The organism is Microlunatus sp. M237, from assembly GCF_056896895.1.
In genome coordinates, this window is sequence record NZ_JBXHBL010000001.1 from 960,389 (window position 1) to 1,016,560 (window position 56,172).

54 protein-coding genes, 2 tRNA genes and 2 pseudogenes are annotated in these 56,172 nt (G+C 69.4%); 23 read left to right on the forward strand and 35 right to left on the reverse strand.

The features are described 5' to 3' along the window. The first annotated feature begins 245 nt into the window (after positions 1–245). Entirely contained in the window at positions 246–848 is a 603-nt protein-coding gene (locus tag AC1XX3_RS04595) for a GNAT family N-acetyltransferase (protein WP_483319890.1), read from the forward strand. A 30-nt stretch (positions 849–878) separates the two neighbouring features. Here the strand turns inward: AC1XX3_RS04595 and AC1XX3_RS04600 are convergent, their stop codons facing one another. Beyond that, complete coding sequence (locus tag AC1XX3_RS04600; protein ID WP_483319891.1) at positions 879–1,760, reverse strand: alpha/beta fold hydrolase; 882 nt, start codon at positions 1,758–1,760, stop codon at positions 879–881. 244 nt (positions 1,761–2,004) lie between these two features. On the opposite strand from AC1XX3_RS04600, the gene AC1XX3_RS04605 reads away from it, so the two are divergent. The 9 genes from AC1XX3_RS04605 to AC1XX3_RS04645 all read left to right on the forward strand — a co-directional run bounded on the left by AC1XX3_RS04605 (position 2,005) and on the right by AC1XX3_RS04645 (position 6,982). Next, the gene (locus tag AC1XX3_RS04605; protein ID WP_483319892.1) at positions 2,005–2,553 is read left to right on the forward strand and encodes a class I SAM-dependent methyltransferase; all 549 of its coding nucleotides are present in this window, start codon (positions 2,005–2,007) and stop codon (positions 2,551–2,553) included. Beyond that, positions 2,513–2,857, forward strand: coding sequence for a CGNR zinc finger domain-containing protein (locus tag AC1XX3_RS04610; RefSeq protein ID WP_483319893.1), 345 nt, complete (start codon positions 2,513–2,515; stop codon positions 2,855–2,857). The genes AC1XX3_RS04605 and AC1XX3_RS04610 overlap by 41 nt, the downstream gene beginning before the upstream one ends. 174 nt (positions 2,858–3,031) lie before the next feature. After that, positions 3,032–3,105: transfer RNA gene (locus AC1XX3_RS04615), tRNA-Asp, on the forward strand. Between the two features lie 67 nt (positions 3,106–3,172). Continuing rightward, positions 3,173–3,246, forward strand: a tRNA-Phe gene (locus AC1XX3_RS04620). 121 nt (positions 3,247–3,367) lie between these two features. Then, positions 3,368–4,174: a DUF4397 domain-containing protein gene (locus AC1XX3_RS04625; protein WP_483319894.1), complete on the forward strand. Its 807-nt coding sequence runs from the start codon at positions 3,368–3,370 to the stop codon at positions 4,172–4,174. A gap of 4 nt (positions 4,175–4,178) precedes the next feature. Then, the gene (locus AC1XX3_RS04630) at positions 4,179–4,880 is read left to right on the forward strand and encodes a class F sortase (protein WP_483319895.1); all 702 of its coding nucleotides are present in this window, start codon (positions 4,179–4,181) and stop codon (positions 4,878–4,880) included. A 62-nt stretch (positions 4,881–4,942) separates the two neighbouring features. Next, on the forward strand, positions 4,943–5,506 hold the full coding sequence (locus tag AC1XX3_RS04635) for an RNA polymerase sigma factor (protein WP_483319896.1): 564 nt from the start codon (positions 4,943–4,945) through the stop codon (positions 5,504–5,506). A gap of 1 nt (position 5,507) precedes the next feature. Beyond that, positions 5,508–6,218: an anti-sigma factor gene (locus AC1XX3_RS04640; protein ID WP_483319897.1), complete on the forward strand. Its 711-nt coding sequence runs from the start codon at positions 5,508–5,510 to the stop codon at positions 6,216–6,218. 5 nt (positions 6,219–6,223) lie between these two features. Beyond that, a complete protein-coding gene (locus AC1XX3_RS04645; protein WP_483319898.1) occupies positions 6,224–6,982 on the forward strand; it encodes a fructosamine kinase family protein in 759 nt (252 codons plus the stop codon). Here the strand turns inward: AC1XX3_RS04645 and AC1XX3_RS04650 are convergent. The 6 genes from AC1XX3_RS04650 to purF all read right to left on the reverse strand — a co-directional run bounded on the left by AC1XX3_RS04650 (position 6,973) and on the right by purF (position 12,885). Then, a complete protein-coding gene (locus tag AC1XX3_RS04650; protein WP_483319899.1) occupies positions 6,973–8,262 on the reverse strand; it encodes an NAD(P)/FAD-dependent oxidoreductase in 1,290 nt (429 codons plus the stop codon). The two genes, AC1XX3_RS04645 and AC1XX3_RS04650, sit on opposite strands and share 10 nt — an antisense overlap. Positions 8,263–8,344: 82 nt before the next feature. Beyond that, positions 8,345–9,337 carry an alpha/beta hydrolase gene (locus AC1XX3_RS04655; RefSeq protein WP_483319900.1) on the reverse strand — a complete coding sequence of 331 codons (993 nt, stop codon included), beginning with the start codon at positions 9,335–9,337 and terminating at the stop codon, positions 8,345–8,347. 50 nt (positions 9,338–9,387) lie between these two features. Next, complete coding sequence (locus AC1XX3_RS04660; protein WP_483319901.1) at positions 9,388–9,840, reverse strand: DUF4870 domain-containing protein; 453 nt, start codon at positions 9,838–9,840, stop codon at positions 9,388–9,390. A 34-nt stretch (positions 9,841–9,874) separates the two neighbouring features. Continuing rightward, positions 9,875–10,117, reverse strand: coding sequence for a DUF3073 domain-containing protein (locus tag AC1XX3_RS04665; RefSeq protein ID WP_483319902.1), 243 nt, complete (start codon positions 10,115–10,117; stop codon positions 9,875–9,877). Between the two features lie 94 nt (positions 10,118–10,211). Beyond that, entirely contained in the window at positions 10,212–11,294 is a 1,083-nt protein-coding gene (gene purM, locus AC1XX3_RS04670) for a phosphoribosylformylglycinamidine cyclo-ligase (protein WP_483319903.1), read from the reverse strand. Positions 11,295–11,340: 46 nt separating this feature from the next. Further along, a complete protein-coding gene (gene purF, locus AC1XX3_RS04675) occupies positions 11,341–12,885 on the reverse strand; it encodes an amidophosphoribosyltransferase (protein WP_483319904.1) in 1,545 nt (514 codons plus the stop codon). A 70-nt stretch (positions 12,886–12,955) separates the two neighbouring features. Here purF and AC1XX3_RS04680 point away from each other — a divergent pair, with 70 nt between their 5' ends. The 4 genes from AC1XX3_RS04680 to AC1XX3_RS04695 all read left to right on the forward strand — a co-directional run bounded on the left by AC1XX3_RS04680 (position 12,956) and on the right by AC1XX3_RS04695 (position 18,346). After that, positions 12,956–14,755 carry a CDP-glycerol glycerophosphotransferase family protein gene (locus tag AC1XX3_RS04680; RefSeq protein WP_483319905.1) on the forward strand — a complete coding sequence of 600 codons (1,800 nt, stop codon included), beginning with the start codon at positions 12,956–12,958 and terminating at the stop codon, positions 14,753–14,755. 6 nt (positions 14,756–14,761) lie between these two features. Beyond that, positions 14,762–15,538 (forward strand): alpha/beta hydrolase family protein, encoded by a 777-nt coding sequence (locus AC1XX3_RS04685; RefSeq protein ID WP_483319906.1) that lies wholly within the window; start codon positions 14,762–14,764, stop codon positions 15,536–15,538. Positions 15,539–15,641: 103 nt separating this feature from the next. After that, entirely contained in the window at positions 15,642–16,538 is an 897-nt protein-coding gene (locus AC1XX3_RS04690) for an SDR family oxidoreductase (RefSeq protein ID WP_483319907.1), read from the forward strand. Then, complete coding sequence (locus AC1XX3_RS04695) at positions 16,538–18,346, forward strand: glycoside hydrolase family 15 protein (RefSeq protein WP_483319908.1); 1,809 nt, start codon at positions 16,538–16,540, stop codon at positions 18,344–18,346. Before AC1XX3_RS04690 ends, AC1XX3_RS04695 begins: the two co-directional genes overlap by 1 nt. A gap of 20 nt (positions 18,347–18,366) precedes the next feature. Here the strand turns inward: AC1XX3_RS04695 and AC1XX3_RS04700 are convergent, their stop codons facing one another. After that, positions 18,367–19,695 carry a M20/M25/M40 family metallo-hydrolase gene (locus AC1XX3_RS04700; protein ID WP_483319909.1) on the reverse strand — a complete coding sequence of 443 codons (1,329 nt, stop codon included), beginning with the start codon at positions 19,693–19,695 and terminating at the stop codon, positions 18,367–18,369. A gap of 94 nt (positions 19,696–19,789) precedes the next feature. Between AC1XX3_RS04700 and AC1XX3_RS04705 the strand changes: the two genes are divergently transcribed. Then, the gene (locus tag AC1XX3_RS04705) at positions 19,790–20,572 is read left to right on the forward strand and encodes a sugar isomerase domain-containing protein (RefSeq protein ID WP_483319910.1); all 783 of its coding nucleotides are present in this window, start codon (positions 19,790–19,792) and stop codon (positions 20,570–20,572) included. Between the two features lie 17 nt (positions 20,573–20,589). Here AC1XX3_RS04705 and AC1XX3_RS04710 read toward each other — a convergent pair whose 3' ends face one another. From AC1XX3_RS04710 to purS, 5 genes and pseudogenes are all read right to left on the reverse strand, one after another. After that, positions 20,590–22,137, reverse strand: coding sequence for an HNH endonuclease signature motif containing protein (locus tag AC1XX3_RS04710; RefSeq protein ID WP_483319911.1), 1,548 nt, complete (start codon positions 22,135–22,137; stop codon positions 20,590–20,592). A gap of 521 nt (positions 22,138–22,658) precedes the next feature. Further along, on the reverse strand, positions 22,659–24,950 hold the full coding sequence (purL, locus tag AC1XX3_RS04715; RefSeq protein ID WP_483319912.1) for a phosphoribosylformylglycinamidine synthase subunit PurL: 2,292 nt from the start codon (positions 24,948–24,950) through the stop codon (positions 22,659–22,661). Positions 24,951–24,960: 10 nt separating this feature from the next. Further along, positions 24,961–26,961, reverse strand: a complete 2,001-nt coding sequence (locus AC1XX3_RS04720) for a hypothetical protein (RefSeq protein WP_483319913.1) — start codon at positions 26,959–26,961, stop codon at positions 24,961–24,963. A 9-nt stretch (positions 26,962–26,970) separates the two neighbouring features. Next, positions 26,971–27,651 (reverse strand): phosphoribosylformylglycinamidine synthase subunit PurQ, encoded by a 681-nt coding sequence (purQ, locus tag AC1XX3_RS04725; RefSeq protein WP_483319914.1) that lies wholly within the window; start codon positions 27,649–27,651, stop codon positions 26,971–26,973. After that, positions 27,651–27,914 (reverse strand): annotated as a pseudogene (purS, locus tag AC1XX3_RS04730) (phosphoribosylformylglycinamidine synthase subunit PurS); the annotation flags it as partial. The pseudogene purS and the gene purQ, both read right to left, overlap by 1 nt. Between purS and AC1XX3_RS04735 the strand changes: the two are divergent. Together AC1XX3_RS04735 and AC1XX3_RS04740 are read left to right on the forward strand one after the other, a co-directional pair. Next, on the forward strand, positions 27,913–28,107 hold the full coding sequence (locus AC1XX3_RS04735) for a hypothetical protein (protein WP_483319915.1): 195 nt from the start codon (positions 27,913–27,915) through the stop codon (positions 28,105–28,107). The pseudogene purS and the gene AC1XX3_RS04735 overlap by 2 nt on opposite strands. Before the next feature lie 4 nt (positions 28,108–28,111). Further along, the gene (locus tag AC1XX3_RS04740) at positions 28,112–29,830 is read left to right on the forward strand and encodes a hypothetical protein (protein ID WP_483319916.1); all 1,719 of its coding nucleotides are present in this window, start codon (positions 28,112–28,114) and stop codon (positions 29,828–29,830) included. On the opposite strand, the pseudogene AC1XX3_RS04745 reads toward AC1XX3_RS04740, so the two are convergent. After that, a pseudogene (locus tag AC1XX3_RS04745) lies at positions 29,826–30,686 on the reverse strand (phosphoribosylaminoimidazolesuccinocarboxamide synthase); the annotation flags it as partial. The gene AC1XX3_RS04740 and the pseudogene AC1XX3_RS04745 sit on opposite strands and share 5 nt — an antisense overlap. A gap of 180 nt (positions 30,687–30,866) precedes the next feature. Between AC1XX3_RS04745 and AC1XX3_RS04750 the strand changes: the two are divergent. Further along, entirely contained in the window at positions 30,867–31,049 is a 183-nt protein-coding gene (locus AC1XX3_RS04750) for a PspC domain-containing protein (protein WP_483319917.1), read from the forward strand. Between the two features lie 137 nt (positions 31,050–31,186). On the opposite strand, the gene AC1XX3_RS04755 is transcribed toward AC1XX3_RS04750, so the two are convergent. The 10 genes from AC1XX3_RS04755 to AC1XX3_RS04800 all read right to left on the reverse strand — a co-directional run bounded on the left by AC1XX3_RS04755 (position 31,187) and on the right by AC1XX3_RS04800 (position 41,655). Next, on the reverse strand, positions 31,187–32,158 hold the full coding sequence (locus AC1XX3_RS04755; protein WP_483319918.1) for an ABC transporter ATP-binding protein: 972 nt from the start codon (positions 32,156–32,158) through the stop codon (positions 31,187–31,189). 6 nt (positions 32,159–32,164) lie between these two features. Continuing rightward, positions 32,165–32,986 (reverse strand): ABC transporter permease, encoded by an 822-nt coding sequence (locus AC1XX3_RS04760; protein ID WP_483319919.1) that lies wholly within the window; start codon positions 32,984–32,986, stop codon positions 32,165–32,167. After that, positions 32,979–33,773, reverse strand: a complete 795-nt coding sequence (locus AC1XX3_RS04765) for an ABC transporter permease (RefSeq protein ID WP_483319920.1) — start codon at positions 33,771–33,773, stop codon at positions 32,979–32,981. Before AC1XX3_RS04765 ends, AC1XX3_RS04760 begins: the two co-directional genes overlap by 8 nt. 97 nt (positions 33,774–33,870) lie before the next feature. After that, entirely contained in the window at positions 33,871–35,304 is a 1,434-nt protein-coding gene (purB, locus tag AC1XX3_RS04770) for an adenylosuccinate lyase (protein ID WP_483319921.1), read from the reverse strand. A 2-nt stretch (positions 35,305–35,306) separates the two neighbouring features. Next, entirely contained in the window at positions 35,307–36,572 is a 1,266-nt protein-coding gene (purD, locus tag AC1XX3_RS04775; protein ID WP_483319922.1) for a phosphoribosylamine--glycine ligase, read from the reverse strand. Next, positions 36,572–37,855, reverse strand: a complete 1,284-nt coding sequence (locus AC1XX3_RS04780; protein ID WP_483319923.1) for an adenylosuccinate synthase — start codon at positions 37,853–37,855, stop codon at positions 36,572–36,574. Before AC1XX3_RS04780 ends, purD begins: the two co-directional genes overlap by 1 nt. Positions 37,856–37,957: 102 nt before the next feature. Continuing rightward, positions 37,958–38,437, reverse strand: a complete 480-nt coding sequence (locus tag AC1XX3_RS04785; RefSeq protein ID WP_483319924.1) for a DUF3151 domain-containing protein — start codon at positions 38,435–38,437, stop codon at positions 37,958–37,960. A 56-nt stretch (positions 38,438–38,493) separates the two neighbouring features. Continuing rightward, the gene (locus AC1XX3_RS04790; RefSeq protein WP_483319925.1) at positions 38,494–39,498 is read right to left on the reverse strand and encodes a magnesium transporter CorA family protein; all 1,005 of its coding nucleotides are present in this window, start codon (positions 39,496–39,498) and stop codon (positions 38,494–38,496) included. A gap of 30 nt (positions 39,499–39,528) precedes the next feature. Next, positions 39,529–40,554 carry a class II fructose-bisphosphate aldolase gene (fbaA, locus tag AC1XX3_RS04795; RefSeq protein ID WP_483319926.1) on the reverse strand — a complete coding sequence of 342 codons (1,026 nt, stop codon included), beginning with the start codon at positions 40,552–40,554 and terminating at the stop codon, positions 39,529–39,531. Between the two features lie 153 nt (positions 40,555–40,707). After that, on the reverse strand, positions 40,708–41,655 hold the full coding sequence (locus AC1XX3_RS04800) for a DMT family transporter (RefSeq protein WP_483319927.1): 948 nt from the start codon (positions 41,653–41,655) through the stop codon (positions 40,708–40,710). Here AC1XX3_RS04800 and AC1XX3_RS04805 point away from each other — a divergent pair. Next, the gene (locus tag AC1XX3_RS04805) at positions 41,654–43,063 is read left to right on the forward strand and encodes an aminotransferase-like domain-containing protein (protein ID WP_483319928.1); all 1,410 of its coding nucleotides are present in this window, start codon (positions 41,654–41,656) and stop codon (positions 43,061–43,063) included. The two genes, AC1XX3_RS04800 and AC1XX3_RS04805, sit on opposite strands and share 2 nt — an antisense overlap. Positions 43,064–43,092: 29 nt before the next feature. Here AC1XX3_RS04805 and AC1XX3_RS04810 read toward each other — a convergent pair whose 3' ends face one another. From AC1XX3_RS04810 to AC1XX3_RS04820, 3 genes are read right to left on the reverse strand one after another with little or no spacing between them, the layout of a single operon-like run. After that, entirely contained in the window at positions 43,093–43,626 is a 534-nt protein-coding gene (locus AC1XX3_RS04810; RefSeq protein ID WP_483319929.1) for a hypothetical protein, read from the reverse strand. Next, positions 43,623–44,177 (reverse strand): hypothetical protein, encoded by a 555-nt coding sequence (locus AC1XX3_RS04815; protein ID WP_483319930.1) that lies wholly within the window; start codon positions 44,175–44,177, stop codon positions 43,623–43,625. The genes AC1XX3_RS04810 and AC1XX3_RS04815 overlap by 4 nt, the downstream gene beginning before the upstream one ends. A 6-nt stretch (positions 44,178–44,183) precedes the next feature. Then, positions 44,184–44,957 (reverse strand): GntR family transcriptional regulator, encoded by a 774-nt coding sequence (locus AC1XX3_RS04820; RefSeq protein ID WP_483319931.1) that lies wholly within the window; start codon positions 44,955–44,957, stop codon positions 44,184–44,186. 214 nt (positions 44,958–45,171) lie between these two features. Here AC1XX3_RS04820 and AC1XX3_RS04825 point away from each other — a divergent pair, with 214 nt between their 5' ends. Continuing rightward, entirely contained in the window at positions 45,172–45,969 is a 798-nt protein-coding gene (locus tag AC1XX3_RS04825; RefSeq protein WP_483319932.1) for a DUF6498-containing protein, read from the forward strand. 21 nt (positions 45,970–45,990) lie between these two features. Here AC1XX3_RS04825 and AC1XX3_RS04830 read toward each other — a convergent pair whose 3' ends face one another. The 6 genes from AC1XX3_RS04830 to AC1XX3_RS04855 form a co-directional block, all read right to left on the reverse strand. Continuing rightward, positions 45,991–46,620: a TrmH family RNA methyltransferase gene (locus AC1XX3_RS04830; protein WP_483319933.1), complete on the reverse strand. Its 630-nt coding sequence runs from the start codon at positions 46,618–46,620 to the stop codon at positions 45,991–45,993. 57 nt (positions 46,621–46,677) lie between these two features. After that, the gene (locus AC1XX3_RS04835; protein ID WP_483320212.1) at positions 46,678–47,613 is read right to left on the reverse strand and encodes an aldo/keto reductase; all 936 of its coding nucleotides are present in this window, start codon (positions 47,611–47,613) and stop codon (positions 46,678–46,680) included. Between the two features lie 52 nt (positions 47,614–47,665). Continuing rightward, positions 47,666–48,457, reverse strand: coding sequence for a LemA family protein (locus AC1XX3_RS04840; protein WP_483319934.1), 792 nt, complete (start codon positions 48,455–48,457; stop codon positions 47,666–47,668). A 105-nt stretch (positions 48,458–48,562) separates the two neighbouring features. Continuing rightward, positions 48,563–49,108 (reverse strand): orotate phosphoribosyltransferase, encoded by a 546-nt coding sequence (gene pyrE / locus AC1XX3_RS04845; RefSeq protein WP_483319935.1) that lies wholly within the window; start codon positions 49,106–49,108, stop codon positions 48,563–48,565. Positions 49,109–49,163: 55 nt separating this feature from the next. Beyond that, positions 49,164–50,294 carry a fatty acid desaturase family protein gene (locus AC1XX3_RS04850; protein WP_483319936.1) on the reverse strand — a complete coding sequence of 377 codons (1,131 nt, stop codon included), beginning with the start codon at positions 50,292–50,294 and terminating at the stop codon, positions 49,164–49,166. 105 nt (positions 50,295–50,399) lie between these two features. After that, positions 50,400–51,131, reverse strand: coding sequence for a class E sortase (locus tag AC1XX3_RS04855; RefSeq protein ID WP_483319937.1), 732 nt, complete (start codon positions 51,129–51,131; stop codon positions 50,400–50,402). A gap of 210 nt (positions 51,132–51,341) precedes the next feature. Here AC1XX3_RS04855 and AC1XX3_RS04860 point away from each other — a divergent pair, with 210 nt between their 5' ends. After that, the gene (locus AC1XX3_RS04860) at positions 51,342–52,346 is read left to right on the forward strand and encodes a S66 family peptidase (RefSeq protein WP_483319938.1); all 1,005 of its coding nucleotides are present in this window, start codon (positions 51,342–51,344) and stop codon (positions 52,344–52,346) included. Positions 52,347–52,382: 36 nt separating this feature from the next. Here the strand turns inward: AC1XX3_RS04860 and trpS are convergent, their stop codons facing one another. Continuing rightward, positions 52,383–53,417 (reverse strand): tryptophan--tRNA ligase, encoded by a 1,035-nt coding sequence (gene trpS / locus AC1XX3_RS04865; RefSeq protein WP_483320213.1) that lies wholly within the window; start codon positions 53,415–53,417, stop codon positions 52,383–52,385. Positions 53,418–53,628: 211 nt separating this feature from the next. Here trpS and AC1XX3_RS04870 point away from each other — a divergent pair, with 211 nt between their 5' ends. After that, positions 53,629–54,516: a DUF2510 domain-containing protein gene (locus tag AC1XX3_RS04870; RefSeq protein WP_483319939.1), complete on the forward strand. Its 888-nt coding sequence runs from the start codon at positions 53,629–53,631 to the stop codon at positions 54,514–54,516. 48 nt (positions 54,517–54,564) lie between these two features. Beyond that, positions 54,565–55,740, forward strand: a complete 1,176-nt coding sequence (locus AC1XX3_RS04875) for a pyridoxal phosphate-dependent aminotransferase (protein ID WP_483319940.1) — start codon at positions 54,565–54,567, stop codon at positions 55,738–55,740. A 2-nt stretch (positions 55,741–55,742) separates the two neighbouring features. On the opposite strand, the gene AC1XX3_RS04880 is transcribed toward AC1XX3_RS04875, so the two are convergent. Then, the gene (locus AC1XX3_RS04880) at positions 55,743–56,153 is read right to left on the reverse strand and encodes a hypothetical protein (protein WP_483319941.1); all 411 of its coding nucleotides are present in this window, start codon (positions 56,151–56,153) and stop codon (positions 55,743–55,745) included. Between the last annotated feature and the right edge of the window lie 19 nt (positions 56,154–56,172).

Sequence of the window (56,172 nt, forward strand, 5' to 3'; positions counted from 1 at the left end):
CCGAGGACGACCCGATCCTGGGATAAAACGTGACCGTCCCGTCCTCCCACCCGCTGTCCTCCTGCTTGAGGTTATCGTCGACGTCCCAACGACCCTCCGGCCATCACCTCGACCACCCCTGCTGGTGGCCGTGACGATGTCACCAGGGTTGAAGTCAGGAATCAACCTTCCCAAACAACGGGTCACCCAGCATCACTGACGCCGGGAAGCGCCAGGCCGGAGGGTTTTGAGACCAGAATGGTCGAGTGACCCGTCCGATCCTGAGCACCGCGCGCATCCGGCTGGAGCCGATGACCACCGAGCACTTGCCCTTGCTGGTGGAGTTGGACGCTGACCCTGAGGTGCTGCGGTACATCTTGGGCAGGGCGCGATCAGCACAGGAGGCGCAGGACTATTGGGCGCCGATCTGTGCCGACCGCGAGGCGGATGCGGTCGGTTTGGGTTGGTGGGTGGGATGGTCCGCCAGCGATGATGCCTTCTTGGGTTGGTGGGAACTCTCCCCCATCCGGCCAGTTCCGGCGGCGCCGGCGGACGCTGAGGCGGGCTGGCGACTGGCTCGTCGGCACTGGGGGCAGGGGTATGCGACCGAGGGAGCTCGAGCGGTCCTGGAGCACGGCTTCGCCACCGTGGGCCTGACCGAGGTCTGGGCGGAGACGATGGCGGTCAACGCACCGAGCCGCCGGGTCATGACCAGGCTCGGCATGCTTCACCTGCGCACTGATCACCGCGAGTGGGACGAACCGCTACCCGGAGCTGACCAGGGCGAAGTGGTCTACGGCACCACGCGTGACAGCTGGTTCTCCAGGCCAGGTCTTCTGCCATCTGGGCCCGTCACCCGGGGTGTCTAGTCCCGCTTACTGTCGCCTACTGCGTGCGGCTCATGGGGCTCCGCCGTCCAGCACCCCGCGCAGCACGTCGGCGAAGGCCACCGGGTCGCCCATGAACCCGCCGTGGTCACCGGGGAAGGTGGTGGGCGTCGCGTCGAGCCGCTCGGCCAGCGCCCGGGCTGCGCGGACCGCGATCGCGTCCCCCGAGCTCGTTCCGACGGCGATGACCACGCGGGTGGCACCCGAACGGAGCGCCTCGACGTCAGGCTGGTATCGGGTGAAGGGTTTCAGCATCCGCAGGAAGAACAGGGCGTCGTCGGCCGCGTCCTTGTCGGACGCCGCCTCCTGCGGCTCGTCGCCAGCGGTGCCCGGGTCGGCGTCTCCCGGTGGGAGCCAGGACGCTGGTGGTACCGAAGGTCCGGTCAGCAGTCCGTCGTGCACGACGAGCGCGATGAACCCGGCCCAACCGGCGCCCGACCCGCCGTCGCGGTAGGCCTCCTCGACGCCGTCGACGACGGCGCGGATATACGCGGCGTCGGGCAACAGCTCGGTCACCGGTGGCTCGTGCGCGACAAGGGTCCGCACCACCCCAGGGTGACGGGCGGCCAGAGCCAGCCCGGCGACGGCACCGCCGCTGCTGGCGATGACGTCGGCAGGCCCACCACCGAGCGCCTCGACGAGCTGGGCCAGGTCGTCGGCCTCCACCTCCGGCGTGACGTCGGCCGATGTATCCTCGACCGAGCTCTGACCCAGACCGCGCGGGTCGTAGGTCACCACAGTGCGGTTGTCCGCGAGCAGGTCGGCCAGCGGTCCGAACGGTTCGTGGGTCATGGGTTGGCCGACGACCAGCGCGAGGGGTCCGCTCCCCCGGACCTCGTAGTAGAGGGAGGCACCCGGCACGTCCAGGCGTGCGGTGGTCAGCTGTGCGGCCATGCGACCTCCTCAGGTCCTCCGGGTGCTTCCATCACGCCGTCGAGCGTGACGAACGCGGTGATCGAGATCTGCACGTTCTCCTCCGTTCTGCCGCTGGGGGTGAGCCCTTCCGACGGCGTTCTCGGCCCACAGCGAGAGCTGCTGACGCCAGAAGTCTTGCGCGCGGGGCCCGCCGTGCCAATCGCCTGTCGGCGATGGTTCGATCGCTCGCCGACGACCTCGGCGTGCCCGGTCGAGCGACCCGGTGTCGCTCGTCGATGCCATCATCGAGCGGCTGCCTGGTCGTGCGATCCTCGACGTCGGGATCGGGACCGGCATCTCGGCCCAGCCCTTCCGAGACCGCGGACTCACGGTGCTCGGTGTCGAGCCCGACCCGAAGATGGCGGCGGTCGCGGGCGCCAAAGGCTTCGTGGTCGAGGCCGGTCGATTCGAGGACTGGGACCTGGCCGGCCGGACCTTCGACGGCGTGATCGCCGGGCAGGCCTGGCACTGGATCGACCCCGACGCTGGTGCGGCGAAGGCCGCGACCGTGCTGCACCCCGGCGGACGACTGGCGCTGTTCTGGAACCTGGGGCTCCCGTCCCCGGATCTGACGGCCGAATTCGCCAAGGTCTTCGCGTCCCTCGAGACGGGCCTCCCCTTCAATCCCTGGACCGCCGAGCACCCAGCCGACCCCTACGGCCCGATCATTGAGCAAGCGGAGGCCGGTCTCCGCGGGACCGGCGACTTCGGCGCGGCGGAGCGCCTGAAGTTTGGGTGGCACACGAGCCGCGCTCCGCGACGCCCTCGCTGACCTGCCAGTCCGGCTCGACTTCGACAACGGCGACTACCGGCTGATCAGCACCCGGAGCGACCCCGTCGGGCAGGCACTCGGCCAGCTCCTCGACGCCGTCCGCCAGACCGGCCAGGAAGGCACCTGGCCCCGGCTCAAGGTGTGCGCCCGCGACACCTGCCGTTGGGCGTTCTATGACGCCTCCCGTAACCAGGTCCGCCGCTGGTGCTCCATGGCCGGCTGCGGCAACTACGTCAAGATGCGACGCGCATCAGCCACCCGCAAGGCACGCACCACCTCCACCGGGCACCAGCCGCCGTCCTGATCGCGTGGCCCCACGTGCCGAACCGAGGGCCCATGCACCATGCCGGCTTGCTCTCTCACGTCGGCGGTCGCGGGTTCGAATGTCGTTGGGGATCCGCGTTTTTTCCTGCGGGCAAACGTAGGCTATAGTTTCGCGGGCACAAGGAAAGCACAAAGCACGACGAAGGTCAGAGATGGCCCCGTAGCGCAGTTGGTTAGCGCGCCGCCCTGTCACGGCGGAGGTCGCGGGTTCGAGTCCCGTCGGGGTCGCTGGTGATGCTGAGGAAGTCTGACGCAGCATCACCTTTTGTGTTCATCCGGTCATTCGGATGATCATGGCCAGGTAGCTCAGCTGGTAGCAGCGTTCGCCTGAAAAGTGAAAGGTCGCCGGTTCGATCCCGGCCCTGGCCACCGTCTCCAGATCCTCGCCTCGCCGCCTCGGGCCGGGGCTGCATCCAAAGCAGCGACTCCTTCGGAAGTAACGGGTAACCATTCATCCTGCTTCCGGGCAGGCCTTCGAGGAGGTTCCCCCATGCGTAACCGATTGCTCGCACTGGCAGCTGCCGGCGTGCTCCTGTCCGCCGGCATGGCACTGCCCGCCCATGCGGCCGACGGTGCCAAGCTGTTCGTGCTGCACGCTGTCCCCGGCCTCACCGTTGACGTCTACGTCGACGGCGATCTGACCCTGGACGACTTCACGCCGGGCACCCTCGCCGGCCCTCTGGACCTGGACGCGGGCACCTACTCCGTGGCCATCACCGCCAGTGACGCCGAGGGCGACTCCGATCCGCTCCTCGGGCCTATCGACCTCAAGCTGGCCAACGGCGGCAACTACACGGCCGTCGCGCACCTGAACGAGGAGGGCGACCCCACGGCCACCCTGTACGAGAACGACACCTCCAAGACCAAGGACGGTCAGGGTCGTCTGACGGTCCGGCACACAGCGGCCGCTCCCGCGGTTGACATCCTCGCCGGAGAGGAGGCCGTCATCTCCGGCCTCAGCAACCCCGACGACGAGACGCTCGAACTGGACGCCAGCACCATCGAGGCCTCGGTCGCTGCCGCCGGGACCACCGACCCGGTCATCGGTCCGGTCGACGTGAAGATCATGGAGAGCACCTCCACCATCGTGTATGCGTGGGGAAGCCTGGAGGAGGAGACCCTCAAGGTCGCTGTCCAGACCATCGCGTTGCACTCTGACCCCAGTGGCGTCGACGCCGGTGAGGTCGGATTGGCGGCCGACCGGGGCACCGGCTCGCTGTGGGCCATCGGCGTAGGCATGGCGGCCGTCGCCGCTCTGGGCCTGCGTCGTCTGTCCGTGGTCCGCGCAGGTCGCTGACCACATGAGTGAGGCCGTCGTGCACCATCACGCCCGTCGCGGTGCGCTGATGGTCGCGACGGCCCTGCTCCTCGTCACGAGTTGCTCCGGGCCGACCGCCACCCCCCCAGCCGCCGGCCCGGCCAGCCCGTCTGCCCAGTCGGTGCCTTCGAGCACCTCCCCTGCTCGCCCCGCCGGCAAGGCCACGGCGGAGCAGCGGGCTCCCCGGACCATCCCGCTCCGCAACGCTGACCACACCGCGCAGCCGGACCCACGAGCTCCCGCTCCGGTCCGGCTCGAGATCGACAGTCGCGACATCGAGATGCCCGTCGTCCCGGTGGGCGTCCAGGACGACGGGCAGATGGAGCTGCCGGCCAGCGTCTACGACGTCGGCTGGTACCAGTACGGTGCGGGACCGACGACCGGGGTCGGCACCACCGTGCTGGCCGCCCACGTGGACTCACGCGAGGAAGGTCTGGGCCCGTTCGCCCGGCTGAAGCGGGTTCGTGAGGGCTCGGCCGTTGTCCTCACCACCGCCGACGGCCGACAGCTCTCCTACGTCGTCAGCTCTGTGCAGTCCGTCCAGAAGGCCGCCGTCCCGCTGGCCGAGGTGTTCGACACGGAAGGATCGGCCAGGTTGGTGCTCATCACCTGCGGCGGCGCGTACGATCAGGGCGTCGGCTACAGCGACAACGTGATCGTGACCGCCCTACCCGACACCAACTAGCTGTGTTCCACCACGCGCTCGAGTTCCAGCCGACGGACCAGGACAAGGGGGGACCACCGGCCGTGACCGTCTTCGCAGCCGACGATCCCGATGACCTCATCGAACGGTTCGTCGCGGGCCAAGAGGCCGCCCTGGCGGAGATCTATCAGCGCTGGTCACCTCTGGTCTACAGCGTCGCGCTGCGCTCCCTCGGTGATGTCGCCGAGGCCGAAGACGTCACCCAGAAGGTCTTCGTGGCCGCGTGGCAGGGACGCCAGACCTATCGTCCCGAGCGGGCCAAACTGCCGGCCTGGCTGATCGGGATCACCCGCAACAAGGTCGTCGACGCTCACAAGGCTCGCAGCCGGCAGAGCAGGATCCGCTCCGAGCTGGCAGTCAACGCCGGTCCGAGCGAGCCGCCGGAACCGGTCGACGTGGCGCTGAAGCTGATGATGGCCGAGGAGATTTCGCGGTTGGACGACGTTCCCCAGCGCGTGCTCCGGATGGCTTTCTACGACGATCTCACCCATGCCCAGATCGCTGAGCGGTTGCAGCTGCCGGCAGGGACCGTCAAAAGCCACATCCGACGTAGCCTGCTGAGGCTCAAGAGCCGATTGGAGGTCCGAGCAGATGCATACGAATCCTGAAGTGCTAGCCCTGTTGGCGCTCGGCGAAGAGGTCGGCACGCCCACCGAGCACGACCACATCAAGTCATGTCCGACCTGCACGGCTGAGGTGAACGAGCTCGCCGAACTGACCGGGATCGGCCGCCGCACCACGAGCGAAGACACCGTGACCCGGCCCAGTGACGAGGTGTGGCAGCGGGTCAGGGCCGAACTCGGCTTCAGCGAATCGGACGCGACCACCGGCGCTGCGGTCGCCGAGTTGAACTCCCGGCGGGCCGACGGTCCCACGTCGCGCCGCTGGATCCTGGTCACCGCCGTGGCGGCCGCTCTCACGCTCGTGGTGGGGCTCGGCGCCGGGTTCGCTCTGGAGCGGCTCACCCGGGACCGGCTGACCGTGGTGGCCGAGGCGCCGCTGGCTCCGGTGACGCCGCGGTGGTCGGGTGCCTCGGGTTCAGCGACGGTCGAGGAGGACGCCGACGGCAACCGCATCCTGGTGGTGCAGATGACGACGAGTACGCCCGTCGACGGCGATCGGCAGGTCTGGCTGGCCGACCCGACGCTGACGAAGATGACGAACCTGGGCTATCTCCGAGGCGACGGCGGCAGGTTCAACCTGGCCCCGAGTCTGAACCTGGAGCTGTTCTCGGTGGTGGACATCTCCGACGAGCCGCTGAACGACGGCGACCCGTTGCATTCCGGCGTCTCCATCCTCCGCGGCGAGCTGCCCAGCTGAGCGCGGTGGACCCGTTCACCAAGCGCTGGGACAGCGCCCCGCCCGGCTTCTTCGCCGTCGAGGCCGCCGGTTTGGCATGGTTGGCCGCTGCCGGACCCGATGCAGCGCCGGTTGTGGCTGTGCAGGAGATCGGCCGTCACCACCTCAGCCTCGAGCGCCTGGTCACCGTACGGCCGACGGCCGCCGCAGCGGCCGATTTCGGCCGCGCACTCGCCGTCACCCACCGCTCCGGGGCGGACGCTTTCGGCCAGCCACCGCCGGGGTGGGACGGCGACGGCTTCATCGGCCGGCAGGAGCTGCCGCTGCGCCCGACCATCACCTGGGGGATCTTCTACGCGGAGCAACGGCTGCTGCCGTACGCCGAGCCGGCGGCCGCGCAGGGCACGCTCAGCCCTGCCGGCCTGGCTGCCGTGCATCGGGTATGTGACCGGCTGCGCGACGGAGTCTTCGACGACGACGCGGCGCCGGCCCGCATCCATGGCGACCTATGGGCCGGGAACGTGGTGTTCACCGACCGCGGCGTGGTGCTGATCGACCCGGCCGCGCACGGCGGCCATGGTCTGACCGACCTCGCCATGTTGGACCTCTTCGGCGCACCCGCGCTGGAGCAGATCCTCAGCGCGTACGCCGCCGAGGCCGAGCTCGAGGCCGGCTGGCGTGACCTGATCGGCCTGCACGCCCTGCACCCGTTGCTGGTGCATGCGGTCAGCCACGGGGCCGCCTACGGTGAGCAGGCGGCCCGGCTGGCCCGCCGCTACGGCTGACTGATCGTTCCGGCTCCGCGGACCGCGCGCTGGGCCGGCAGTTCCTGCACGTCACCGACGATGACGCCGGAACGCTTCGGGCCGACGTAGCGCGAGGTGAGGTTGATCATCGTCTGCACCCGGTTGCGGTTGCCGAGCAGGCTGACGATGTGCACCGCGATCCAGAGCACCCAGGAGACGAAGCCCTTCACCTTGATGCCGCTCGGCAGCTGGACGACCGCGTCCCCGCGGCCGATCGTGGCCATGGTGCCCTTGTCGTGATACTCGAACGGCTGGGTCTCCTCACCGCGGTGCAGCCGGACGATCTGGTCAGCGGTGTGGTTGCCCATCTGAATGGCCGGCTGCGCCAGCTGCGGCAGTGGGTTCTCGGTGATCAGGCTGGTGTCGCCGACGGCGAACACCCGCTCCTTGCCGGCGACCCGGAGGTCGGTACCGACCTCGATCCGGCCACCGCGGCCGATCGGCAGGCCCCAGTCGCGCAGCTTCGCGTCACCGGAGACGCCGGCGGCCCAGATGACCAGGTCGACCGGCATGGAGGTGCCGTCCTTGAAGTCCACCCGGTCAGGGTGCACCTCGGACAGAGCCGTACGCAGTCGTACGTCGACGCCGCGCTTCACCAGCTCATGCAGGGTGTAACGGCGCAGCGAGTCCTCGAACGGGGCCAGCAGGTGCTCACCCATCTCGACCAGCACCACGTGCACGCGGGCGGGGTCGAGCTCGGGGTAGACGGTCGGGATGGCGTTCATCTTCAGCTCGGCCAGCTGGCCGGCCATCTCGACGCCGGTGGGCCCGCCGCCCACGATGACGACGGTGAAGCCACCGGTGCCGGGGTCGGAGGTTCCGGCGATGGTCTCGAGGCCACCGAAGATGGTGTCGCGGACCTTCAGCGCGCCCTCACGGGTGTACATGGACATCGTGTACTCAGCCGCGCCGGGGATTCCGAAGTGGTTGGTGGTGATGCCGGTGCCCAACACCAGGTAGTCATAGGCGATCTTGACCCCGTCATCGCACAACACGAGCTGCTGGTCGTGGTCGATGCCGGTCACGGTGGCACGACGGAAGCGAACGGATTTGTGCTTAGCTGCGAAGAAGCGCAGCGAATAGGTCACGTCGCCGGGATTCAGGCCGCCGGTAGCCACCTGGTACAGCAGCGGCTGGAAGGTGTTGTACGGGTGCCGGTCAATCAGGGTCACTCGGAACCCGGCTTTGGACAGCTGGGCGGCAGTGGACACGCCGCCGAAGCCGGCTCCCACGACGACGACATGCGGGGTTTCGATCATGTCTTCATTCAATCAGCCGTAGCCGCAGCGCCACAATCGAGAGCGCCCGGAACCGCCCGTGGGCAGTCCATCGTGAGGCAACTCACGAAGATGCCGCGACCTCGCTCGGCTCAGCGAGCAGATAGCCGTGGGTCCAGCGGCCCAGCTCGGACAGCACCTGGGTACGCACCGGTTCCGCCGACAGCACCAGGTCATGGATGCCGCCGACGAATCTGACCACGGTGACGTGGCGGCCGAGCCGGACGGCACGGGTGGCGATCTGCTCCACGTCCAGCACGATGTCGACGCCGCGCAGATCCTCGTGCCACCGCCGACGGAAGTCGGTCGCCGATGAGGCCATCACCAGCACCGGCATCGGCAGCGCCAGCCCAGCAGCCACTCGGTGGTGGCCCTGCAGCACGGCCCGCAGCCAGCCCACTCGGATCGGCGCGGTGGGTGACCTCTTGAGGTCGAGGTCGTAGTCCCACTCCCCACCCAGGCTGGCGTGCAGGGAGCGGGCGTAGAAGCCGGTGTCGGGCAGCCGCAACACCGTGGTCGGCAGGCTGCTGCCGAGTCGGTCGATGACCGGCGTACCCAGGGCCCGGACCATCGCCGAGCCCTGGAGGTCCAGCCAGGGTGAGTTGAGGACCAGCCCACGCAGCCGGTCAGGGTTGCGCGCGGCCCACAGGGCCGCGATCAGACCTCCGGTGGAGTGCCCCATCAGCGTCAGCTCGTCATGATCTGCGCCGATCAGGTCGGCCGCCGCGCCGAGCTCAGCCCCGTAGTCGTCGAGATCGGTGATGAAGCCGGGAAGCAGCCCGGGGCGCAGGGAGCGTCCATAGCGGCGCAGTTCGATGGCGTAGAAGTCGAAGCCGAGCGCGGCCCAGTGGGCGGCCAGATGCGACTGGAAGAAGTAGTCGTTCCACCCGTGCAGATAGAGCACTGCCCGGCGAGACCTGCCGGTGGGCACCCGGCGCACCAGGGTCGCCACCAGCTCGATATCACTCGGCTCCCCCGCCGCGTGAGCGGCATCGGGCAGCTCGATCTCAGCGGTCTCGAATCCGTCGAGAAAGTCCGGGCGCCAGGTGGTCGTCATCTCCTCAGCGTACGCAGCCGCCGACCGAACATCGTGGCGTACGCCGGGTCCTACTTCACCAGCCGCCAGTTGACGGGATAGCGGTAGAACTCGCCCTTGCTGGTGGCGATCGCCGCCAGGATGCACAACACGATGCCGCCGACGAAGACCATCGGCAACAAGATCAGCCCGATGCCGATGCCGGTCAGCAGCGAGCAGGCCAACTGGGCCACGCTGTAAAGGATGGAGAAGTTCAGCGACTCCACCGCGTTCGCCTTCAGCCACGGGCTGCGGTCCCGAAAGACCAGATAGACCACCAGCGGCCCGATGAAGCCGAGAAACGGGATCGAGATGTGCGCCAGCGTCGACCACAGCCGCTCGTCACTCGCCGACAACGGGGGTGCAGGCGGCGGCCGGTAGCCCGCCGGAGGCGGAGGCTGCTGGTCGGGCTGCCACTGCCCGTAGGGGTCTGCTCGGTACGACGGGTCGTACCGACCTGGATGATTATCGGGAGGCTGGCTCATGGGGCCCAGCCTAGGCAGGACCCGGCCCGAAGGACTACCCCGACTTGCGAAGCTCTCGAACCTGCTCGTCCGGTGGCGAGTCAAGCCCGCGGTCACCATATTCGTCTGCTAGATCAGCGTAAGCGGGAGGTACCTCTGCCTCTTCGGAACTCCCACGAAGCTCGCGTTCCAGCGACGTGAAGTCCGTGTCCAAGGACCGGTACTTCAGTTCGCGGGCAACCTTCGTCTGCTTCGCCTTTGCACGGCCGCGCCCCATATCGGGTCGACCCCCTCGCATTTGTCCGCCAGCGGGCTAGCCGCGGCTCAGGTTGATTATGTCGTGCGGCCAAGGTTACCCAATGCGAGCAAGGCTGCAAACCGCGCCCCGCTGTTCAGCCCCCGTGTCGCCCGACCAGGCGCACCGGCGCTCCGGCGTCGGGGCCGTCGGCGGGCTCCACCGTGCCGCACACCCACGCCGGAAGCCCGCGTGCGCCGAGGAGGGCGATAGCCGCGTCCGCTTCCGCCTCGGGCAGCACCGCGACCATGCCGACGCCCATGTTGAGCGTCGCTTCCAGGTCCTGCTGGGACACACCACCCAGCTGCTGAACCAGTCCGAAGACCGGCGCCGGCTGCCAGGTGGCACGGTCGATCCGCACCGAGACGCCCTGCGGCACCACCCGGGCCAGGTTGTTGGCCAGGCCACCACCGGTGACGTGGCTCATGGCGTGCACCTCGACCTCGCGGATCAGAGCCAGACAGTCCAGCGCATAGACCTTCGTCGGCACGAGGAGCTCCGTACCGAGGGCACCGCCGAGCTCGTCGACGTGGCGGTCCAGCGACCACCCGGCCTTCTCCAACAGCACGTGCCGCACCAGGGAGTAGCCGTTGGAGTGCAGCCCGGACGAGGCCATGGCCACAACCACGTCGCCGGCCACGATCCGATGGGCCCCGAGGATCTTGTCCCGCTCCACCACCCCGGTGGCCGCACCGGCCACGTCGTACTCGTGCTCGCCAAGCAAGCCGGGATGCTCCGCGGTCTCGCCGCCGAGCAGCGCACAGCCGGCCTCGACGCAGGCTTCGGCGATGCCCTTGACGATCGCCGCGATCCGTTCCGGGACGACCTTGCCGCAGGCGATGTAGTCAGTCATGAACAGTGGTTCGGCACCGCAGACGACGAGGTCGTCGACCACCATGCCGACCAGGTCGAACCCGATCGTCTCGTGGGAGTCCATCGCCTGGGCGATGGCCACCTTGGTGCCGACGCCGTCGGTCGAGGTAGCGAGCACCGGTGCGGCGTAGGCGGCGATGCGGCTGGCATCGAACAGCCCGGCGAACCCGCCGAGCCCGCCGAGTACCTCCGGCCGGCGGGTCTTGCCGACCCACTCCTTCATCAGCTCGACGGCGCGGTCGCCGGCTTCGATGTCGACACCGGCGGCCGCGTAGGCGGATCGGGTGCCACCAACGGGTTGGGTCACGAATGCTCCTGGGTGGGTTTCGACTCAGACGCCATCGAACGGGCGATCACGGACGGCTGAGTGCGTCGACCGCACCCGCGCCGACGACCGAGGAGACGAGGCCGTCCACGTCGGTCCGCGTGCTGTCCGGCAGGCTCGCGCCGCCGATCCGCTCCCGCAGCGGCAGCTCGACCGGGTAGACCCCGTCGAAGCAGGCGCGGCACAGATTGTCCTTGGGCACCTCGGTCGCAGCCACCAGGCCCTCCAGGGACACGTACGCCAGCGAGTCGGCGTCGATGGAGCGGCATATCTCATCGGTGTTGAGGCCCGTTGCGATCAGCTCGGCCCGGCTGGCGAAGTCGATGCCGTAGAAGCACGGCCACTTGACCGGCGGGGAGGAGATGCGGACGTGCACCTCGAGCGCTCCGGCCTCACGCAGCATCCGGACCAGGGCGCGCTGGGTGTTGCCGCGGACGATGGAGTCGTCCACCACCACCAGCCGCTTGCCGGCGATGACATCGCGCAGCGGGTTCAGCTTCAGCCGGATGCCGAGCTGGCGCAGGGTCTGGCTGGGCTGGATGAACGTACGCCCGACGTAGGAGTTCTTGACCAGACCCTGGCCGTAGGGGATGCCGGACTGCTCCGCGTAGCCGATGGCGGCGGGCGTCCCGGACTCGGGGACCGGGATGACCAGGTCGGCGTCGACCGGATACTCGCGGGCCAGCGTGCGGCCCACCTCCACCCGCACCGAGTGCAGCCGCTTGCCCGAGATGGTGGTGTCGGGCCGGGCCAGATAGACGAACTCGAACAGGCAGCCCTTGGGCGCCGGCTTGGCGAACTGCTGGGTACGCAGACCGTTCGCGTCGATGGCGATCAGCTCGCCGGGCTCGATCTCGCGGATGAAGGACGCCCCGACGATGTCCAGGGCAGCGGTCTCGCTGGCCACCGCCCAGCCACGCTCCAGCCGGCCGAGCACCAGCGGACGGATGCCCTGCGGGTCGCGAGCCGCGTAGAGGGTCTCCTCGTCCATGAAGACCAGGCTGAAAGCACCCTTGAGGTGCGGCAGGACCTCCGCGGCAGCCTCCTCGATGGTGAGATCGGGGTACGTCGCCATCAGCGCGGTGACGAGCGATGTGTCGTTGGTGGCCTCATTGGACAACGCGCCGGGGATCAACGAGTCACCCGGCTGGTCACGCTCGCTCAGCCATTCCGCCAGCTCGTCGGTGTTGGTGAGGTTGCCGTTGTGGCCCAGGGCCAGACCGCCGGAAGCCGTCGGCCGGAAGGTCGGCTGCGCGTTCTTCCAGACACTGGCTCCCGTGGTGGAGTAGCGGGCGTGGCCGATGGCCAGGTGCCCGCGCAGGGAGTTGAGAGTGGATTCGTCGAAGACCTGCGACACCAGCCCCATGTCCTTGAAGACCATGATCTGGCTGCCGTTGGATACTGCGATACCGGCGGCCTCCTGGCCACGGTGCTGCAGCGCGTAGAGACCGAAATAGGTCAGCTTGGCGACTTCTTCCCCCGGTGCCCAGACGCCGAACACGCCACAAGCGTCTTGGGGGCCACGATCTTGGGGGTCTAGGTCATGAGTGAGACGACCGTCTGCTCGAGACACCGCATCAGTCTATCGTGCCGCCCGCGAGCCACCGACCACCCCCGCGTCCCCTGTCGCTAGCCTTGCCGCCATGGTCACCACCTCCGGGACGAACACCGGATCGTCCCCGCGGCGCCTGCCACTGAGTCGTCGACTGTTCCGGGGGCCGCGCCGCGTCATGATCCGGGACCTGTTGGTCAGCACCGGTACGGCCGCACTCGCGGTCAGCGGCCTGGCGATCTGGTTCGCCGCCGGCGTCGCGCCGAACGACGGCACGATCAACTGGGGACGCGTCCTGGCAGTCGCCTTGTTGGTGGCCGCCTTCGTCAGTGTGGTGATGCGCAAACGCCGGGCGCTGCGGTCCCGTAGCCAAAGTGGCCTGCTGGCCACCTATGTCAGCGTCCGCGCCCTGCTGCTGATCGGGCTCGGCAGCGCCTACCAGCTGCAGCGGCCGGAGGATCGGTGGTGGATCTGGGTGGCGATCGCGATCGCGGCCATCACCGCCCTCGCCGAGCCGGCCATCAAGACGATGCTTGCAGCGGTGCCCGCCCAGCGGGCGATGCACCTGCCGGGGTTGCCGACCCAGCCCACGCCGCCGGTGCCGGCCGGGGTGTCCACCACCATCTCCCTGCTCACCATCCTCGTCGGCGCCGGTTGCGCCGCGCTGGCGCTGCCGGCCCCGCTGCTGCTCGTCGTCACGCTGGTCGGACCGGTGGTCCTGGGTCTGACCCTGCGCCACGCGCTGCGCGCCGCCGCGATCGCGAACCGGATCGAGAAGCAGCTGCCGGGGGTGCTCGCCGACTACGCACCCGCCTTCGTCGTCTACTACGCAGCGGTGAAGGGAGCGGCGTACCAGCTCGGGATGTGGCTGCCGTATCTGGAGCGGCTGAACCGGCCCTTCGTGGTCATCACCCGGGAAGCCTCCACCGTGTCGACCATCGCCAAGCTCACGACGGCCCCGGTCATCACGCCGAACCCCCGCGACCGGTTGCCCAGCCTGGACGCGATGGTGGTGCCCAGCATGAACGCCGCGTTCTACGTCCAGGGCAGCCCCGGCAACCAGGCCTTCCAGCGCTATCGCCGGCTGACCCACGTCTGGCTGAACCACGGCGACTCCGACAAGCAGGCCAACTTCAGTCCACGGCACGCCACCTACGACAAGCTGTTCGTCTCCGGCCAGCTCGGGATCGACCGCTATGCCGCGCACCGGATCACGGTGCCACCGGAGAAGTTCGTCATCGTCGGTCGGCCGCAGGTGGAGCGGATCGAGGTCCGCGACACGCCGCTGGCGCCGGACGCACCGCGAACTGTGCTCTACGCGCCCACCTGGCGGGGTGGCCGGCCGAGCACCGACTACTCGTCGCTGCCCTGGGGGGAGCGGATGGTCGACGCCTTGGTGCAGCGCGGGTTCACCGTGGTGTTCCGGCCGCACCCGCTGTCGTACGCCGGCCGGGACGAGGTCGGCTATGTTCGCGCCATCCAGCGGCGGCTGGAGGCCGACGCCGCCGCCACCGGCCGCGCGCACGTCTGGGGCCGCCAGGCCGAGAAGGACTGGGACATTCCGGACTGCTTCAACCATTCCGACGCCCTGATCACCGACGTCTCGTCGGTGGCCTCGGACTACCTCGCCTCGGGCAAGCCGCTGGCCATGGTGTCCACCAAGTCGTCGGTGGACGCCTTCCGGGCGCAGTACGCGATGGCCAAGGTCGCGTACGTCATCGACCCCGACCTGGCCGAGCTGGAAGCGGTGATCGACCAGCTGTGCGGACCCGACGAGCTCCGCGACGAGCGGGCCGCGTACCGCCGCTATTGCCTGGGCGACGTGGTCGGACCCCAGGCGGCGGAGCCGTTCTTCGCCGCAGCTCGACGGATCGTCGATGGCCAGGGCTGAGGTCCGGTGACCAGCACGACCCGGATCTCCTACGGCGACGACCTGAGCCAGTACGCCGAGCTCTCCATCCCTGAGGGCCCGGGCCGCTGGCCGGTCGCCGTCGTTCTCCACGGTGGCTTCTGGCGGACCGGGTATGGCTGCGACCTGACTGCTCCGCTGGCCGCCGACCTGGTCCGGCGCGGCATTGCCGCGCTCAACGTGGAGTACCGCCGCGTCGGCACCGGGGCGGGCAGCGGCGGCGGCTGGCCGACCACCTGCCTCGACGTGGCTGCCGCGGTCGACTGCCTGGCCGCCGCCGACGACCGGCTGGACCTGACCCGGGTGGTGGCCGTCGGCCACTCCGCCGGGGGCCACCTGGCCGGTTGGCTGGCCGGGCGGGGGGCCGCTCCTGCTGGCTCCCCCGGCTCCGCGCCCCGGGTGCCGCTGACCGGTTTCGTCTCGCAGGCCGGCGTGCTGGACCTGGTGCACGGCGACCGGCAGCAGCTCGGTGGTGGCGCCGTCGGTGACTTCATGGGCGGCTCCGCCGCGGAGCGGCGGCAGGAGTATCTGCTGGCCTCACCGGCCGAGCAGGCGCCGACCGGTGTCCCTTCGATCTGCGTCCATGGCACCGCCGACGATGTCGTGCCGATCGAGCAGTCCGAGCGGTTCGTCGCCGCTGCGACCCGGGTCGGTGACCGGAGCCGGGTGGTGCCGATCGAGGGCGCCGACCACTCCGCCATGATCGATCCGGACTCACCGGCCTGGGCCGCCTGCCGGACTGCGGTGGTGGAGCTGCTCGGCTGATCGCGACCGGGCGCTGCCCGCCGGTTTTGCAGGGCTCGGGCAGGGGTACCGACCGATAGACCAGCGAGCGGCCGCGACCAAGGCGGCGTACCAGGGAGACGACATGGCGAACGACCAATACACCTTCACCGATCCGAGCAAGATCTACACCGACATCGACCCCACGGCGCAGGAGCAGGCCGGGTCGGGTCTGGACAGCGAGCTGGAGAACCGCGCGGACCTCGGTGAGTCGAGCTATCGCGGGACGGGCCGACTGCAGGGACGCAAGGCGCTGATCACTGGCGCGGACTCCGGCATCGGCGCCGCCACCGCGATCGCGTACGCCCGGGAAGGCGCCGACGTCGCGCTGTCGTACCTGCCCGGCGAGGAGGAGGACGCCCGCCGCATCGTGAAGCTGATCGAGGAGGCCGGCCGGGTGGCCGTGCCGATTCCGGGCGACCTCACCGACGCCGCGTACTGCCGTGAGTTGGTGGCCAAGGCCGTCGACGGGCTGGGCGGACTCGACATCGTGGTGAACAACGCCGGCAAGCAGCAGCACGTCGAGGATCTCGCCGACCTGTCCGATGAGCTGTTCGACGAGACCTTCAAGACCAACGTGTACGCCATGTTCTGGGTGACCAAGGCGGCACTGCCGCACCTCAAGCCCGGCTCCACCATCATCAACACCTCGTCGATCCAGGCCTACCAGCCGTCGCCGAACCTGCTCGACTACGCCACCACCAAGGCGTCGATCAACACCTTCTCCAAGGCGTTGGCGCAGCAGCTCGCCCCCAAGGGGATCCGGGTCAATGTCGTCGCCCCCGGGCCGATCTGGACCCCGCTGCAGACGGCCGGCGGCCAGCCGACCGAGGAGCTGCCCGAGTTCGGTCAGGCGACGCCGCTGGGACGGCCCGGCCAGCCGGCCGAGCTGGCACCGGCGTTCGTCTTCCTCGCGTCGCCCGAGTCGAGCTATGTCATCGGCGAGACCCTGCACGTGAACGGCGGGTCGCCCACCCCCTGATGACTGTTCCTGACCTGGACCCGGTCCGCTCCCCCGTCCCGGACACCGCGGATCGGGTCAACGGGTATGCCGACCTGCGCAGCTATGCCCCGATCGGGGACACCCAGACCGTGGCCCTGGTGGCGCGCGACGGCAGCATCGACTGGTGGCCGATCCCAGACCTCGACTCGGTGCCGGTCTTCAACGCGCTGCTGGACGCACCCAACGGCGGCCGGATGGAGCTGGCACCGGTGGAGCCGTCGCAGACGACCCGTCGCTATCTGCCCGGCACGAACGTGCTCGAGACGACCCACCGGACCGCCACCGGGGTCGTCCGGGTCACCGACGCGCTCAACACCGGACTGGCCGGGAAGCTGCCGTGGGTCGAGCTCGCCCGCCGGGTCGAGGGGGCGGAGGGCGCTGTCGCGATGCGATGGACGGTGGCGCCGGGGACCTGCCTCAACACCGGATCGCCGTGGGCCCATGAGACCACCCACGGCGTTCTGCTGCGGGTCGGCCCGGCCACCATGGCGGTCCGGGTCATGGGCGAGATGACGCAGGAGGTGACGGACCAGTCCATCAGCGGCGGCTTCGTGGCTGAGCCCGGCGACCGGCGCCTGGTCGGTGTGGTCGCCACCGTCGACGAGCCGCTCTATCTGCCCAGCGCCGAGGACATCGACCGGGGCCTGGACCGCTCCATCGCCAACTGGGAGCGGTGGACCGACCAGTTCGCCTGCCTCGGCGAATGGGGCGAGGCCGTGCAGCGGAGCGCCCTGCACCTCAAGTTGCTCATCCACGGCCCCAGCGGCTCGGTTGCGGCGGCAGCCACCACCTCGCTGCCGGAGTCACTGGACGGCGGCAAGAACTGGGACTACCGCTACGCCTGGATCCGCGACACCGCGTACGCATTGAAGGCGCTGTTTCGGTTCGGGCTGCGGGAGGAGACCCACTCCGCGGTGAGCTGGCTGCTGCGGACCATCTGCGAGAACGGTCCCACCATCGGTGTCTTCTATCGGTTGGACGGCACTGTGCCCGGCGACACTGAGGAGCCGGAGGTGCCCGGCTGGCGCGGCATCGGACCGGTGGTCACCGGAAACCGAGCGGTGTCACAGCTGCAGCTGAGCGTGTTCGGCGACCTGTTCGACACGGTCCGGCTGTACGTCGACAACGGCCACGCCCTCGATGCGGGCACCGGGCGGCTGCTGGCCGGGATCGCCGACCAGGCCTGCGACGCCTGGCGCCGGCGCGACGCCGGCATGTGGGAGCTCCTCCGCCAGGAGCACTTCACCTCGTCGAAGCTGAGCTGCTGGCAGGCACTCCGCCACGCCACCCATCTGGCCGAGCTGGGTCAGATCCCGGGCGACCCGAGCCGCTGGCGCAACGAAGCCGAGCGGATCCGGGCCTGGGTCGAGTCCGAGTGCTGGTCGCCGGAGCGCAACAGCTATGTCTGGTATCCGGGCAGCGACGAGCTCGACGCATCGATCCTGCTGCACGCCGGGAGTGGGTTCGACACCGGTCCACGGATGTCCGCGACGATCGACGCGCTCCGCGCCGAGCTCGGCACCGGCCCACTGCTGCACCGCTACTCCGGGGCGCAGAAGGAGGAGGGCGCCTTCTTGGCCTGCTCCTTCTGGGCGGTGTCAGCGCTGCATCTCGTCGGTCGGACCGACGAGGCCCGTGAGCTGATGAACGAGCTCGTCACCTTGCCGAACGACGTGGGGACGATGGCCGAGATGATCGACCCGGCCGACAACGCGTTCCTCGGCAACCTGCCGCAGGGCCTCAGCCATCTGGCCCTGATCGGCGCCGCACTCGATCTGCAGGAGTGACGGCGCCTGCGGGTTGGTGATCAGCTGCGGCCGAGCGACTCCAGGAAGAGGGCCTCGGCCAGGCAGGCGGCCCGGAAGTCGCCCAGGTGCAACGACTCGTTCTGGCCGTGCGCGCGGGAGTCGGGGTCACCGACCGCCGTGACGAGGACGGTGGCGCCGGGGAACGCGTCGGCGAACTCGGCCACCATCGGGATGGAGCCGCCCTGGCCGATGAAGACCGGTTCCACACCCCACGCCTCGGCGAACGCAGCGCGGGCCGCCTCGGCGTAAGGACCCTCGAAGGGGATGACCGACGGCTCCCCGGTGTCGCCCGGGGTGACGCTGACCTGCGCGCCCCACGGTGCGTGGGTCTCGAGGTGGTGGGTCAGGTGCTGCAGAGCACGACCGGCGTCGTCACCCGGAGCCACGCGGAGACTGATCTTCGCCCGCGCGGCCGGGATCAACGTGTTGGAGGCCTTGGCCACGGGGGTGGCGTCCAGGGCGATCACCGCGAGAGCCGGCTTGGTCCAGATCCGCTCCACCACGGTGCCGTCGCCGAGGTAGGCGACGCCGTCGAGGATGCCGGACTCCGCCCGCAGCCGGTCGGCCGGATACTCCAGATCCGGACCGGGTCCAGATTCCAGGCCGGCCACGGCCACATTGCCGGCATCGTCGTGGAGGGTGGCGAGCAACCGGCACAGGGAGGTGAGCGCGTCCGGCACCACACCACCGAACGAGCCGGAGTGGATCGCGTGGTCGAGCGTACGCACCTCCACGACGCAGTCGGCCAGGCCTCGCAAGGTGGTGGTGAAGGAGGGCGCTCCCACTGTCCAGTTGCCGGAGTCGGCGATGACGAAGACGTCTGACGCCAGTGCGTCGGCGTTGGCCCCGAGCAGCCGGGACAGCGACGGCGACCCGACCTCTTCCTCGCCCTCGATGAACAGCGTCACGCCGACCGGCGGCTTGCCGTCGAAGGCTCGCAACGCGGCCAGGTGGACGGCGAACCCGCCCTTGTCATCGGCGGCGCCGCGCCCGAACAACCGGTCCCCGACCTCAGTGGCCGCGAACGGCTCAGTGTTCCAGCCGGCTCGCTCACCCTCGGGCTGCACATCGTGGTGGGCGTACAGACAGACGGTGGGCTTGCCCGCGGGGGCCGGGAAATGCGCGATCACCGCCGGCGCACCGCCCTCGGCGGTGATGCGAACATCGGGGCAGCCGACGTCGCGCAGCAGCTGCGCCACGGTCTCCGCCGAGGCGTGGACCTGGTCGGAACGACCCGGGTCGGCACTCACCGACTCGATCGCCACCAGCTTCTTCAGGTCGTCCAGAACACCGGGAAGAACCGACTCCACGTTCTTATGCACGCTCATGGAACGACCCTATGACGGCAGACGGATGAGTAATATGTCGGGCCGTGCCGTGGCCGATCGCGGCACCAGGTCGAGCGATCCCGGAAGAGGGAACATGAGCCATCCGCGCATCAACCAGCAGACCGCAGTGCAGCTGCTGCAAGACGCCTTCAATCGCGTGGTGGAGACGCAGCAGCCGCAGATCGAGCGGGCCGCTGCCCTCGTGGTCGACTCGCTCAACGCTGGTGGCATCATCCAGGTGTTCGGCACCGGTCACTCGCGCAGCTTCGCGATGGAGCTCGCGGGCCGAGCCGGCGGCTTGGTGCCGGCGAACAAGCTGGCCCTCTCGGACCTCGTCTTCTACGGCGACCTGGAGCCGGATGCGGTGCTGGACCCGCTGCTGGAGCGCGACGACACACTGGCCGAGTCGCTGCTGTCCGTGCACGATGTCCACCCGGCTGACATCTTCATCCTCTGCTCGAACTCGGGTGGCAACGGCTCCACCGTCGAGCTGGCCAGGCTGGCCGTGGAGCGCGGACACAAGCTGATTGTGGTCACCTCGATGGAGCACACCACGAAGATCACCTCCCGTCACCCCAGCGGCAAGAAGCTCTACGAGCTCGCTGACGTGGTGATCGACAACGGCGGACCTTTCGGCGACTCCGCACTGCAGCTTCCCGCTGGACCGGACGGCACGGTCCGTGGCGCTATCACGGCCACCTCCTCGCTGACGGGCACCCTGATCGCGCAGATGCTGGTGACCGAGGTGTGCGGGCTGCTGATCGAGCGCGGCGATGAGGTCCCCGTTCTCATCTCCGCCAACATCCCTGGCGGCGACGAGCACAACGACCGCCTGCGCGAGGCTTACGGCGACCGGGTCCGCACTTCTGGCCCCTGACGAAGCCCGGGCGCCGCTCATGCCGCCACCGGCCTGGCCCGCGACCGCGGCTTGATTTGGCGTGAGGTCGCGGCTGCTTGCCAGACACGGTCGGTGAAGGCGTTGTTGCCCAGGGCGTGGGTGCCTTGGTTGGTGACTAGGTAGACCCAGCCGTGCGGTGATCGCCACAGGTACTCACCGGGGACGGGTTGTCGGAGTCGCCACCGGCCGTGGGTCTTCAGTCGGTGATGTCGTCGGTCAAGCGGGCCGAGGTTCGCCAGGCTGGTCTGCTCCGGTGGGCCTGGGTTGGCGTAGGGGATGGTGTGGTCGAGATCCATGGTGCGGCTGAGGCTGGTGCCGTAGGGGAAGACATCGGCCGGATTGCGGAGCCGCAACGCCTCACGGTGGCGGTGCGGGACTTCGTACGCGTCTACCGGTGCTGGGTTCGGGTCGAGGACGGGGCGGACGGTGATGGTGTTGGGGGTGTCACGGAGGAACCGGCGGATCTGGTCAATCGTGACCGGGCCGTCGCCCTGGATCCGACCCACGAAGCCACCGCTGGCGGTGACTTGGGCGTCCCTGTCGGTCCGACCCGTGTGGTCACCAGCCCCAGCACAGCTGCCGGGGTGAGGCTGGAGAGCGTCAGCAGCTCCGTCCTTGGTCGCGTTCACCAGTGCTTCGTGGCTGAGGTGAATGTAGAGCGTGGTCCGCGGCCGAGCCTTCACCGGATCCACGGTCGGTCCGTCGAACCGCACCGACTGATGGGTGTCGGTGCTGCCGGGGTCGCCGGTACTGGGCTCGACCTGATCACACGGGTCACCCTGATGGGCCTGCAGCAGCGCCAACGCCGTCGCCGGCTGCCCCAGAATCCCGATCGCCCTCGACCGACGCACCCCCACCGGACCGGTATCGCCCTCCAGCTGAAGAATCTCCGCAATCCGGTTCACCATCGCGACGAACCAGACCACATCACCAGCATTCGCCCGGGCCACCAGCACCTTCAACCCACCCACTTCGGTGCGACCGGCACGGACGAACCGTTCCGCCTCCCACAGCCGGGCCCGTGCTTCCGCTCCGACGGGGTCGGCGCTCATCACCGCTGCCTGCAGCAGGTTCTCAAACCGTGCCCAGGAGATCGCCCCGATCGGACCGGCCACCATCGCGTCGACCATGCTGGCTGCGTCGATTGACAGGTGGCGGGTGTGTTGCGCGACCTTACGGGCCTTCCACCCCCGCACCTCCCCTGCCAACACCCGTGCCCAGAGCCGCGGGAAGCGGTGCCGTAGATCCAACGCATCGGCCATCTGCGCCGACGCAGCGCCGGTCGTGGTCTCCTGCAACGCCCCCAGCTCCCCGGCGGCGTACTCCGACACCAACGGCGTCCCGTCCCCACCGAGCTGACGAAACTGCTCCCGCACCGGTTCAGGTTCGGACACCAACTCCGGATCGGGTCCGTGCAAGTCAGCCCAATGCGCCGCAACGACCAGCAGCCGCGTCTCGGCCATCACCACCATCCGGTGCAGTTCAGCGACGCACGTCGCAGTCGCCGACGTGTCAGCCGGCAACTCCCCCCGTAAATCGAACATACGTACAATTTACGACCTGCCACTGACAGTTTCAGTGCTCATCCACAGGGGCCACCGCGCCAGCAAGATGCCGCCTCGGCAGGACCGCATCCCACCTCCACCCAGCACCCAGCACCCATCGCCCCAGCACTCAGCACTCAGCACCACTTTGACGCAGGCCGACCTCGAACACGGCGATCGGTCCGTCGCAACGACCCCATACCGCAAGGACCCTGCTGCACGCCCAGACACTCGACGTCGCCACGTCCTCCGAGCCGTCGCCACGGGCCCAGGATCGACGCACGCCAGCGACGACCGGACAAAGTAGCCAGCATTGGACCGGCGGGGTTGAACGCCGCGTGCTGACAACGTTCGGGTGCGCGGATCGCCGTGGTCACGGCTGAAGTCCGCACCTGGCCGCGGTTGGAGCGTCCTCACCGAACGAGCGACACAACACCCAGCACGCCGTGGTGGCCGTGATCAACCCGTTGCCGTCTTGATCTTGGAACGATGTTGATCTTGGCGGTCGATCAGCGACCAGATCAGCTCGTCGCCACAGCCACCGGATCCGCCGCCAACGCCGCGGGAATGGGGGCCTCCCAGACCGCACGGATCTCTGCGAGCTCCAGGGCGAACTGTCCACTGATCACCAATGCCGCGCCCGCGCCGGACGTCCCGACCGTGCCGATCCGCCTCGCCGGCACCGCGTTGGTCTCGGCCAGCTCCATCAGGCGCGCCTCCTGCGAAGCCGGCAATGACACGACGACCCGGCCCGTGCTCTCGGAGAACAAGAACACGAACGGGTCGATCCGTCCCGGTACGGCCACCTCGACGCCGAAGCCCTTGCGCAGCGAGGACTCGACCAGGGTCTGGGCCAGTCCGCCGTCACTGACGTCGTGGGCGCAGCTCAACACGCCCTCGCTGGCCGCGGTGACCAGCAGCGACGCCAGCCGCTTCTCATGCTCGAGATCCACCACCGGAGGCAGCCCGCCCAGGTGGTCGTGCACGACCTGGGCCCAGGCCGAGCCGGCCAGCTCGTCGCGGGTCTCCCCCAGCAGCCAGACGCTGTCCCCGGTCCCGGCGAAGCCCACCGGAGTGCGCTTGGTGACGTCCTCGATCACGCCGAGCACGCCCACGACCGGGGTCGGCAGGATGGCGGAGTCGGCGGTCTGGTTGTAGAAGCTCACGTTGCCACCCGTGACCGGTGTGCCGAGCACCTTGCAGCCGTCCACCAGACCACGGATGGCCTCGGTGAACTGCCACATCACGTCCGGATCCTCCGGCGAGCCGAAATTGAGGCAGTCGCTGACCGCCACCGGCTGGGCACCGCTGACCGCCACGTTGCGGTACGCCTCAGCCAGCGCCAGCTGTGCGCCGGCGTACGGGTCCAGATAGGTGAACCGGCCGTTGCAGTCGGTGGCCAGTGCGACCCCGAGCCCGCTTTCCTCGTCGATCCGCAGCATGCCGGCGTCTTCGGGCTGAGCCAGCACCGAGTTGCCGCGCACGTAGCGGTCGTACTGGTCGGTCACCCACGACTTGTCGCACAGGTTCGGCGATCCAACCAGCGCCAGCAAGGTGTCGGCCAGCTCGCCGCCGGCCCGCGGCCGTGCCAGTCCGTCCGGGGTACGGCTCTGCAGCTCGTCCTGCCACGACGGCCGGGCGTACGGGCGCTCGTAGACGGGCCCTTCGTGGGCGACGGTACGTGGGTCGACGTCGACGACGGTCTCGCCGTGCCAGTCGATGATCAACCGGTCGTCCTCGGTGACCTCGCCGACCACGGTCGCCTGCACGTCCCACTTGGCGCAGATGGCCATGAACTGCTCGACGTCACCGGGCTCGACGACGGCCATCATCCGCTCCTGCGACTCGCTCATCAAGATCTCCTCCGGGCTGAGCGAGGAGTCCCGGAGCGGGATCAGGTCGAGGTCGACGTGCATGCCGCCGTCGCCGGCTGCCGCCAGCTCGGAGGTGGCGCAGGACACACCGGCGGCACCGAAGTCCTGGATGCCGTTGATCACCCGGGCGGCGAACAGCTCCAGGGTGCACTCGATCAGCAGCTTCTCCATGAAGGGGTCGCCGACCTGCACGCTCGGCCGCTTGGCCGGTCCGGTCTCGTCGAAGGTCTCCGATGCCAGGATCGAGGCACCGCCGATGCCGTCGCCGCCGGTGGCGGCGCCGTACAGGATGACCTTGTTGCCCGCACCGGTGGCCTTGGCCAGGTGCAGGTCCTCGTGCCGGAGCACACCGACGCACAGGGCGTTCACCAGCGGGTTGCCGAGATAGGACTGGTCGAAGACGACCTCGCCACCGATGTTGGGCAGTCCGAGGCAGTTGCCGTAGCCACCGACCCCCGCCACCACGCCGGGGAGCACCCGGGCCGTGTCGTGCGCGTCCAGCGGGCCGAACCGTAGCGGGTCCATCACACCGATCGGACGGGCGCCCATGGCGAGGATGTCGCGGACGATGCCGCCGACACCGGTCGCGGCACCCTGGTACGGCTCCACGTAGCTCGGGTGGTTGTGGGATTCAATCTTGAACGTGACGGCGTAGCCCTGGCCGACGTCGATCACTCCGGCGTTCTCGCCGATGCCGGCGAGCAGCTTGCCCCGCGGCGTCTCCTGGGTGAGCTCGCCGAAGCGCCGCAGGTGAACCTTCGACGACTTGTAGGAGCAGTGCTCCGACCACATCACCGAATACATGGCCAGCTCGGCCGACGTCGGGCGTCGACCGAGGATCTCTCGGATCCGGTCGTACTCGTCGCTCTTCAGCCCGAGCTCCGCCCACGGCTGGGAGGTCTCAGGGGTCTGCCGTGCATTCTCGACTGTGTCCGCCACGGGGCAAACGCTACCGGCTCGGCGGGGTGGTCCAGGACAGCTGCCCGTCGCGCAGCGCCCGACCGACCCACAGCGACGCGATGGTGATCACGAACACGCCGGTGAGCGTGACCCAGACACTGATCCCGCCGTCGTTGAGGAGGGTGCCGAGCACGGCGGTCGCCAGCGCGGCGATCGCCACCGGCCGCAGGGTGGAGAACTCGTCGCTCAGCACCGGCACCAGGTGTCGCAGCATGACGACCCACAGCGCGATCCCGAGCACCACAGCGATCAGCCCGGGCACGTTGAGGATCGTCTCGGCCGACGCCACCGCCTTGCGGAAGACCACGTCGCCGGCGTCGCCGTCGATCACCCGCTGCACGAAGTTGCCCAGATGCGATCGTTGGTCGGCCCCGCGGCGCCAGTCCAGGACCGAGATCGCGGCGATGGCCACCACCGCAGACGCCCCGACGACCAGCAACCGGGGCCAGGTGACGCGGATGCCGGACAGCACCAGCACCAGCCACACCACCGGCGGCGTCAACGCGATCACCCCGCCGAAGTCAGTCCCCATCGACGGCCAGCCCTCGCAGAGCACGATGCCGAAGCCGATCGCGGCCACGGCGACGACGGCCGCCATCCGACGCCCCTGCGCCAGGAACCGGGATGCCACATGCCCGGCCAGCACGAGCCCCGCGGCGGCGTACGCGGCGAAGGTGACATTGCCGAAGCCGTACCAGCGCAGCGCGAAGATGGGCCGCGAGTTGAGCAGCGAGCCCGGCTGCATCACCCCACCCAGGGCGGCGTCGCAGGTGAAGGCCGCCACGGTCAGCCCCGCGGCGGCGATCTCCGGCGGCACCCGCAGCAGCCGGGCCAACCCGAAGGCGGCCGCGGTGAGCCCGAGCGCCCAGGCCCAGATCGCCACCCCGAGGGCGAGCGCCGGGTTACTGCTGTATTGCCAGCCCACCGCACCGGTCAGCATCATCACCGCGCTGAGCACCGTCCCGAACACCAAGATCACGCGGGCCGGCAGGAACCGACGCCGCAGCAGCGAGACCACGAGCACGACGAACAGCACGGCGCCACCAGCACCGAGCACGAGATAGCCGACCGGCGTCGCATCGGAAAGCGCGGCCACCGAGGCCAGCTCGGCCTCGTAGCCGGCCAGCGTCACCGTGGCCGGGATCACCGCGAGCGGGGCACCGTCGACGGGCAGCTCGGCCGCCGGAGGCCCCGATCGACCGAAGTCGATCAGGGTACGGGTGAGGTCGGTCAGCGTGATGATGCCGCTGCGACGGGTGCTGGCCGAGGTGAGGAAGCCGGACTGCGGGGCCCCCAGCCGGTACGCCACCTGCAGGCCCGGGTCGTCGGAGCCGGGAGCCGGCCCGATGCCGGTCACGAACAAGGTGACGTCGGGCCGGTCTGCGAGCACCTCGATCAGCTGGTCAGAACCGGCGCCGGCATCGACCAGAGTGATCGGGCAGGACAGGCTCGCACCGTCGGCTGCGAAGGCCTCCGGTGTCCGGTAGCGGGCCAGCGTCCCATCCGGTCGCGCGGCGGCGATGGCCGCCCCTGGGCCGACTGCCTCCACGCAGCCCGACACCGACCCGGCCAGCGTCCCCACCCGGGCGTCACCGCGATCGGCCGCGACCGCCGCCGTGTAGGCGGGCCAGTCGGCCACGACCGCGCCACTCACCTGCGGGTCACAGAGATCGCCGACCGACGCCCGGCGACCGGCGCCCAGGGTCATCCAGCCGGCGGCGGCGCAGCTGCCGACGTAGCGCGGCCGGACAGCCACCGCACCGACCTGGGCGTCGTCGAGGTGCTCAGTCAGCACCGCGCGGTCGGTGGCGGTCGGCGCGTAGCGGCCGGTGACTCCCACCACGACCACCCGGCTGGTGACAACGGGCGACTCCACCGCCGGCTCGGCCAGCGAGTGCACCACCCGGAGTCCGGCGAAGACGGCGAGCACGAGCAGCAGCACGACCGTCCAGCGCCGACTCAGCGGCCAGCGCCGGGTCCGAGAGGCCATCGAGGTGGGTCAGACCTTGGCAGCGAGGAAGCTCATCACGCTGGCGAACATCGGGCGTCCGTCCAGACTCGGCGAGGTCAGCGGGTCGACGTTGTGCTCGGGGTGCGGCATCAGACCGACCACGTTGCCGCGCTCGTTGCAGATCCCGGCGATGTCGCGGAAGGAGCCGTTCGGATTGGGGCCCACGTAGCGGAAGATCACCCGGCCCTCGCCCTCCAGCCGGTTCAGGGTCTCCTCGTCAGCGACGTAGCCACCCTCGCCGTTCTTCAGCACGATGGTGATCTCCTCACCCTGGCGATACTCCGACGTCCAGGGGGTGTCGACCGACTCCACCCGCAACCGCTGGTCCTTGCAGACGAAGTGGCGGACATCGTTGCGGATCAGCGCTCCGGGCAGCAGGTGCGCCTCGCAGAGGATCTGGAACCCGTTGCAGATGCCGAGCACCGGCATGCCTTCGCCGGCCGCCCGGATGACCTGGTCCATCACCGGCGAGAACCGGGAGATCGCGCCGCAGCGGAGATAGTCGCCGTAGGAGAAGCCGCCCGGCAGCACCACCGCGGACACACCGTCGAGAGAGTCGCTGGCGTGCCACAGGGTGACCGGCTCGGCGCCGGCGACGCGGATGGCCCGCAGCGCGTCGTGGTCGTCGAGTGAACCGGGGAAGGTGACGACGCCGATCCGGGGAGCCATCAGCCGGCCACCGGCGCTTCGGCCGGCTCGACCCGGACGTCGAAGGACTCGATCACGGTGTTGGCCAGCAACGTCTCCGCCGCGTGCCGCACCTGCTCCAGCCGGGCGTCGTCCAGCTCGCCGTCCACCTCGATCTCGAACCGCTTGCCCTGTCGTACCGACATGCCGGAGAAGCCGAGCCGGGTCAGCGCCCCGGTCACCGCCTTGCCCTGGGGGTCGAGAATCTCGGGTTTGGGCATCACATCGACCACAACTCGCGCCATGTCTCGATCCTATCGGGCTCCGGCATCGGCGTACGCCGCCGCTGGTCCGGCGACGATGGTCGGCGCCGAGAACATCGACTGGTCGCTATTGTTGTCGGCCTCGGTCATCTCCATCATCGCGATGGTGATCATCTTCGCCGGGTTCCAGGGCTACATCATGACTGCCGACATCAACACCGGGCTCAAGGACTGACATCGTGGTGGACGACCTCTTCTGGTCCGCGCTGACCGACCGCGCCGACGCCGAGCTGGACGCGCTCACCGCGGGACCGGCGGAGTCGGTCGCCCACGGGTTCGGTCACCGTCAGCTGATGAGGTTCGTCAAGACAGCCGTCGTCTGCTATCTCAACGACCGCTCACGCTGGTACGCCCGACCCGATGCGCTGACGCCGGTGCCGAGCTGGCTCGGCGCGCTCGCCGAGCTACAGGACGAGCACGGCTTCTTTCGCAGTGGGGACAACCTGGCCTCGCCGCCGGACTCCAGCTTCACCGTCAACGACATGGCGATGATCCGGGCGCTGATCGCCCGAGACGGCCGGGCCGATGAGCAGCTGGCCGCCTTCGGTGCGGCGATGGACACCATGATCGGCCGGATCCGGCCGTTCCTGGTCCACGGCGGCGTCCACACCCCCAACCATCGCTGGGAGATCGCCGCCGCCCTGGCGCGGCTGAGCGCGCTGGCCGCGGACCCGGAGGTGTCGGCCCGGGTCGAGGAGTGGCTGGCCGAGGGCGTCGACATCCATCCTGACGGGCTCTACTCCGAGCGCAGCCCCAACTACGCGGCGCACGTGTCCAACCCGTCATTGATCACCTTGGCCCGGCACACGGGTCAGGTCGAGCTGCTCGACCTGGTCCACCGCAGTCTGCACGCGCAGCGCGAGCTGACCGACGTGGACGGCCAGGTGGAGACGGTGCACTCGCGGCGCCAGGACCAGAAGACCGGGTTCGACGTCGGCCCCTTCCTGATGCAGTACCGCCGGTTCGCCGTCACGCACAGCTGCCCCGAGTGCACTCAGATGGCCCGGCTCGCCCTGCCGCACCTGGACCGCGACGCGGCCAGCGCGCTGGCCGAGCTGCTGGACGAGCCCGAGCTGGGGACCGAGCTGGCCGACGACGATGCGGCGGCCACCATGCCCGCGGTGTCGGAGTTCCCCTCTTCCGGGCTGGTACGGCTGCGTCGGGGTCGAACGGTGACCACGGTGTACGGCGGCTCCGACGTCGCGGCCGTGGGCCGGATCGCCTCGGGTCTGGCCTGCAACCCCACCTTCCTGCGCTGGCGGTTCGGCTCAGTGGTGCTCGACTCGATCAGGCTGTCGCGCAACTTCTTCGGCCTGGGTCCATTCCGCAGCCAGGGCCTTCGCCTGGACGGCAACGTGGTGCATCTGCGCGAGCACGTCTCGGCTTCGTACTACCAGCCGCTGGCGGTCACCGACCGGCGCGCCGACGCGGACTACGCGCTCGAGCACGAGGGCCGGTTCGCTGCGGCCATGCAGTTCTCGGCCCGCGCCAGCGACGAGGTGAGCCTCGACACGGCCATCGACGTCACCATGGGCGAGGACCAGCTCTGGCTGGACGCGGAGCTCTCCGGGGTCGAGACGTCGTACGCCTTCGAGCTGGTGTTTCGACCCGGCGGGGTGCTCACCGGGGCCCGCGAGCTGACCGAGCCGGACCGCTATGAGCTGGTCGCCGGCGAGGGCCGATACCAGGTCGGGAACGACGTCGTGACCTTCGGACCCGGCGGCGGGTCCGGACCCGACCAGCCCCCGATCTACGACCCGGGCGAGGCGTACACCTTCCTCAACGGTACCGACGCGCTCGGCGGGGTGCGGGTGCACATCACCGGACGCGCCCCCGGCTCAGTCAGCCTGCGGCTGGCCGGCTCACTTGGCCCGGCGCAAGCGGGGACGTCGGGCTGAAGCGGCTGCCGACCAGCCGTTCGTACGCCTCGACGTAGCGCGCCCGGGTGGCCGCGACGACGTCTGCCGGCAACGCCGGCGGCGGGGTGTCGGAGTCCCGGTCCCAGCCCGACTCGCGGAGCAGCCAGTTGCGGACGTACTGCTTGTCGAACGAGTCCAGCGGACCGCCGGGCGACCAGGTGGCGGCCTCCCAGAACCGCGACGAGTCGGGGGTCAGGACCTCGTCGCCCAGCACGACCGTGCCGTCCGACCGCCGGCCGAACTCCAGCTTGGTGTCGGCCAGGATGATCCCTCGTCCGCGGGCCACCTCTTCGGCCACGGAGTAGACGCCGAGCGTAAGGTCGCGGAGCTGGCCGGCCAGCTCGGCACCGATCAGGTCGACCACGACCTCGAACGTGACGTTCTCGTCGTGCTCCCCCACGGCCGCCTTGGTCGCCGGGGTGAAGATCGGTTCCGGCAGCCGCGAGCCGTCCACCAGACCGTCGGGCAGCGGGACGCCGCAGACGGTGCGGGTCTGCTGGTATTCCAGCCAGCCCGATCCGGTGAGGTAGCCGCGCGCCACGCACTCGATCGCGATCATCTCGAGCCGTTCGCAAACCACCGCGCGCCCGGCCACCGCGGCCGGCACGTCGGTCGAGATGACGTGGTTGTCCACGACCCCGGCGAGCTGGTCGAACCACCACAACGACAGCTGGTTGAGGATCGCGCCCTTGTCCGGGATCTGGCTGGCCAGCACGAAATCGAAGGCGGAGATGTTGTCGGTCGCGACCATCAGCAGCCGCTCGTCGTCCAAGGCGTAGAGCTCACGTACCTTGCCCGAGTGCAGCAACGGCAGGTCCAGCTGGTTCTCGTACATCATCCTCGTATCCGGCAGCGGGTCGGGTGGTCGGGACCATCCTGCCAGCCAGCGCTGAGGGTCGGCCCCCACTGACCCCTGGGTGGTCCCTCAGCGGGCCAGCAGAACCCCGAAACGGGTGCCGCGGTGCGGCACAGTGGAGGTAACACCTCTTCGACCCGTCCAGAAAGGACACTCGACATGGCTTCACTGTCCCGCCCCAGGAACGACCGGATCATCGCGGGCGTGTGCTCGGGACTCGGCCGCAGGTTCGGTCTCAACGCCAACGTCGTGCGATTGATCTTCGTGCTCAGCATGCTCCTCCCCGGTCCGCAGATCCTGATCTACCTCGGCGGCTGGCTGCTGATCCCCAACGAGGTCTGATCCTGCCGGACCCCTCACACGTCGAAGTGCCGATCCCCTAGGTCAACCACTTCGACCGGCGCCGGACTTCCCACCCGGTGCCAGCTCAAGCCCCTCGGTCGCGCAGACCGGGGGGCTTGCGTCTGTTGATCCGGCTGTCACCGACCGGTGTAGAGCGTGCGGACGATGTCCTCGATGGCGGGCTCCTCCAACGTCAGGTCACGGACCTCCGCCTGCGCCGACACGTCCGCCAGCACCCGGGCCGCCGTGGTCTGCTGTGGGGAGAAGGACAACCGCTGCCGCAGCCCGTCCAGCTCAGTGCCCCGGTGCTCGGTCCCGGGCACCCGCAGCGGCGGCCGCGGCTCGGTGAGGTCGACCACCAGCACCCGCGACAGCGCCACCCGTTCGGTCAGCCCGGCCAGGGTGCCGTCGAAGGCGAGCTTGCCGTGGTCGACCACCAGCACCCGGTCGCAGAGTCGTTCGATGTCACTCATGTCGTGGGTGGTCAGCAGCAACGTCGTGCCGGCGCTCGCCCGCTCGGCGACCAGGAACTGCCGCAGCCGCTCCTTGCTGATCATGTCGAGTCCGATCGTCGGCTCGTCCAGCACCAGCAACCGGGGGCGGTGCACCAACGCAGCGGCCACCTCGCCCCGCATTCGCTCACCCAGGGAGAGCTGGCGCACGGGGGTGTCGAGCAGCTGGTCCAGCTCCAAGCCGGCGACGAGCTGGTCGGTGCGGTCCCGGGCTGCGGCGGGGTCGAGCCGGTGGATCGCCGCGAGGATGCGGAACGAGTCGCGCAGCGGCAGATCCCACCACAGCTGGCTGCGCTGGCCGAACACCACGCCGATCTCGCGGGCCAACCGACGGCGCTGCGGCACCGGGTCGAACCCACAGGTGCGCACCTCACCACCGCTGGGCACCAAGATCCCGGTCAGCATCTTGATCGTGGTCGACTTGCCGGCCCCGTTCGCGCCGATGTAGCCACAGGACTCCCCGGCGGTGATGGTGACGCTGATGCCGTCGACGGCGTGCACCTCCCGTCGGCCCCGACGCAGCCGCCCGGTCTTGGTCCGCACGGTGAACGAGCGACGAAGATCGCGGAACTCGAGAATGGTCTCTGGCGTGGACATCTGCGGTCAGCCTCCTGCTCCGGTGAAGTGACGGATCCCGGCTCGCCAGGCCAGCATGGCCAGCAGCCACGACCAGACGGCGAACAGCGGGGCGAACCAGCCCAGCCAGGACGGCAGGAACGCCGGACCCGGCAGACCGAGGATGAGCAGTGCCGGCAGGTACGCCGTCACGGTGGCTGGGACCACGAAGGTGAAGAGCACCCGCAGCGGCGCCATCAGCACGCTGCCGGGCAGCTGCCCGGCGTACCCGCCGCCGTAGACGAAGGCGTTGGTGAACTCGGCGCCGTCGATGACGAAGAACTGGATGCCGCCCGCGGTGGCGAACAGTGCGCCGTAGATCACCGCGCCGACGATCGGGGTGATGAGCAGCAGATACACACCGGCGCCGGTGAGCTCCACCTCGCCCGTGATCAGGACGCCGACCAGGATGATCACACCCAGCGCGGCCCGGCCGCCCCGTCGGAGCTCGAAGTCGGCGGTGATCAACTGCGCCATCAGCGGCATCGGCCGGACCAGGAGCGCCTCCAGCCGGCCCAATCGCAGATAGGTCGGCATCGAGTCGAGCTGGCCGAAGACCAGGTCGGCCAGAGCGAAGGACAAGTTGGCCAGCGCGAACACCAGCGCCGCCTGGGACAGGTTCAGCCCGCCCAGCACCGGCACGTTGTGCAGCAGCACATAGATCTCGGCGAACTCGACCACGCCGAGCAGCAACCCGTTCACCACCTGCACGGTGAAGCTGGCCCGATAGGACAGCTGACTGCGGACCCGGGAGCCGATCAGGATCCGGTACGACTGCGTGCGGCTCAGTCCGGCGCGGTGTTCAGCCACCCTGCACCACCAGCCGGCGGCTGGCCCGCCACAGCACCACGCGCGCCAGGCCGACGAGCACGGCGAGCCAGCCGACCTGGACCACGATCAGACGAGCTACGGCGCTGCCGGTGGCGCGACCGGACATCACGTCGATGGGGGTCTGGAACATGGACGGGAACGGGGAGGCGTACGCGATGGTCCGCAGCCAGTCGGGAAAGATGTGCACCGGCAGGTAGAACCCGCACAGCAGGCTCAATACCACGACGTAGAGGCCGAGGAAGCCACGGACGTCGAGCACCCAGAACGCCAGCAGGTTGAGGGTGAAGCGCGCGGTGAAGCTGAGCGAGACCGCCAGGACGAGGCTGAGCAGCCCCAGTGGGTACGCCGTCCACGAGCTCGGCAGGGCCACGCCGACTACCAGCGCGCCGACCAGCAAAGGCGGCAGTCCGCGGGTCGGCAGCGCGAAGGCCGCCCGGCCCAGGTCGCGGGCCCACCAGGACCATTGCAGGTCCACCGGACGGGCCAGGTCGATGGCGATATCACCGCTCTTGACCCGGTCCGCCAGTTCCACCCAGCCGTAGAGCATCACCGGCGCCATGAAGGCCTGGCCCAGCCACACGTAGGTCGAGGCCTCGGCCACCGAGTACCCGGCCATCGACCCGCCGGCTGTGGTGATGGCGGCGATCAGCACACCGACCCGGATGAAGCCGAAGATCGAGTTGGTGAACACCCCGGCGTAGATCGCCATCCGATAGGTGGCGTACCGCGCGAACTCGGCCCGGGCCAGCTCGAGGTAGGTACGCACAATCGCAGGACACTAGGACGCTGCGCCGCAACGGTCAACGTCCCAGGCGTGCCGCCGTCGGAGACCGGCGTGTTGCCCGGGCCGAGCCGACAGGTGGCTAGAGGACCTGACCGGGCCGGTACGCGGCGGCGGTCGGGTTCTCCTGCGCCAGGGCATCGATCTGGCTCACCAGGGTCGCCACCTGGTCGGTGGCGGTGCCGGCCAGCTCGAGCGGGGTGGTGACCAGCGCGTGCAGCTCGTCACGGGTCAGTCCGAGCCGGCCGTCGGCGGCGAGCCGGTCCCACAGGTCGTTGTCGGCACGGCCGGTCTCGCGCATCTCGAGTGCCACCGCAACGGCGTGTTCCTTGATCACCTCGTGCGCGACCTCGCGGCCCACGCCGGCGCGTACCGCCGCCATCAGCACCTTGGTGGTGGTCAGGAACGGGAGGTAGCGGCGCAGCTCGGCGTCGATCACCGCAGGGAACGCACCGAAGTCCTCCAGCACCGACAGGAACGTCTCGAACAGGCCATCGAGAGCGAAGAACGCGTCCGGCAGTGCGACCCGGCGCACCACCGAGCACGACACGTCGCCCTCGTTCCACTGGTCGCCGGCGAGTTCGCCGACCATGGAGACATAGCCGCGGACGACCACGGCCAGCCCGTTCACCCGCTCGCAGGAGCGGGTGTTCATCTTGTGCGGCATCGCGCTCGAACCGACCTGGCCCGGGCGGAACCCCTCGGTGACCAGCTCATGGCCCGCCATCAGCCGGATGCTGGTGGCCACGTTGGACGGCGCGGCCGACACCTGGGCCAGCGCGGTCACCACGTCGTAGTCCAGCGAACGCGGATAGACCTGTCCGGTGCTGGTGAAGACCCGGGCCACGCCCAGGTGGGCGGCGATCCGCTGCTCCAGCTCGGCCAGCTTGGCGCGGTCCCCCGCCACCAGGTCGAGCATGTCCTGGCTGGTGCCGACCGGTCCTTTGATGCCCCGCAGCGGATAGCGGCGGATCAGCTCGTCGACCCGGGCGTGCGCCACCAGCAGCTCGTCGGCGGCGGTGGCGAACCGCTTGCCGAGCGTGGTGATCTGGGCCGCCACGTTGTGCGAGCGCCCGGCGATGGCGGTGTCGGCGTACTGGGCGGCCAGCGAGCCGAGGTGCACCAGCGTCGACACGATCCGGTCCCGGACCAGGTGCAGCGAGGAGACGATCTGCAGCTGCTCGACGTTCTCGGTCAGGTCGCGGCTGGTCATTCCCTTGTGCACGTGCTCGAACCCGGCGAGGGCGTTGAACTCCTCGATCCGTGCCTTGACGTCGTGCCGGGTGACCCGCTCGCGGGCCGCGATGCTGTCCAGGTCGACAGTCGCGACCACCCGCTCGTAGGCGCTGATCACCTCGTCGGGATCGGCCCCGCCGAAGTCGACGCCGAGGTCGCGCTGGGCGGCGAGTACGGCCAGCCAGAGCCGCCGCTCGGCGATGATCTTGTTCTGCGGGGACCAGATGTCGCGCATCGGCTCCGACGCGTACCGGTTGGCGAGGACGTTGGGGACACTCATGATCATCCGACCGTGCTTTCCGCAGCCTGCTGCGCGATGTCACTGCGATAGAAGGAACCTGCGAGCTTGATCGACGCGATCGCGTCGTACGCCGCGTGCCGGGCGACGGTGAGGTCGTCGCCGGTGCCGACCACGCCCAGCACCCGGCCGCCGGCACTGACCAGCCGACCCTCGGCGTCGAGGGCGGTGCCGGCGTGGATGATGTGCCACCCGTCGCCCGGACCCGTGTCGGCGCCGACGATCTCGTCCCCGGTGACCGGAGCCTGCGGATAGTTCTGGGCGCCGAGCACCACGACCACCGCCGCGCCGCTGCCCCACTCCAGCGGCGGCTGGTCGGCCAGCGTCTCGGTCGCGGCAGCGTGCAGCAGCTGGGCCAGCGGGGTCCGCAGCCGGGCCAGCAGCACCTGAGTCTCGGGGTCACCGAAGCGAGCGTTGAACTCGATCACCCGCACCCCGCGGCTGGTCAGGGCCAGCCCGGCGTAGAGCAGGCCGGAGAACGGCGTACCGCGGCGGGCCATCTCGTCCACGGTCGGCTGCAGCACCGTGCGCTGCACCTGCTCGACCAGGTCGTCGGGCGCCCACGGCAGCGGCGTGTAGGCGCCCATCCCGCCGGTGTTGGGGCCGGTGTCACCGTCGCCCACTCGCTTGAAGTCCTGCGCCGGCTGCAGCGGCACCACGGTGGTGCCGTCGGTGATCGCGAACAGGCTGACCTCGGGGCCGTCGAGGAACTCCTCGATCACCACCGCCGCGCACTGCCCGGCGTGGTCCAGCGCGATCTGCCGGTCCTCGGTGACCACCACACCCTTGCCGGAGGCCAGACCATCGTCCTTGACCACGTACGGCGGGCCGAACGCGTCCAGGGCGGCCTCGGCCTCAGCCCGGGTCCGGCACAGACGCGACTGTCCGGTCGGTACGCCCGCCGCGGTCATCACGTCCTTGGCGAATGCCTTGCTGCCTTCCAGCTGTGCCGCTGCGGCGCTGGGCCCGAAGCAGGCGATTCCGGCCGCCCGGACCGCGTCGGCCACGCCGGCGACCAGCGGCGCCTCCGGACCGACTACGACCAGGTCTGCGCCGAGCCGGATGGCCAGCGCCGTCACCGCGTCCGCGTCCATCACATCCACCGGGTGGTTGGTGGCGACGGTGGCGGTTCCCGGGTTGCCCGGGGCCACATGCACCGCCGCGACGGACGGATCCCCGCTCATCGCCAGGGCGAGCGCGTGCTCGCGTCCGCCGGAGCCGACCACCAGGACCTGCAACTGTTCGGCCATCAGAGCAGGTCGTGGATCGCGATCGACTGCTCGCGCGACGGACCGACACCGATGCCGGAGATCCGCGTGCCGCAGGCGTCCTCGAGGAACTTGACGTAGGCCTGGGTGGCCTTGGGCAGGTCCTCGAAGGTCCGACAGCCGGAGATGTCCTCGGTCCAGCCGTCGAGCATCTCGTAGATCGGCTTCGCGTGGTGGAAGTCGGTCTGTGAGACCGGCATGGTGTCGTGCCGCGTGCCGTTGACGTCGTAGGCCACGCAGACCGGGATCTTCTCCCAGCCGGTGAGGATGTCCAGCTTGGTCAAGAAGATGTCGGTGAACGCGTTGGCCTTGGTCGCCGACTCCACCACGAGCGCGTCGAACCAGCCGCAACGGCGCTTGCGGCCCGTCGTGGTGCCGAACTCGGCCCCGATGGTGCGGAGCTTCTCGCCGTCCTCGTCCAGCAGCTCGGTCGGCATCGGGCCCTCGCCCACCCGGGTGGTGTACGCCTTGGCGATGCCCACCGTCCGGGTGATCCGGGTCGGTCCCACGCCGGAGCCGACGCAAGCGCCCGCCGCGATCGGGTTCGACGAGGTGACGTAGGGGTAGGTGCCGTGGTCGACGTCGAGGTGGTGGGCCTGGGCCCCCTCGAACAGGACGACCTTGTCGGCGTCCAGCGCGTCGTTGAGGACCCGGCTGACGTCGGCCACGTGCGGCTTGATGCGCTCGGCGTGTGAGAGCAGATGCTCGGTGACCTGCGCCGGATCGAGGGCGCGGCGGTTGTAGACCTTGAGCAGCAGATGGTTCTTCTGGTCCAGCGACGCTTCGACCTTCTGCAGCAAGATCGACTCATCGAACAGGTCCTGGACGCGGATGCCGATCCGGTTCACCTTGTCCGAGTACGCGGGGCCGACCCCGCGACCGGTGGTGCCGATCTTGGCCTTGCCGAGGAACCGCTCAGTCACCTTGTCGATCACCTGGTGGTACGACGTGATCAGATGCGCGTTCGCCGACACCAGCAGGTGCGAGGCGTCGACCCCCCGGGCCGCCAGCCCGTCAATCTCGGTGAACAGCACGTCGAGGTCGACGACCACGCCGTTGCCGATCACCGGGATGCACGCGGGGTTGAGGATCCCCGACGGCAACAGGTGCAACGCATAGCGTTCGCCGTTGACCACCAACGTGTGCCCGGCGTTGTTGCCGCCGGAATAGCGGACGCAGTAGTCCACCCGGTCCCCGAGCTGGTCGGTCGCCTTGCCCTTGCCCTCGTCGCCCCACTGTGCGCCTACCACCACAATGCCCGGCATGTGATCGCCGCCCTTCTAAAAGAGTGAAGCCCCTCGGCGCTAGGCCGGGGGGCTGTTGCAACGACACTCTAGCGGACGCCGGCGGCCGTGGCCTCGCGGCGCTCAGTCCTGGCGCGCGGACTCGGTCGCGGGGGCGGTGCTCAGCTCGGTGTAGGCGGTCTCCGAGGAGTCCCGCAGGAACTGGGCGCAGCGCTCGTACTCCTCGGTCTCGCCGATCCGCTGGGCGGCCTGGGCCAGGGCCCAGAGCGCCCGCAGGAAGCCCCGGTTGGGCGCGTGCTCCCACGGCACCGGGCCGCTGCCCTTCCAGCCCGCCCGGCGCAGCGAGTCGAGGCCACGGTGATAGCCGGTACGCGCGTAGGCGTACGCCGCGATGTCGCCCTCGGTGGTGTGCATGTTCAGCGAACCTTCGGCCAGCAACGCCCAGCACAGGCTGGAGGCCGGGTGAGCCGCAACGATCTCGAGGAAGCGCTCGCGGCCGCTCTCAGCCACCTCCGCCACGGCTGGGTCGATCGGCAGCAGGGTCGGGCCGGGGCCCGCGCCCAGGGAGGCCAGCAGGTTCTGATGGGTGGTCGGCTCAGTCACCGGACCAATGTAACCGCCCTCGGGCGCGGGCTTCGACCACGCGTTGGGTGGAGGACTCAGAGCCAGTCCTTGCGGCGGAAGACGACATAGAGCACCACGACGGCGACGACCATGAGCCCCAGATAGACCCAGAAGCCCAGCTGCGTGCCGTCGAGCGGGAAGGCGACGTTCATGCCGACGAAGCCGGTGACCAGGGTCGGGACAGCGATCACCGCGGCCCAGCCGGTCAGCTTCTTCATGATCTGGTTCATCCGGAGGTCAGCCAGCGCCAGGCTGGTCTCGAACACCGACGCGAGCGTCTCCAAGAGCCTGTCGGCGGAGTTCGCCACCCGGTGGTGCTCCTCCGCCAACGCGGACCAGCGCCGGCGGGCCAACTGGTCGGCGTCGTCATAGCTCGCGACCAGCTCGTCCATCACTGCTCGCATCGGGTCGGTCAGGCGCCGCAGCTGGGCCAGCGCCGACCGGAGCCGGAAGGCCCACAGCTGCTCGTCACGGGTGAGCGGCCGCTCCTCGAACAGTGCGTCCGCGAGCTGGTCACTGGAGTCCTCCAGCCAGTCCACGGCTGCGGCGTAGGACTCCAGCACGTCGACCAGCACGGTGTGCAGGGCGCTGTCCACACCGCCCTCGGCCAGTTTGTCGGCCGAACCCGTGAGCCGTCGGGCGACGTGGAACCCGGTATCCACCGGGTTGACCAGGCAGATCAGCGCGCGGTCGGTGACGACCATCGCGACGGGGTGCACGTGTAGTTCGGAGCGCTCCGCGTCCAAGGTGACCGCGTTGGTGATCACCAGCCGGCAGCCGGCGAGCTCCTCGAACTTGGCCCGCTGGTCATTCGCGACCAGGTCGGCGATAGCCAGCTGGTCCAGATCCAACGCCGAAGCCACGTCGCGCAGCTGGGAGGCGGCCAGATCCGGGCTCCGGTCCAAGACCCACCACGCCGACGCGTCGGGCTGCAGCTCGAGCACGTCGGCGAGGTCGCCGCCATCCAGGTCTTCGGCAATGACGGTGCGACCCGACCACACCCGGCTGAGCGGGGTCGGGCGCATCAAGACGTCGGTCACGGGTCGAGACTATCCCGGGACCGACGCCACTCACTTGTTGAGTGAGGTGCCCGTGCTACGCAGGTCCTCGCACGCGGTGACGACGCGCTGGGCCATGCCCGCCTCGGCTGCCTTGCCCCAGGCGCGCGGGTCGTAGGCCTTCTTGTTGCCCACCTCGCCGTCGACCTTCAGCACCCCGTCATAGTTGGAGAACATGTGCGCCGCCACGGGCCGGGTGAAGGCGTACTGGGTGTCGGTGTCGATGTTCATCTTGATCACGCCGTAGTCCACCGCCGCGCGGATCTCCTCGAGGGTGGAGCCCGATCCGCCGTGGAAGACCAGGTCGAACGGCTGCTCCTTGCCGATCTTGGCGCCGACAGCCTGCTGGATGTCCTTGAGCACCTCGGGACGCAGCTTGACCGCGCCCGGCTTGTAGACACCGTGCACGTTGCCGAAGGTCAAGGCGGTGATGTAGCGGCCCTTCTCGCCGGCACCGAGCACCTCGATGGTGCGCAGCCCGTCCTCCACCGTGGTGTACAGCTTGTCGTTGATCTCGTGGCTGACGCCGTCCTCTTCGCCACCGACGACGCCGACCTCGATCTCCAAGATGATGTTGGCCTTGCTGGTCAGCCCGAGCAGCTCGTCGGCGATCGACAGGTTCTCCTCCACCGGCACGGCCGACCCGTCCCACATGTGCGACTGGAACAGCGGGTTCTCTCCCCGGGCCACGCGCTCGGCGGAGATCGCGAGCAGCGGCCGAACGAAGCCGTCGAGCTTCTCCTTGGGGCAGTGGTCGGTGTGCAGCGCCACGTTGATCGGGTAGTTCTTGGCCACCTCATGGGCGTACGCAGCGAGCGCGACGGCGCCGGTGACCATGTTCTTGACGGTCGGGCCGGAGGCGTACTCGCCACCGCCGGTGGAGACCTGGATGATGCCGTCCGAGCCGGCCTCGCTGAAGCCCTGCAGGGCCGCGTTCAGCGTCTGGGACGAGCTCACGTTGATCGCCGGGTAGGCGAACGAGCCCTTCTTGGCCGCGTCCAGCATCTCGGCGTAGACCTCAGGAGTTGCGATAGGCATGTCTGACTCTTTCTGCTCTTGGTGCGGATCCGTCGCGGACGGACGTCGGGCGTACACCCCGCCGACGTACGGCCGGGCCACTCGTCAGTCTGTCAAACGTCGCCGTCTCGGGGGAATACCGGGGCGCCGGGTGGTCTGCCACCGCGGGCGTTCTCAAGACCTGATGCTGAGGCGGTGGTGCTGTCCCGAGCGCGAGCGGGTCGCGATGAGTGCGCAGGCGATGACGGCGGCCCCGCCGAGGATCGTCGGCCAAGCGATGTGCTCGTGGAGGATGAGTGCGGCCCATCCGATGCTCACAACGGGCTGAGCGAGCTGGACCTGACTGACCTGGGCGAGTGGTCCTCGTGCCAGGCCTCGATACCAGGCAACGAAGCCGAGGAACATGCTCACGACACCGAGGTAGGCGAAACTGAGCCATTCGATCGGCGTGCCGGTCGGGGGGTGATCGATGATCGAGCGTGTGGTGAGCACGATCATCACCGGGGCAGCAACGACCAGTGCCCACGAGATCGTCTGCCATGAGCCGAGCTGTCGTGACAGCACCCCACCTTCTGCGTAGGCGATGGCGCAGACGACGACCGCAGCGAACAGCAGTCCGTCCGCGAGGTGCAGCCGCCCGAATCCGCCGCTCTGAAGCGCTGCGAACACGACCGTCGCGATCGCCCCAGCGACTGCCGCCAACCAGAACGCGATGTGAGGGCGTTCCTTTGTCCGGATCACCGATACGGCGGCGGTGGCGGCCGGCAGCACGGCGATCACGACGGCTGCGTGGCTGGCAGGTGTTTGCGTCAGGGCGAAGGAGGCGAGGAGCGGGAAGCCCAGCACCGCGCCGGCGGCGACGATTCCCACGCTGATCCATTGGCGCCCCCGAGGACGACGAGCCCGGGTCAGTGCGAGCACCGAGCCGGCGAGAACCGCGGCGATGACCGCGCGTGCGCTCCCCACGAAGAGCGGCGACAGGTGACCCGCTCCGACAGCGAGGCGGGTCAGCGGAACGGTGAGCGAGAAGGCGAGAACGCCCACGAATCCCCAGGCCAACCCGGTGCCGGCGATGGATAGCGGTTCGGTCAGATGAGCGGTAGCGCTATCGTTGCCTTTCATGACCGAGAGTAGCAGTGATCGAGTCGAGGCGGAACTGCAGGCGTGGATCTCCACCGCATCGCCGGGCGCGCGGCTGCCGTCGACTCGTGAACTGACCGCTCGCCATGCCGTAAGTCCAGTGACCGTCCAGGCCGCGCTCCGATCGCTGACGATGCGAGGACTCATTGAGACGCGACCCGGCGTCGGCGCGTTCGTCTGTGCAGCCCGCGCTCCGCGGCCTCATGACTTCTCCTGGCAGACAGCCGCTCTGGGAGCGTCCGCCCTGGTTCCAGGCACGATCTCTGCGGCTACCCGCGCCACCCGCCCTGATGTCATCTCGTTGCACTCGGGATATCCAGATCGCGAGCTGCTGCCCGAACGACTCCTTCGGGCGAGCCTGGCCCGCGCGGCGCGGGGGGATGCCGCCCTCGAGGCCTCAGATCCTGCCGGGTTGCCTGACTTGCGCGCATGGTTCGCCACCGAACTCGCCTCCCAGACACCTACGCAGTTCACCGCACCCACCGCGCGCGACGTGATCGTGCTTCCCGGCAGCCAGCTCGGGCTCGGATCTCTGTTCCGGAGTATCGCCGGCCGCGGAGGAACGATCCTCACCGAGTCACCGACGTACTGGGGAGCGATCCTCGCCGCGGCCCAAGTCGGCGTCACGCTGGTTCCCGTTCCAGCGACCGTCGACGGGCCAGAACTCACCGCCCTCGAACGAGCATTCACCGAGACCGGAGCGCGCGGGTTCTACGCCCAACCGAACTACGCAAATCCCACTGGCGCGCAGTGGTCTCCGAACCGCGCCGAGAGCGTGCTCGACATCGTCCGCTCCCAGGGCGCATTCCTGATCGAAGACGACTGGGCACACGACTTCGGCATCTCCACCGACTCCATCCCGGTTGCCACCAAGGACGACGCCGGCCACGTCGTGTACGTCAGATCGCTCACCAAGAGCGTCTCACCAGCCATCCGAGTGGCGGCCGTCATCGCCCGCGGACCGATACGCCAACGACTGCTCGCCGACCTGCAGGGCCAGTCGATGTATGTCAGTGGGCTGCTCCAGATGGCCGCCCTCGACGTCGTGACACAACCGGCCTGGCAGTCCCATCTCCGCACGCTTCGAAAGCAGCTCCGCAGCCGCCGAGACCTCCTCGTGGACGCGCTCGCATCGCATGCCCCCGAGGCCACGATCGCGACGATCCCCCCTGGCGGGCTCAACCTCTGGGTCCAACTCCCCGAAGCCACAAACCTCGCACGCCTCGCGCAGGACACCGAAGCACGCGGCCTCACCGTCGCGCCAGGCGACGAATGGTTCCCGGCCGAACCCACGGGGCGCTACCTACGGCTCAACTTCGCCGGACCGAACCCGGGAGCCTTTGACCAAGCAGCCGGAATCCTCGACGAGGCGCTCTCGCTGCAACGCTGAACACGTCAACAACGTCATGCCAGCAACAGCTAGTTGTCCAGCTCCTGCAGGTCCACCCCGTGCCGTCCGGCGGAGAAGGCCCGGGCGGTCATGTCCAACGTGGCGGGTCGTACGTTCATGTGGTCGAACGGCACGCTCAACGGTTCGCCGGTGCTGCGCTCCAGCCGCAGGACGGGGCCTTCGAGGAAGCGGCCGCGGCGCGCGGCCAGGCTGGTGACTTCGGGCCACCTGACCGCAGTGCCCGCGATCTCGACGCCGTGGCGATCGATCCGGACGGCGGTGCCGGTGCCGACCTTCCGGGCAGCGGCGCGGAAGCGGAGATAGAGCAGCAGATAGGCGAGCAGCCAGGCGAGCGAGATGGCGATCACGACCCCATAGATCACCAGGAAGCCGGAGCCGGTGAAGTCGTCGCGTCGCCACAGGTAGAGCGCGACAAGGATGATGCAGGTGAGGGCGAAGGTGATGATCCGGCCCCGCAGCAGGCGCTTCCAGCGGTCCGCCTTGGCGCCGGCGCGGGTCGGGTCGAAGGGCACGGTGAGCTCGTCGATGGGCGCTGACGTCATGACGACAGTCTGGCAGTGCGGCCCGGCAGCGGCCGGGCGGCCGGGCCGCAGACCGCGCCGTTGGCCGCTAGAACGGTGAGGAAGGTGTGCGCCTGACTGGTCTGGCTGAGCGACTTGAAGTCGTTGTTCACCCAACGGTTGATCCGCACGGTGCTGACCACCAGCAGCAGTTGCCGGCCGTCGGGCAGCCACAGCGAGATATCACCCCGGCCGAGGCGGAACACGCCGCGGTGCTCGGCCCGCAGCAACCGCACCGGCACCGCCCAGGTCGGCTCAGTTGCGCCGTCCGCGACGAAGTTGAGCATGCCGTCGTGGATCGCCAGCACACCGTGCTGCGCGATGTCGATCGGCGCGTTGAGCACCATCGCCTGCCAGACGCTGGGCGGGGCGCCGCGCGATCCGACCGGGCGGTGGACCCCGTCGGGCGTACGCACCGCCAGCGGCACGGTCGGTCGGCGTTGTTGAGCCATCATCCAGGCCAGGAGCGCGGCACCGCCGAGCAGGACGGGGAAGGACGGCCAGAACATGTGAACGAGGTCGAACAGTTCCATCGGGTCTCAGTTCTCCCGCGCACCGCGGGGGGTGATGGCCATGTGGATCCGGTAGCGGTCGGCGCGGTACCAGGAGGTGGAGAGCTCGATCACGCGCTCACCGGCGTACGTCACCCGCTCCTGCACCAACAACGGGGCACGCTTGGCGATCCCGAGGATGCGCGCCTGGTGGGCGTCCGCGGACTCCGCGCGGACCGTCTGCTCACCACTGGTCACGACCACGCCGTACTCGCTGGCGAACACGTCGTAGAGCGAACCGAGCTCACGGTCGAGCAGCCCCGGGAACAGCGCGGACGGGTAATAGCCGACCTCGTAGGCCATCGGGGTGCCGTCAGCGGTCCGCAGCCGCTCGACCCGCACCACCGGTCGACCGGGTCGAATCCGCAACGCGTAGGACACGTCGTCGTCGGCCACCTGCTCCGTCGCAGACAGCACCACCGTGGCCGGGATGAGACCGCGGTCGCGCATCTCCCGCGAGAACGAGGTGAGGTGCAGTCGTGAGTCGACCTGCGGGCCGGTGACGTAGGTCCCCTTTCCGTGCACCCGCTCCAGGGCGCCGGTATCGACCAGGTCGGCGATGGCCTGCCGGACCGTCACCCGGCTGACGCCGAGGCGGACGACCAGGGCCCGCTCCGACGGAATGGCGTCGCCGGGATTCAGCTCCGCATCGATCAGCTGCTCGAGGATGGCCCGCACCTGGGCCCGCTTGGTGGTCGCCGACCCGAGGGGTCGGTCGATCCGATAGCTGGACAGCCCTGTCCGGTCGACATCTCGTTCCACTGCGTGCTCCTCGTCCCTGCGAACCGCCCTGAGCAGACCAGTTCCATACCAGTATGATCCCCTGTCGCAGGTCCAACAACCCGACGCCCCCGCCGTCTGCCGGCTGCTGGACCTGCACCATCGCGTCGGAACCTGACGCCAGCGGCGCCCGTCCACCCAGGCGCCACGACCCGGTCCGCCGTGGACTGCCGTGGTGGGAGAGGAAGAATCAGCGATGTCGTACCCGCCAACCCCGGCCTACGGGGCGCCGACGACCGGACCCGCCCAGCAGCATCGGGGCGGCAACCCGTTCCTCGGTGGTGCCACCCCTGCGTCCGACGAGCCGCCGGCACGCGGACCGGTGGCCCTCTCGATCGGCCTCGGTCTGGCGTTCAACCTGGTCACCCTGCTGGGCGTGGTCGCCTTCGGCTGGCCGGCCGGCAACGTGTTCGTTCTCTTCTGGCTCGAGAACGCGGTGCTGGGACTGGTCACGTTGGTCAAGGTGCTCTCGGCCCGTGGCGTCTCAACCGGCGGCGGTGTGACGGTGAACGGCCGGCCGGCGGGCTCATCGCCGGGCCTGTACGCCTTGTTCTTCACCTTCCATTACGGGCTGTTCTGCCTGGTGCACGCCGTCTTCACCGGGATCTTGGCGTTCACGATCGGGGTCGAGCCGACCTTCTTCTTCCTCGGTCTGCCCGCTGCCCTGATCGTGGTGCGATACGCCGTCGAGACCGCCACGACGTGGTTCGGCAGCTCGGGGCAGCGCCAGTCCGTGTCGCCGGCCAAGGCGATGATGCAGCCGTACCCACGGATCGTGGTGCTGCATCTGGCCGTGCTCCTCGGCTTCACGCTGGCAGTCGCCGGCTTCGACTCCAACCCGGGCATGGGCGCCTTCTTGGAGCGGACCCAGCCGCTGATGGACGTCCTGCCCGACAGCTGGCAGGCCCCGGGCGTGAAGCTGGTCCTGCTGTTGGTCGTGATCAAGACGGTGGTCGACACCGTCACCACCGCGCGGACGCTGCGCCGGCGCTGAATCGAGGCCGCTGCCGGGAGGTCACGCCCACCGCCGCGCCCAGTGGTACATCGCGATTGCGGCGGCCGCGCCGGCGTTGATGCTGCGGGTCGAACCGTACTGGGTGATGGCGACCAGCTGCGAGCACACGGCCACCATCTCCGCGGTCAGCCCAGGGCCCTCCGAGCCGAACACCAGGCACACCCGCTCCGGCAGCTCGGTGCTCTCCAGCGGGACCGAGCCAGGCAGGTTGTCCACCCCCACGGCGACATAGCCGTCCGCCGCCAGCCGGCCGGCGAAGTCGTCCACATCCGGGTGGTGCTCGACATGCAGATAGCGGTCGGTGACCATCGCGCCGCGCCGGTTCCAGCGGCGTCGCCCGATGATGTGCACCCCGGCCACATTGAAGGCGTTGGCGGTGCGCACCATCGAGCCGATGTTGAAGTCGTGCTCCCAGTTCTGGATCGCGACCCGTAGTGGGTGCCGTCGCCGGTCCAGGTCGGCGACGATCGCCTCCAGCCGCCAGTATCGGTAGCCGTCGACGACGTTGCGTCGGTCACCCTCGGCGAGCAGCTCCGGGTCCAGTCGGGGATCGTCGGGCCACGGCGGCGGGTACGGGCCGACGCCGTGCTCGATCGCCCGGGCCAGATCGTCTTCGCTGAGCTCAGTCACACTGCGCGACGCTACCGTGGCGCGCGACCTCGATCCGCGACGCGGCGCTGCCTGAGCTCAGCCGGTGATCTCGAGCAGCGTGGCGAGGTCCTCGCCGCTCGGCACCCACGCGCCGGCTGTCACGTTGGCCTCGATCTGCTCCACCTTCGTCGCCCCGGCGATCACCGAGCCAACGGTCGGCATGGCCGCGAGCCCGCCGATGGCCACCTGCAGCATGGTCAGACCACGCTCGGTGGCGAACGATTCGATGGCCTCGATCTTGTCGAAGTCGGCGGCAGCGAGCCGGTCGGCGTTGCTGGCCAGGCGGCTGCCTTCGGGCGCTCCCTCGCCCCGCCGGTACTTGCCGGTCAGCAGACCGGAGGCGAGCGGGAAGTAGGGCAGCATGCTCTGACCGGTGCGTTCCAGGGCCGGCACCAGCTCGGTCTCGACGCCGCGCTTGAGCCAGGAGTATTCGTTCTGGGCGGAGATGAACGCCTCGAACCCGCTGGTCTGGGCGATCCAGTCGGCGTCGACCACCTGCCAGCCGGCGAAGTTGGAGCTGCCGATGTAGCGGACCTTGCCTTCGGCCACCAGCTCGCTCAGCGCGGCGAGGGTCTCCTCGATCGGCGTGAGCGGGTCCGGAGTGTGCAGCTGGTAGAGGTCGATCCAGTCGGTGCCGAGGCGGCGCAGGCTGTTCTCGACAGCGAGTCGGATGTAGCGCCGGGACCCACGTACGCCCCAGTCCGGGCCGTTGGCGCCCTGCATGTCGGCGCCAAACTTGGTGGCCACGATGACGTCGGCCCGGCGGGCGCCAAGCGCCTTGCCCAGCAAGGTCTCCGAGCCGCCCCGGTTGCCGTAGACGTCGGCGGTGTCGAACAACGTGATTCCGGCGTCGATGGCCGCGTCAACCACCGCCGGCACATCCTCGTCGGCCATCCGGGCGCCGAAGTTGTTGCAGCCCAGTCCCACCGTGGAGACGGTGAGCCCGGAGTTGCCCAGCTGGGAGTAGGTCATGTCTGACACGGGTCGAATCGCTCCTTGGAACAGGTACGGGTGGACGACAGCGTCAGCGCTGGTCGTTCGGGTTCTGGCTCGGCGGGGGCGGATAGCCGCCGGGAGGTGTCTGGTAGGTCTGCTGCGGGTTCGGCAGCGAGCTTCCCGGGTCGAAGTTCACCGGCGGCGCCGACGGCTGCTGCGGCAGCTGACCGGGCTGATCCTGGACCTGAGCGGACTGGGCCTGGCCGGGCTGGGGCTGGTCTCCGCGATAGGCGATCTCGCCGAAGCTCACGTTGGGGGCCTGGCGCACCGACGGGTCGTTGACCTCGAAGTAGGTGGCCTTCTCGAACTTGAACATATTGGCGATGACGTTGGAGGGCACCGAGTCGATCTTGGTGTTGTAGACCCGGACGTTGGCGTTGTAGAACCGGCGGCCGGCCGCGATCCGGTCCTCCGTCTCGGCCAGCTGGCGCTGCAGCTCGAGGAAGTTCTGGTTGCTCTTCAGGTCCGGGTACGCCTCGACGCTCACGATCAGGTTGCGCACCGCTCCGGAGAGCTGCTCCTCCACATCACTGCGCTGCTGGCTCGGCAGCGAACCGTCGGCCGCCGAGATCTGCTGCGCCTGGCTGCGGAGTCGGGTGATGTCCTCGAGGGTGTTGCGCTCGTGCGCGGCGTACGCCCGGACGGTCTCGACCAGGTTGGGCAGCAGCTCGTAGCGCCGGTTGAGCTCGACGTCGATCTGGCGCCAGGACTCCTGGATCAGGTTGCGCGACTTGACGAAGCCGTTGTAGGAACCCATCGCCACGAGGGCGAGGATGATCACGATCACCAAGATGATGACAATGATGACGACAGCACTCATCGGGACTCCTGTGAGAAAGGCGGACGGCTTCGCACGCAGGGAGCGCACAACGACCGGCCGCGTCGGCTGACCGGAACCCAGGCTAGTGCCTGGGCGGGGCAGAGCTCAGACCAGCCCGAGATCGGCGGCGCTGACGGCATACCGGTAGGCGAGGCCCTCGCTCTCGATCCGCTCGCGAGCGCCCGTGTCCCGGTCGACGATGACAGCGACCCCGACCACCTCGGCGCCGGCTTCTCGCAGTGCCTCGACGGCCGTCAGCACCGAGCCACCGGTGGTGTTGGTGTCCTCGACCGCCAGCACCCGGCGGCCCTCGACCGGTGATCCTTCGATCCGGCGCTGCAGCCCGTGCGCCTTCTCCGCCTTGCGGACGACGAACGCGTCCAGCACGGTCCCCTCGGCCGCGGCCGCATGCAGCATCGCCGTGGCCACCGGGTCGGCGCCGAGGGTGAGGCCGCCGACGGCCTCGAAGTCCCAGTCAGCGACCAGGTCGCGCATCACCCGACCGATCACCGGCGCGGTGGCGCCGTCGAGGGTGACGCGGCGCATGTCCACGTAGTAGTCGGCGGTACGGCCAGACGACAGGGTCACCTCCCCGTGCACCACGGCGAGGGACTTGATGGCGTCGACCAGGGTCGTCTTGTCATCGGACACGACCGACACCCTAGTGGACGCCGCGATGACGGCCAGGACCGCCAGATCGACCAGATCAGCGGCCGAGCCCTGAGGCCACCGGACAGCGGAGCGGATGCCGACCGGCGGCCAGTCCGACCCGGTTGAGATAGCGCACGATCTGGGCGTACGCCGGCAGCAGGGCGGTCTCGGTGTAGCCGATCCCCCGCGCGGCGCAGTACCGCCGCACCACGACCCGGGCCTGGCGCAGCGCCGGGCGGGGCATGGACGGGAACAGGTGGTGTTCGATCTGATAGTTGAGGCCGCCCATGGCCATGGTCATCGGTAGCCCGCCACGGATGTTGCGTGACGCCAACACCTGCCGGCGCAGGTAGTCGATCGAGGTGTCCCGCGGCAGGATCGGCATCCCGATGTGGTTGGGCACGAAGGCCGAGGCGATGCCGACCCCGAAAGCGGCCAGCTGCACGGCAAGGAAGGCGACCGCCTTGCCGGGCGGCAACAGCACGATCAACGCGCTCAGATACGCGACGGTGCGGACCAGCAGCAGCACCAACTCGGTCGCCCGGTGTTCGATCCGGTGCCGACCGAGCACCGCGCGGAAGCCGTCGATGTGCAGATTGACCCCGGCCAACAGCAGCAGCGGGAAGAAGAACCAGCCCTGGTGCCGGGTGTACCAGGCCGCGAGCCCTCGGGACCGCGCGGCGTCCTCCGCGGTGAACGAGAACGCACCCTTCGCCACGCTGGGGTCCTTGCCGATGATGTTGGGGTGGGCGTGGTGACGGTTGTGCCCCGCCTTCCACCAGGTGAAGCTGACGCCGACCACCAGGCAGCCGATCCACCGACCTACCCGGTCGTTGGCCACGCCGGAGGAGAAGATCTCCCGGTGGGCGGCCTCGTGCGCCAGGAACCCGAACTGCGCCAGCAACGCTCCTGCCACCGCGGCCAGCCCTAGCTGCCACCAGGAGTCGCCGAGCTGGACCATCGCCACCGCTACCCCGACCAGTGCGGCCAGCAGCGCCGCAGAGAGGCCGACGTAGAAGCCGATACGCCGGTCGAGGAGACCGGCGTCGCGGACCGTCTGGAGCAGCTGGGCGTACTCGCTGGTGTAATCACTGGCTGCCGAGGAGCGGCGCCGCGGGCGCCCGCACGCACCTGCGCTGCTCGCGGAGGGACTGAGCTCAGCGGCGGTCGGCGTGGGCTGCGACATGGTGGTCTCTCACCTCCGGCGATAGTCCTACCTCGGCAGTTCCCCGACGCCGCCGTTTCGAATCGGCTCCCCAGCGACTCGCCGGGGGCGAGGCGAAGGAAGGTCCTACTTCTTCTGCGTGGTCTCCAGATGGGCGTACCCGACCGACCGGTCAGGCGATCGGAAGATGTCCTCACAGGTGGTCAGCGTGAGCAGCGACCCGCCCCACGCGGCGTCCGATCCGCACGGCACCGCGTCGATGACGCAGGTACGGGTGTCCGGCACGGTGAGCTCGGCCGGGGACAGGTCGACGACGTAGGTGTAGATGGCGGCTTGGGTCTCGACAACCACCGAGTCACCGATCCGCAGCTCCAGCAGCCGGGAGAACGGCTGACCGTGGGTGACCCGGTGTCCGGCGATGGCGAAGTTGCCCTTCTCCCCCGGGCCCGCGGTCGACTCGTAATGGCCCACGCCGCGGGAGAGGATGTCCAAACTGGTCCCCGACAGGATCGGCACCTCGAAGTCATCGCCGAACCTGGGCACCCGCAGCAGTGCGATGGCATCACCGGGCAGCGCCTCCTCGAGCTTGGCCGGCTTCGTCTCGCCCTGGCCCGACTTCTGTTCACGTGGCGCGGTCTCCCACTTGGCCCGCAGGCCGTCCTTCTCCTGCTCGAACGCGTTCCGGGCGACGACATTGGTGCCGAAGTACTGATAGCCGACCCAGCCGAAGCAGCAGAGCCCGACGAGAAGCAGCACAGCCCCGATCACGCCGGCAGCCGACAGCCGCCGGCGGCCCGGGCGCTTGCCCGGCGTCGCAGCGCCGGAGGGCGTGCGGGCACGGCGAGGGCTGGTGTCCATCGCTCCAGTCTGCCGAGGGCGTCAATCCCAGCGCCACCGCTTGCTCCGCAGTTCTGAATATGGGCCTTACCCGCGCGCCGTGTGGCAGTGCCTGAGCGACCAGGCCGAGGGCGAGCTGGAAACCTGTTTGACGCAGGAAGGAGCGGCTGACCAGATGGTGGGGTGCCGCTTCCTCTTCTCCACCCCAGCAAGGCCCGCCCAGGCGATCGGGTGGCCGTCCTCTCCCCCTCGTTCGCGGCCCCAGCAATCGGGCCGGCCGTCCACGAGCAGGCGCTGCGACGACTGACCGAACTCACCGGTCTTCTCCCGGTCGAGTATCCGACCACCCGTCGGCTCGGGGCGAGCGCATCGGACCGGGCGGCGGACCTCAACGCCGCTTTCGCCGATCCGTCGATTCGGGCGGTGCTGGCCACGGTCGGCGGTGAGGACCAGATCACCGTGGTGCCGCTGCTGGATGCCGAAGCCGTCCGGGCCGACCCGAAGCCGTTCCTCGGCTACAGCGACAACACCAATCTGCTGAACTGGCTGTGGACCAACGGCGTTGCCGGCTTCTACGGCGGCTCGACGCAGATACATCTCGGCGCCGGTCCGCAGGTGGACCCGATCCACTTGGCGGCGCTTCGGGCCGCGCTGATCACCGGAGAACGGCTGCGGCTCACCGAGCCTGGCGAGTCGGAGGACCACGGTCGCGAATGGTCCGACCCGGCGGCCCTGACCGAGTACGGCGACCGGGAACCCACCGAGCCGTGGACCTGGGCGGGACCGCCCCGGGTGGTGTCCGGACCGACCTGGGGCGGCTGTATCGAGGTCCTCCAGTGGATCCTCACGGCCGGCAGGTTCGACACCGACCCGGCCGTGCTGTCCGGCGGCGTGCTTCTTCTCGAGACGAGCGAGGAGATCATCTCGGCCCGCGAGTTCGGTTGGATCCTGCGCTCGCTGGGCGAGCGCGGCGTGCTCGCCGCCGTCGACGCGGTCCTGGTCGCCCGGCCGACGGCCGCCGACCTGGGCCGCCTCCGCCCATCCCCGATCGAACGCGCCGCTCATCGACTGGCTCAGCGCGAGGTCGCCATCGAGACCATCGGGCGTTACAACCCCGACGCCGTGGTCTGTGTCGGGATACCGTTCGGTCACACTCGGCCCCAGTGGATCCTGCCGTACGGCGGCGAGGTCACCGTGGACGGCGCCGCTCACGCCGTCTGGGCCGACTACAGCTGATCAGGACCGAGCCTGCGGGGCTGTCTTGGGGCGCGATCAGTAGAGCATGCCCATCACCTCGCGAACCTCCGCGAGGGTCACCTCCGCGACGGACCGGGCCCGCTCGTTGCCCTCGCGGAGCACCGCAGCCGCGTCAGCGAAGCTGAGTGCATTCCGGCGTCGGCGGTGGTCGCGCAGGAAGTCGTTCACCGCGTCAATGGTGAGGTTCTTGAGAGCGCCGCTGCCGGCCCCGCCTAGCTCGACGGCGATCTGTTCGGGGGCTCGTCCGAGACAGATCGCCGCCGTGGCCAGGAGCCCGGCGACCCCAGGGCGGTTGGCCGGGTCGTACGTGATGGTGCGGTTGGAGTCGGTACGGGCTCGCTGGATCACGCGGGCGGTCTCGTCCTCGGTCATCCCCAGCGCAATGGTGTTGCCATAGCTCTTGGACATCTTGCGCCCGTCCAGCCCGGGCAGCTCCGGTGTGTGGGTGATCAAGGCCGCCGGTTCGGGAAAGACGGCGCCGAAACGATCGTTGAAGCGACGGGCGATCGTCCGCGCCAGCTCGACGTGGGGGAGGTTGTCCTTGCCCACCGGCACGAGATTTCCTTTGCAGAAAAGGATATCCGCCGCCTGGTGCACCGGATAGGTGAGCAGCAGGGCACTCAACGCACGCCCGGAGGCAGCCAACTCCGCCTTGACGGTGGGGTTGCGATGCAGCTCAGCTTCTGTCACCAGACTCAGGAATGGGAGCATCAGCTGGTTCAGCGCGGGCACCGCCGAGTGGGTGAAGATCGTCGTCGCCGCGCAGTCGAGACCGGCAGCCAGGTAGTCCAAGACGGCGCCGTACACGTTCTCCTTGACGTTGTCGGCGAGATCCCGATCGGTGATCACTTGGTAGTCGGCCAGGATGACGAAGGTGTCCACTCCGGCGGCCTGCAACCGGACCCGCTCGGCGATGGTCCCGAAGTAGTGGCCCAGATGCAGCTGTCCGGTGGGGCGTTCCCCCGTCAGGATGCGAAAGCGCTCCGGGTGGTCGGCGATGGCGGCCCGCAATGTCGGCATCCGGGCGGCGGTGGCGGTGAACGAGTCCATGTCTGCTCCGAGGTCAAGGAGCTGCACGGACAAGAACCTGGCCGCAGGACCGCGGGCTGCCGTGCAGCCCGCGCGCGTGTGCGTTACGGCTGCTTGTGCAGCCACCACCAGGACGAGACGGTGAAACGCATGCACTCACGATAGACGGTCCTGTCCTCGCAGCGCTGCGCCATATCGGGAACGGGTACACCGCCGCTCTAGACTCGGCGGCGTGAGCGCATCAGCCGGCTGGTATCCCGATCCGGGTGGTCAACGCGGGATGTTCCGCTACTGGGACGGACGGACCTGGTCGGCTGCGCTCTCCCCCACCCCTACGGCTGCACCGCCCGCCGCATCCGGCCAGCAGCCGGCCCCAGGCCCGATCCCGTCAGGCCCTGTCAAGTCAGGCCCGATCCAGCCAGGCCCCGGGCGACCATCGTCACGCCGAACCGGTCTGTGGGTGGGTCTGCTCGCTCTTGTCGTGGTCGTCGTCGTGCTCATCGTGCTTGGTGTGCGCTCCCTCGGCGGCGAACTCGGGGACGGCGGCCTGGCGGGCGGCAACCCCTCCACCAAGGTCTGTCCGACCCAGGCCAGTGCCACCCCCCGCCCGCAGCCGGGTGACGGACGCGTCCACGGTGGGTCACTGTCCTACCCCCAGCTCGGCGCACCGTGGTCGGCTCCCGAGCCGGAGTATCGGGTGGCGTTCGGCCAGGACGTCCTCATCCAGTCGGTCGTCGTCGAGACCGGCGGTGAAATGGACTGGCTCGCCGCCGTCCTGGTCGGCGAGCTGGCCTCGGGTGACGGCTTCTACCAGCCGCAGGCCGGGGCGGAGATCGTCGTGAAGTGCGTCATCGGCACGTTCTACGGCAACTCCGAGGTGACGCGGGACGACGAGCGCAACGAGGCGATGACCGTCGACGGCAAGCCCGCCTGGGTGATCGAGTCCGACCTACACTTCGACATCCCCACCATCGCGGCCAAGAGCGAACGGCTGATCGTCGTCATCGTGGACACCGGTGACGGGACGGCCGGCCTGTTCTACGCCTCCATTCCGGAGAACTCCCCGCCGGAGCTGCTGCCGGATGCCCGCCGGGCGATGGCCGAGCTCACCGTCGACTGACCGGCCTGCACCGACGGCCGGCACGGCCACCCCGCTACGCTGCCGGACATGGCGTCAGCGTGGAAAGCGGACCGGGTGAAGTCGTCGACGACGACGATCTTCGCCGAGATGTCGGCACTGGCAGTGAGCACCGGCTCGGTCAACCTCGGCCAGGGATTCCCGGACACCGACGGGCCCGAGCCGATGCTGGCCGCGGCCCGCCAAGCCATCACCGACGGCGCCAACCAGTACCCGCCCGGACGCGGCATTCCCGCGCTGCGCTCCGCGATCGCCGCGCACACCGAGCGGCACTATGACCTGGTCTACGACGCCGACACCGAGGTGCTGGTCACCACCGGAGCCACCGAGGCGCTGGCGGCGGCGATCCTGGCCTTCGTCGACCCCGGCGACGAGGTGATCGCGCTGGAGCCGTTCTACGACTCCTATGCCGCCTCGATCGACCTGGCGGGCGGCGTCCGGGTCGGCGTCGGTGTGTTCGGACCCGATTTCCGGCTGGATCTCGACGAGCTTCGCGCCGCCTTCACACCGCGCACCAAGCTGTTGTTGGTCAACTCTCCGCACAACCCCACCGGAATGGTCCTGGACGAGGCCGAGCTGGCCGAGATCGCCCGGCTGGCCGTGGCCCATGACGTGCTGGTGGTCTGCGACGAGGTCTACGAGCACCTCGTCTTCGACGACGCGGTGCACCGGCCGCTGGCGACGTACCCGGGGATGCGCGAGCGGACTGTGCGAATCTCCTCGGCCGGCAAGACCTTCTCGGCCACCGGCTGGAAGATCGGCTGGGCGCTCAGCACCCCGGAGCTGATCACCGAGATCACCGCGGTGAAGCAGTTCCTCACCTACGTCAGTGGCTCACCCTTCCAGCCGGCGGTCGCGTACGCCCTGGAGCACGCCGGCGACTGGGTGGAGCAGCAGCGGCTGGCCCTGCAATCCAAGCGGGACCGACTCGGCGCCGGGCTCCGGGAGCTGGGTCTCACCGCTGCGCCCTCGCGAGGCACATACTTCCTCAGCACCGACGTCCGCCCGCTGGGCTTCGACGACGGGGTCGAGTTCTGTCGCCGGCTGCCGCTGACCTGCGGCGTGGTCGCCATCCCCCATTCGGTGTTCTACGACCGCGTTGACGCGGGCCGGCCGTATGTCCGCTGGGCGTTCTGCAAGTCCGACGCCGTGATCGACGAGGCGCTACGCCGGCTGGCCACCCTCCCCGCCGCGAAGCTCGGCTAGCTTCAAGCGGTCGGCGAGCCCTCGCGATACCAACGGTTCACCGACGGCAGGCAGACCAGCAGACACGACAGGCCGATGTAGGCCGCCACCGGCAGCCACCACTGCAGGTTCGAGCGGAGCAGCCAGGCCGACCAGGCGCAGGCCACGACGCCGGTCCCGACGAACAGCAACTGGGCCCAGCGACGCCGTGCCAACAGCAGCAGCCCGGCGACCAACGAGACCAGAGGCACCCCGAAAAGTGGCCAGGCCAAGCCGTCGAGCATCCGGTAGTGAAAGCGGTTCATCATGTGGAAGATCACGCTGTCGGCGCCGGAGCTGTTCAGCTCACCGATTGCGGCGTAGGCGACCAACCAGACGAAGCCGAGCGCACACAGCCACTGCGCCGAGGCGGTGACCGCCAGGCTGGACGCCACCGCAACGGCACCGGGGCGC

What these genes read in the sequence shown, in the direction of transcription:
- AC1XX3_RS04600 (WP_483319891.1), bottom strand. Translation starts at nt 1,760, where the DNA reads ATGGCCGCACAGCTGACCACCGCACGCCTGGACGTGCCGGGTGCCTCC.
- AC1XX3_RS04625 (WP_483319894.1), top strand. Translation starts at nt 3,368, where the DNA reads ATGCGTAACCGATTGCTCGCACTGGCAGCTGCCGGCGTGCTCCTGTCC.
- AC1XX3_RS04630 (WP_483319895.1), top strand. Translation starts at nt 4,179, where the DNA reads ATGAGTGAGGCCGTCGTGCACCATCACGCCCGTCGCGGTGCGCTGATG.
- AC1XX3_RS04650 (WP_483319899.1), bottom strand. Translation starts at nt 8,262, where the DNA reads ATGATCGAAACCCCGCATGTCGTCGTCGTGGGAGCCGGCTTCGGCGGC.
- AC1XX3_RS04655 (WP_483319900.1), bottom strand. Translation starts at nt 9,337, where the DNA reads ATGACGACCACCTGGCGCCCGGACTTTCTCGACGGATTCGAGACCGCT.
- AC1XX3_RS04660 (WP_483319901.1), bottom strand. Translation starts at nt 9,840, where the DNA reads ATGAGCCAGCCTCCCGATAATCATCCAGGTCGGTACGACCCGTCGTAC.
- AC1XX3_RS04665 (WP_483319902.1), bottom strand. Translation starts at nt 10,117, where the DNA reads ATGCGAGGGGGTCGACCCGATATGGGGCGCGGCCGTGCAAAGGCGAAG.
- AC1XX3_RS04680 (WP_483319905.1), top strand. Translation starts at nt 12,956, where the DNA reads ATGGTCACCACCTCCGGGACGAACACCGGATCGTCCCCGCGGCGCCTG.
- AC1XX3_RS04690 (WP_483319907.1), top strand. Translation starts at nt 15,642, where the DNA reads ATGGCGAACGACCAATACACCTTCACCGATCCGAGCAAGATCTACACC.
- AC1XX3_RS04695 (WP_483319908.1), top strand. Translation starts at nt 16,538, where the DNA reads ATGACTGTTCCTGACCTGGACCCGGTCCGCTCCCCCGTCCCGGACACC.
- AC1XX3_RS04700 (WP_483319909.1), bottom strand. Translation starts at nt 19,695, where the DNA reads ATGAGCGTGCATAAGAACGTGGAGTCGGTTCTTCCCGGTGTTCTGGAC.
- AC1XX3_RS04705 (WP_483319910.1), top strand. Translation starts at nt 19,790, where the DNA reads ATGAGCCATCCGCGCATCAACCAGCAGACCGCAGTGCAGCTGCTGCAA.
- AC1XX3_RS04710 (WP_483319911.1), bottom strand. Translation starts at nt 22,137, where the DNA reads ATGTTCGATTTACGGGGGGAGTTGCCGGCTGACACGTCGGCGACTGCG.
- AC1XX3_RS04720 (WP_483319913.1), bottom strand. Translation starts at nt 26,961, where the DNA reads ATGGCCTCTCGGACCCGGCGCTGGCCGCTGAGTCGGCGCTGGACGGTC.
- purQ (WP_483319914.1), bottom strand. Translation starts at nt 27,651, where the DNA reads ATGGCTCCCCGGATCGGCGTCGTCACCTTCCCCGGTTCACTCGACGAC.
- AC1XX3_RS04735 (WP_483319915.1), top strand. Translation starts at nt 27,913, where the DNA reads ATGTCTCGATCCTATCGGGCTCCGGCATCGGCGTACGCCGCCGCTGGT.
- AC1XX3_RS04750 (WP_483319917.1), top strand. Translation starts at nt 30,867, where the DNA reads ATGGCTTCACTGTCCCGCCCCAGGAACGACCGGATCATCGCGGGCGTG.
- AC1XX3_RS04755 (WP_483319918.1), bottom strand. Translation starts at nt 32,158, where the DNA reads ATGTCCACGCCAGAGACCATTCTCGAGTTCCGCGATCTTCGTCGCTCG.
- purB (WP_483319921.1), bottom strand. Translation starts at nt 35,304, where the DNA reads ATGAGTGTCCCCAACGTCCTCGCCAACCGGTACGCGTCGGAGCCGATG.
- purD (WP_483319922.1), bottom strand. Translation starts at nt 36,572, where the DNA reads ATGGCCGAACAGTTGCAGGTCCTGGTGGTCGGCTCCGGCGGACGCGAG.
- AC1XX3_RS04780 (WP_483319923.1), bottom strand. Translation starts at nt 37,855, where the DNA reads ATGCCGGGCATTGTGGTGGTAGGCGCACAGTGGGGCGACGAGGGCAAG.
- fbaA (WP_483319926.1), bottom strand. Translation starts at nt 40,554, where the DNA reads ATGCCTATCGCAACTCCTGAGGTCTACGCCGAGATGCTGGACGCGGCC.
- AC1XX3_RS04805 (WP_483319928.1), top strand. Translation starts at nt 41,654, where the DNA reads ATGACCGAGAGTAGCAGTGATCGAGTCGAGGCGGAACTGCAGGCGTGG.
- AC1XX3_RS04800 (WP_483319927.1), bottom strand. Translation starts at nt 41,655, where the DNA reads ATGAAAGGCAACGATAGCGCTACCGCTCATCTGACCGAACCGCTATCC.
- AC1XX3_RS04810 (WP_483319929.1), bottom strand. Translation starts at nt 43,626, where the DNA reads ATGACGTCAGCGCCCATCGACGAGCTCACCGTGCCCTTCGACCCGACC.
- AC1XX3_RS04815 (WP_483319930.1), bottom strand. Translation starts at nt 44,177, where the DNA reads ATGGAACTGTTCGACCTCGTTCACATGTTCTGGCCGTCCTTCCCCGTC.
- AC1XX3_RS04825 (WP_483319932.1), top strand. Translation starts at nt 45,172, where the DNA reads ATGTCGTACCCGCCAACCCCGGCCTACGGGGCGCCGACGACCGGACCC.
- AC1XX3_RS04835 (WP_483320212.1), bottom strand. Translation starts at nt 47,613, where the DNA reads ATGACCTACTCCCAGCTGGGCAACTCCGGGCTCACCGTCTCCACGGTG.
- AC1XX3_RS04840 (WP_483319934.1), bottom strand. Translation starts at nt 48,457, where the DNA reads ATGAGTGCTGTCGTCATCATTGTCATCATCTTGGTGATCGTGATCATC.
- AC1XX3_RS04850 (WP_483319936.1), bottom strand. Translation starts at nt 50,294, where the DNA reads ATGTCGCAGCCCACGCCGACCGCCGCTGAGCTCAGTCCCTCCGCGAGC.
- AC1XX3_RS04855 (WP_483319937.1), bottom strand. Translation starts at nt 51,131, where the DNA reads ATGGACACCAGCCCTCGCCGTGCCCGCACGCCCTCCGGCGCTGCGACG.
- trpS (WP_483320213.1), bottom strand. Translation starts at nt 53,417, where the DNA reads ATGGACTCGTTCACCGCCACCGCCGCCCGGATGCCGACATTGCGGGCC.
- AC1XX3_RS04875 (WP_483319940.1), top strand. Translation starts at nt 54,565, where the DNA reads ATGGCGTCAGCGTGGAAAGCGGACCGGGTGAAGTCGTCGACGACGACG.